Annotated in this window: 52 protein-coding genes, 2 tRNA genes and 4 pseudogenes (2 of these 58 cut by a window edge); 36 read left to right on the forward strand and 22 right to left on the reverse strand. The window is 62.5% G+C overall.

Translation table 11 applies throughout. The annotated features are described in order from the left end of the window. Positions 1-537, reverse strand: the 5' portion of a protein-coding gene (locus ABIB00_RS19095; RefSeq protein WP_354105418.1) for an ATP-dependent DNA ligase. The gene continues 21 nt to the left of window position 1, outside the view; only the first 537 of its 558 coding nucleotides appear in the window; its start codon is at positions 535-537; its stop codon lies beyond the left edge, outside the window. Positions 538-854: 317 nt separating this feature from the next. On the opposite strand from ABIB00_RS19095, the gene ABIB00_RS19100 reads away from it, so the two are divergent. The 4 genes from ABIB00_RS19100 to ligD are packed head-to-tail and all read left to right on the forward strand — an operon-like array spanning position 855 to position 4,273. Then, on the forward strand, positions 855-1,070 hold the full coding sequence (locus tag ABIB00_RS19100) for a hypothetical protein (RefSeq protein ID WP_354105419.1): 216 nt from the start codon (positions 855-857) through the stop codon (positions 1,068-1,070). Next, entirely contained in the window at positions 1,071-2,750 is a 1,680-nt protein-coding gene (locus ABIB00_RS19105; protein WP_354105420.1) for a DNA polymerase/3'-5' exonuclease PolX, read from the forward strand. Further along, entirely contained in the window at positions 2,750-3,313 is a 564-nt protein-coding gene (locus ABIB00_RS19110) for an MOSC domain-containing protein (RefSeq protein WP_354105421.1), read from the forward strand. The genes ABIB00_RS19105 and ABIB00_RS19110 overlap by 1 nt, the downstream gene beginning before the upstream one ends. 12 nt (positions 3,314-3,325) lie before the next feature. After that, complete coding sequence (ligD, locus tag ABIB00_RS19115; RefSeq protein WP_354105422.1) at positions 3,326-4,273, forward strand: non-homologous end-joining DNA ligase; 948 nt, start codon at positions 3,326-3,328, stop codon at positions 4,271-4,273. Between the two features lie 29 nt (positions 4,274-4,302). On the opposite strand, the pseudogene ABIB00_RS19120 reads toward ligD, so the two are convergent. After that, a pseudogene (locus tag ABIB00_RS19120) lies at positions 4,303-4,731 on the reverse strand (ribonuclease HII); the annotation flags it as partial. A gap of 148 nt (positions 4,732-4,879) precedes the next feature. Between ABIB00_RS19120 and ABIB00_RS19125 the strand changes: the two are divergent. Continuing rightward, positions 4,880-5,080, forward strand: coding sequence for a hypothetical protein (locus tag ABIB00_RS19125; protein WP_354105423.1), 201 nt, complete (start codon positions 4,880-4,882; stop codon positions 5,078-5,080). Positions 5,081-5,099: 19 nt separating this feature from the next. Beyond that, positions 5,100-5,516: a hypothetical protein gene (locus ABIB00_RS19130; protein WP_354105424.1), complete on the forward strand. Its 417-nt coding sequence runs from the start codon at positions 5,100-5,102 to the stop codon at positions 5,514-5,516. A gap of 379 nt (positions 5,517-5,895) precedes the next feature. Here ABIB00_RS19130 and ABIB00_RS19135 read toward each other — a convergent pair whose 3' ends face one another. Next, a complete protein-coding gene (locus ABIB00_RS19135; protein WP_354105425.1) occupies positions 5,896-6,999 on the reverse strand; it encodes a DNA topoisomerase IB in 1,104 nt (367 codons plus the stop codon). 256 nt (positions 7,000-7,255) lie between these two features. Here ABIB00_RS19135 and ABIB00_RS19140 point away from each other — a divergent pair, with 256 nt between their 5' ends. From ABIB00_RS19140 to ABIB00_RS19150, 3 genes are read left to right on the forward strand one after another with little or no spacing between them, the layout of a single operon-like run. Continuing rightward, the gene (locus tag ABIB00_RS19140) at positions 7,256-8,023 is read left to right on the forward strand and encodes a ribonuclease H family protein (RefSeq protein ID WP_354105426.1); all 768 of its coding nucleotides are present in this window, start codon (positions 7,256-7,258) and stop codon (positions 8,021-8,023) included. After that, a complete protein-coding gene (locus ABIB00_RS19145) occupies positions 7,906-9,024 on the forward strand; it encodes a carbohydrate porin (RefSeq protein WP_354105427.1) in 1,119 nt (372 codons plus the stop codon). The genes ABIB00_RS19140 and ABIB00_RS19145 overlap by 118 nt, the downstream gene beginning before the upstream one ends. 52 nt (positions 9,025-9,076) lie before the next feature. Continuing rightward, positions 9,077-9,295 (forward strand): hypothetical protein, encoded by a 219-nt coding sequence (locus tag ABIB00_RS19150; RefSeq protein ID WP_354105428.1) that lies wholly within the window; start codon positions 9,077-9,079, stop codon positions 9,293-9,295. A 92-nt stretch (positions 9,296-9,387) separates the two neighbouring features. On the opposite strand, the pseudogene ABIB00_RS19155 reads toward ABIB00_RS19150, so the two are convergent. Further along, a pseudogene (locus ABIB00_RS19155) lies at positions 9,388-11,596 on the reverse strand (ATP-binding protein). 274 nt (positions 11,597-11,870) lie between these two features. On the opposite strand from ABIB00_RS19155, the gene ABIB00_RS19160 reads away from it, so the two are divergent. The 6 genes from ABIB00_RS19160 (at position 11,871) to ABIB00_RS19185 (ending at position 16,027) form a co-directional block, all read left to right on the forward strand. Next, positions 11,871-12,110, forward strand: a complete 240-nt coding sequence (locus tag ABIB00_RS19160; RefSeq protein WP_354105429.1) for a hypothetical protein — start codon at positions 11,871-11,873, stop codon at positions 12,108-12,110. Then, positions 12,107-12,316, forward strand: coding sequence for a hypothetical protein (locus tag ABIB00_RS19165; protein WP_354105430.1), 210 nt, complete (start codon positions 12,107-12,109; stop codon positions 12,314-12,316). The genes ABIB00_RS19160 and ABIB00_RS19165 overlap by 4 nt, the downstream gene beginning before the upstream one ends. Before the next feature lie 519 nt (positions 12,317-12,835). Continuing rightward, positions 12,836-13,627 (forward strand): alpha/beta fold hydrolase, encoded by a 792-nt coding sequence (locus tag ABIB00_RS19170; RefSeq protein ID WP_354105477.1) that lies wholly within the window; start codon positions 12,836-12,838, stop codon positions 13,625-13,627. A gap of 34 nt (positions 13,628-13,661) precedes the next feature. Continuing rightward, on the forward strand, positions 13,662-14,765 hold the full coding sequence (locus tag ABIB00_RS19175) for a PAS domain-containing sensor histidine kinase (protein WP_354105478.1): 1,104 nt from the start codon (positions 13,662-13,664) through the stop codon (positions 14,763-14,765). An 81-nt stretch (positions 14,766-14,846) separates the two neighbouring features. Beyond that, a complete protein-coding gene (locus tag ABIB00_RS19180; protein WP_354105431.1) occupies positions 14,847-15,560 on the forward strand; it encodes a Crp/Fnr family transcriptional regulator in 714 nt (237 codons plus the stop codon). Between the two features lie 35 nt (positions 15,561-15,595). Beyond that, positions 15,596-16,027, forward strand: a complete 432-nt coding sequence (locus ABIB00_RS19185; RefSeq protein WP_354105432.1) for a DUF6894 family protein — start codon at positions 15,596-15,598, stop codon at positions 16,025-16,027. Positions 16,028-16,108: 81 nt separating this feature from the next. On the opposite strand, the gene ABIB00_RS19190 is transcribed toward ABIB00_RS19185, so the two are convergent. Further along, a complete protein-coding gene (locus tag ABIB00_RS19190) occupies positions 16,109-16,396 on the reverse strand; it encodes a hypothetical protein (RefSeq protein ID WP_354105433.1) in 288 nt (95 codons plus the stop codon). Positions 16,397-17,080: 684 nt separating this feature from the next. Here ABIB00_RS19190 and ABIB00_RS39105 point away from each other — a divergent pair. Continuing rightward, positions 17,081-17,244: pseudogene (locus ABIB00_RS39105) on the forward strand (DNA polymerase/3'-5' exonuclease PolX); the annotation flags it as partial. Here the strand turns inward: ABIB00_RS39105 and ABIB00_RS19195 are convergent. From ABIB00_RS19195 to ABIB00_RS19220, 6 genes are all read right to left on the reverse strand, one after another. Further along, positions 17,202-17,654 carry a hypothetical protein gene (locus ABIB00_RS19195; RefSeq protein WP_354105434.1) on the reverse strand — a complete coding sequence of 151 codons (453 nt, stop codon included), beginning with the start codon at positions 17,652-17,654 and terminating at the stop codon, positions 17,202-17,204. The pseudogene ABIB00_RS39105 and the gene ABIB00_RS19195 overlap by 43 nt on opposite strands. A 350-nt stretch (positions 17,655-18,004) precedes the next feature. Next, a complete protein-coding gene (locus ABIB00_RS19200; RefSeq protein ID WP_354105435.1) occupies positions 18,005-18,496 on the reverse strand; it encodes a VOC family protein in 492 nt (163 codons plus the stop codon). Beyond that, entirely contained in the window at positions 18,477-20,240 is a 1,764-nt protein-coding gene (locus tag ABIB00_RS19205; RefSeq protein WP_354105436.1) for an MOSC domain-containing protein, read from the reverse strand. Before ABIB00_RS19205 ends, ABIB00_RS19200 begins: the two co-directional genes overlap by 20 nt. 41 nt (positions 20,241-20,281) lie before the next feature. After that, entirely contained in the window at positions 20,282-21,088 is an 807-nt protein-coding gene (locus ABIB00_RS19210; protein WP_354105437.1) for a DUF427 domain-containing protein, read from the reverse strand. A 66-nt stretch (positions 21,089-21,154) separates the two neighbouring features. Further along, a complete protein-coding gene (locus tag ABIB00_RS19215; RefSeq protein WP_354105438.1) occupies positions 21,155-22,048 on the reverse strand; it encodes an alpha/beta fold hydrolase in 894 nt (297 codons plus the stop codon). Beyond that, entirely contained in the window at positions 22,035-22,745 is a 711-nt protein-coding gene (locus ABIB00_RS19220; protein ID WP_354105439.1) for a TMEM175 family protein, read from the reverse strand. Before ABIB00_RS19220 ends, ABIB00_RS19215 begins: the two co-directional genes overlap by 14 nt. A gap of 89 nt (positions 22,746-22,834) precedes the next feature. On the opposite strand from ABIB00_RS19220, the gene ABIB00_RS19225 reads away from it, so the two are divergent. The 3 genes from ABIB00_RS19225 to ABIB00_RS19235 all read left to right on the forward strand — a co-directional run bounded on the left by ABIB00_RS19225 (position 22,835) and on the right by ABIB00_RS19235 (position 25,867). Continuing rightward, positions 22,835-24,826: a BTAD domain-containing putative transcriptional regulator gene (locus ABIB00_RS19225; protein WP_354105440.1), complete on the forward strand. Its 1,992-nt coding sequence runs from the start codon at positions 22,835-22,837 to the stop codon at positions 24,824-24,826. Between the two features lie 141 nt (positions 24,827-24,967). Next, positions 24,968-25,468, forward strand: a complete 501-nt coding sequence (locus ABIB00_RS19230; protein ID WP_354105441.1) for a DUF417 family protein — start codon at positions 24,968-24,970, stop codon at positions 25,466-25,468. A gap of 189 nt (positions 25,469-25,657) precedes the next feature. Beyond that, on the forward strand, positions 25,658-25,867 hold the full coding sequence (locus ABIB00_RS19235; protein WP_354105442.1) for a hypothetical protein: 210 nt from the start codon (positions 25,658-25,660) through the stop codon (positions 25,865-25,867). Between the two features lie 37 nt (positions 25,868-25,904). On the opposite strand, the pseudogene ABIB00_RS19240 reads toward ABIB00_RS19235, so the two are convergent. Further along, positions 25,905-26,577 (reverse strand): annotated as a pseudogene (locus ABIB00_RS19240) (class I SAM-dependent methyltransferase). A gap of 365 nt (positions 26,578-26,942) precedes the next feature. Between ABIB00_RS19240 and ABIB00_RS19245 the strand changes: the two are divergent. The 5 genes from ABIB00_RS19245 (at position 26,943) to ABIB00_RS19265 (ending at position 33,543) form a co-directional block, all read left to right on the forward strand. Beyond that, a complete protein-coding gene (locus ABIB00_RS19245) occupies positions 26,943-27,284 on the forward strand; it encodes a hypothetical protein (protein ID WP_354105443.1) in 342 nt (113 codons plus the stop codon). Between the two features lie 97 nt (positions 27,285-27,381). Beyond that, positions 27,382-28,479, forward strand: coding sequence for a hypothetical protein (locus tag ABIB00_RS19250; RefSeq protein ID WP_354105444.1), 1,098 nt, complete (start codon positions 27,382-27,384; stop codon positions 28,477-28,479). A gap of 488 nt (positions 28,480-28,967) precedes the next feature. After that, positions 28,968-29,123 (forward strand): hypothetical protein, encoded by a 156-nt coding sequence (locus ABIB00_RS19255; protein WP_354105445.1) that lies wholly within the window; start codon positions 28,968-28,970, stop codon positions 29,121-29,123. Between the two features lie 150 nt (positions 29,124-29,273). After that, positions 29,274-30,053 (forward strand): Hachiman antiphage defense system protein HamA, encoded by a 780-nt coding sequence (locus tag ABIB00_RS19260; RefSeq protein WP_354105446.1) that lies wholly within the window; start codon positions 29,274-29,276, stop codon positions 30,051-30,053. Beyond that, positions 30,037-33,543, forward strand: coding sequence for a DEAD/DEAH box helicase (locus tag ABIB00_RS19265; protein ID WP_354105447.1), 3,507 nt, complete (start codon positions 30,037-30,039; stop codon positions 33,541-33,543). Before ABIB00_RS19260 ends, ABIB00_RS19265 begins: the two co-directional genes overlap by 17 nt. A gap of 120 nt (positions 33,544-33,663) precedes the next feature. Here ABIB00_RS19265 and ABIB00_RS19270 read toward each other — a convergent pair whose 3' ends face one another. Next, a complete protein-coding gene (locus tag ABIB00_RS19270) occupies positions 33,664-33,861 on the reverse strand; it encodes a hypothetical protein (protein ID WP_354105448.1) in 198 nt (65 codons plus the stop codon). 215 nt (positions 33,862-34,076) lie between these two features. Here ABIB00_RS19270 and ABIB00_RS19275 point away from each other — a divergent pair, with 215 nt between their 5' ends. The 11 genes from ABIB00_RS19275 (at position 34,077) to ABIB00_RS19325 (ending at position 44,814) form a co-directional block, all read left to right on the forward strand. Further along, positions 34,077-34,613, forward strand: coding sequence for a hypothetical protein (locus ABIB00_RS19275; RefSeq protein ID WP_354105449.1), 537 nt, complete (start codon positions 34,077-34,079; stop codon positions 34,611-34,613). A gap of 4 nt (positions 34,614-34,617) precedes the next feature. Further along, complete coding sequence (locus ABIB00_RS19280; RefSeq protein WP_354105450.1) at positions 34,618-35,151, forward strand: hypothetical protein; 534 nt, start codon at positions 34,618-34,620, stop codon at positions 35,149-35,151. A gap of 91 nt (positions 35,152-35,242) precedes the next feature. Next, on the forward strand, positions 35,243-35,974 hold the full coding sequence (locus ABIB00_RS19285; RefSeq protein ID WP_502917843.1) for a metallophosphoesterase: 732 nt from the start codon (positions 35,243-35,245) through the stop codon (positions 35,972-35,974). 80 nt (positions 35,975-36,054) lie between these two features. Further along, a complete protein-coding gene (locus tag ABIB00_RS19290) occupies positions 36,055-36,648 on the forward strand; it encodes a hypothetical protein (RefSeq protein WP_354105451.1) in 594 nt (197 codons plus the stop codon). After that, on the forward strand, positions 36,645-37,046 hold the full coding sequence (locus ABIB00_RS19295; protein ID WP_354105452.1) for a hypothetical protein: 402 nt from the start codon (positions 36,645-36,647) through the stop codon (positions 37,044-37,046). The genes ABIB00_RS19290 and ABIB00_RS19295 overlap by 4 nt, the downstream gene beginning before the upstream one ends. 2 nt (positions 37,047-37,048) lie before the next feature. Further along, positions 37,049-37,315: a hypothetical protein gene (locus ABIB00_RS19300; protein ID WP_354105453.1), complete on the forward strand. Its 267-nt coding sequence runs from the start codon at positions 37,049-37,051 to the stop codon at positions 37,313-37,315. Positions 37,316-37,738: 423 nt separating this feature from the next. Further along, entirely contained in the window at positions 37,739-38,488 is a 750-nt protein-coding gene (locus ABIB00_RS19305) for a hypothetical protein (protein WP_354105454.1), read from the forward strand. 9 nt (positions 38,489-38,497) lie between these two features. Then, positions 38,498-40,816 (forward strand): TnsB C-terminal domain-containing protein, encoded by a 2,319-nt coding sequence (locus tag ABIB00_RS19310; protein WP_354105455.1) that lies wholly within the window; start codon positions 38,498-38,500, stop codon positions 40,814-40,816. Positions 40,817-40,826: 10 nt separating this feature from the next. Then, positions 40,827-41,804, forward strand: coding sequence for a TniB family NTP-binding protein (locus ABIB00_RS19315; protein WP_354105456.1), 978 nt, complete (start codon positions 40,827-40,829; stop codon positions 41,802-41,804). 15 nt (positions 41,805-41,819) lie between these two features. Continuing rightward, the gene (locus tag ABIB00_RS19320) at positions 41,820-43,865 is read left to right on the forward strand and encodes a TniQ family protein (RefSeq protein ID WP_354105457.1); all 2,046 of its coding nucleotides are present in this window, start codon (positions 41,820-41,822) and stop codon (positions 43,863-43,865) included. Next, entirely contained in the window at positions 43,858-44,814 is a 957-nt protein-coding gene (locus ABIB00_RS19325) for a hypothetical protein (RefSeq protein WP_354105458.1), read from the forward strand. Before ABIB00_RS19320 ends, ABIB00_RS19325 begins: the two co-directional genes overlap by 8 nt. A 30-nt stretch (positions 44,815-44,844) precedes the next feature. Here ABIB00_RS19325 and ABIB00_RS19330 read toward each other — a convergent pair. The 3 genes from ABIB00_RS19330 to ABIB00_RS19340 form a co-directional block, all read right to left on the reverse strand. Beyond that, positions 44,845-44,921: transfer RNA gene (locus ABIB00_RS19330), tRNA-His, on the reverse strand. A gap of 154 nt (positions 44,922-45,075) precedes the next feature. Beyond that, positions 45,076-45,152, reverse strand: a tRNA-His gene (locus ABIB00_RS19335). Between the two features lie 247 nt (positions 45,153-45,399). Continuing rightward, the gene (locus ABIB00_RS19340; RefSeq protein WP_247353087.1) at positions 45,400-45,834 is read right to left on the reverse strand and encodes a phasin; all 435 of its coding nucleotides are present in this window, start codon (positions 45,832-45,834) and stop codon (positions 45,400-45,402) included. 554 nt (positions 45,835-46,388) lie between these two features. Here ABIB00_RS19340 and ABIB00_RS19345 point away from each other — a divergent pair. After that, complete coding sequence (locus ABIB00_RS19345) at positions 46,389-49,838, forward strand: PAS domain-containing sensor histidine kinase (protein ID WP_354105459.1); 3,450 nt, start codon at positions 46,389-46,391, stop codon at positions 49,836-49,838. A gap of 67 nt (positions 49,839-49,905) precedes the next feature. On the opposite strand, the gene ABIB00_RS19350 is transcribed toward ABIB00_RS19345, so the two are convergent. From ABIB00_RS19350 to ABIB00_RS19375, 6 genes are all read right to left on the reverse strand, one after another. Beyond that, on the reverse strand, positions 49,906-51,471 hold the full coding sequence (locus ABIB00_RS19350; RefSeq protein WP_354105460.1) for an FAD-dependent monooxygenase: 1,566 nt from the start codon (positions 51,469-51,471) through the stop codon (positions 49,906-49,908). Positions 51,472-51,747: 276 nt separating this feature from the next. Next, a complete protein-coding gene (locus ABIB00_RS19355; RefSeq protein ID WP_247353081.1) occupies positions 51,748-52,920 on the reverse strand; it encodes a thiolase family protein in 1,173 nt (390 codons plus the stop codon). 155 nt (positions 52,921-53,075) lie between these two features. Continuing rightward, positions 53,076-54,665, reverse strand: a complete 1,590-nt coding sequence (gene serA / locus ABIB00_RS19360; RefSeq protein WP_247353079.1) for a phosphoglycerate dehydrogenase — start codon at positions 54,663-54,665, stop codon at positions 53,076-53,078. A gap of 119 nt (positions 54,666-54,784) precedes the next feature. After that, positions 54,785-55,957, reverse strand: a complete 1,173-nt coding sequence (locus ABIB00_RS19365) for a phosphoserine transaminase (protein WP_354105461.1) — start codon at positions 55,955-55,957, stop codon at positions 54,785-54,787. Between the two features lie 79 nt (positions 55,958-56,036). Beyond that, positions 56,037-56,243 (reverse strand): hypothetical protein, encoded by a 207-nt coding sequence (locus ABIB00_RS19370; protein WP_354052574.1) that lies wholly within the window; start codon positions 56,241-56,243, stop codon positions 56,037-56,039. A 158-nt stretch (positions 56,244-56,401) separates the two neighbouring features. Further along, positions 56,402-56,816, reverse strand: the 3' portion of a protein-coding gene (locus ABIB00_RS19375) for a GNAT family N-acetyltransferase (protein ID WP_354105462.1). 50 nt of this gene lie beyond the right edge of the window; the window shows 415 of its 465 coding nt (coding positions 51-465); its start codon lies off the right edge, out of view; the stop codon is at positions 56,402-56,404.

A 56,816-nucleotide genomic window follows, 5' to 3' on the forward strand; every position in this document is an offset into this window, starting at 1 on the left:
TGCTTGAACGCAGATTCCGTTCGAGCCAGCCAGTCCTGATCGGTGATATCCGAACCTGAGAGCAGCACGAATCCACCATCCCTGACCAGATCGCCCAACGAAGCAATCACCCGCGGGTGGCTGCTCCTTGAGCGCGCGCTCCTCCATCAGCTCGTTGAGCAGCCTCTTCCGCTCGATCTGCGGCTCCTTGCGCAGATCTCTGCCGTCGAGCCACAGCAGATCGAATGCGAAGTAGAGCAAGCGATCCTGATCGCCTCTGCCAAGGTCCGCCTGCAGCTCGGAGAAGTTCGTGCGCCCCTCATGGATGACGACCACCTCGCCGTCGACAATGGCCTGTCCTTCGACATCGAAGGCGCCCGCAATCCTTGAGAACCTGCTGACCCAGTCGTAACCGTTGCGCGTGTAGGCGCGGCGATCGTCCCCGTCGATCCGGAGCTGGACGCGGTAGCCGTCGTATTTGATTTCGTGAATCCAAAGCGCGCCCGAAGGCGCCTTCACCTTCAGGGTCGCAAGCTGGGGTCGGATGAACCCCGGCATCTCGGGGGCTCCCGGCTTCGCCGCGGGCGCCTTTGTACGCCTTGCCACGCTACTCAACTCACAAAAAACCCGCCGCCGGGTTGGGGCCGACGGCGGGCAGTCTACCTACCTCAATCAACGAGTCTCGCAACTTCGAAGGCGGCGAGGAGTTCCAGGGACCGCACTCTTCCCGCATTTGCGCCAGGCCGCGATAGGCGATCCAGTCTTCGCAGAGCCGATCGAACTCCCGGCGAGAGCCGGCGTTTACTGACATCATGTCAGACGCATTCGACTATTTCCGCGCCTACGCCGTCCGAGCTCTCTGCAAAGCGAGATCCATGCCGCGGGGCAAGATGAAGCATCTGCAACTGGTGGCCGGCCGGATCTACAATCTCCTCAAGAAGGAGGCTGCCTACGGCCCCAATGTCCAGCACCTTGAGGACTTTCGCGCAGCCCAGAAGCTCGAGGCCTCTCTCGATCGCCGGCCCAGTGACCGCTCCGGCGGTCGCCTCGATCCAGCGGCGCCGCAAAGCTCGGAGCGGGAGGCTGGCTGAATGCCTTCGCTAGACGCGCGCAGTGTGGCAAGTCTTCTGCGAGAGTACGCGCAGCGCACCGCCTTGCGAGGCGGCAATCCCTACCGGGCGAAAGCCTACTCTCGGGCAGCCGACAGCCTGGCGGCCCTAGCCGTTCCTCTGGACGTGCTTGTCGCCGAAGATCGACTTACTGAGATCCCGGGCGTCGGCGATGCTATTGCCGACATCATCACCAAGGTTCACAAGACGGGCAGTCATCCCAGCCTCGAAAAGCTGCGGAAGGAGATTCCCGCGGGCGTGCTCGAGCTGCTCGCTGTGCCCGGTCTTCGTCCGGAGAAGGTGCTCCGCCTGTACAAGGATCTCGGCATCGGTTCGCTCTCGGAGTTGGAGGCCGCCGCCAAGGATGACCGCATCAAGAAGGCGAAAGGACTTGGCGCCGCGCTGCAGACCAAGATCCTGCAGAACCTCGCGATCGCCAAAAGCGGAGAAGGCCGCCTCCACCTGCACCGCGCCGCCGCGCTGCTCGCGCACGCGAAAGAGTCGATCCGCAAGTCCCGCCCCGAACTCAAACATGTGACGATCGCCGGCGATTTCCGCCGCGGCTGCGAACTCGTCGGCGACCTCGCGATCGTTGCGGAGGCCGCCAAGCCGGACAAGACATCGACGCCATCGGCCGACGGTCTGCAAATCCGAGTGTCCGACCGCAAGCACTTCGGCGCCGCGCTTCTCTTCGCCACCGGCTCCGCCGGCCACATCGAGCAGCTCCAAGCCTTGGCCGCCGAGAAGGGCATGCGGTTAGTCGCCGACGGCTTGCACAAGGGCCGCACGCTGACCGCCGGCGCGGAGGCCGAGATCTACCGCGCCCTCGGTCTGCCCTTCATCGACCCTGAGCTCCGGGAGGGGCGCGGCGAGATCGAGGCGGCTCTGGGAGGCAAGCTCCCGAAGCTCGTCACCGACCAGGACCTGCGCGGCATCCTTCACTGCCACACCGACGCCTCCGACGGCACCGAGACACTGGAGACCATGGCTAAGGCTACGCGCCAGCGGGGCTTCGAGTATTTCGGCGTGGCTGACCATTCCAAGTCTGCCCACTATGCCGGCGGTCTCTCCGTTGAGGAGATCGCGCAGCAGCACCGGGAAGCGGACCGACTGAACAAGCGCTTCGGCAAGGATTTCCGGATTCTCAAGGGCATCGAATCTGACATTCTGGCCGACGGCTCGCTAGACTATGCGGAGGATGTACTGGAACGTTTCGACTTCGTCGTCGCGAGCATCCACGGCCGCTTCAAACTGGATCGCAAGGCCCAAACGCAGCGCTTGCTTCGGGCCATCTCCGATCCTCATACCACCATCATCGGCCACATGACCGGGAGGCAGCTTCAGCGGAGGCCCGGCTATGAGATCGACGTCGAGAAGGTGCTGCGGGCTTGCGCCAAGCACGACGTCGTCGTCGAGATCAATGCCCATCCGTGGCGCCTCGACCTCGATTGGCGATGGCATCAGGCGGCCCTCGATTTCGGCTGTATGCTGAGCATCAATCCGGACGCGCACTCGATCCCCGAACTCGACCACATGCACTGGGGCGTCCTGATGGCCCGAAAGGGCGGCGTCCCTGCCCACCGGGTCCTGAACGCGATGAAGCTTCCCGAGATCACCCGCTACTTCCGCCAGAAGCGGCGCTCGCTCGCCCGCGCCGCCTGATGCCGCAGGCGCACGATCTCTCGCTCGAGGGAAAGGTGGCGGCGGTCGCCGCCGACCCTGGGCACCACTTCAGCAAACCGGTCCAGGATCGCATCGTTCTGGTGGAGGGCCACGGCGTGCAAGGCGACGCCCATGCCGGCCCTTTCGTCCGGCACCGCTATCTCGCCCGCCGCCGGCCACGCCTGCCCAATCTCCGGCAGGTCCTCCTAATCCCGGCCGAGCTCTTTGCATTCCTTGCGGAAGCCGGCTTCGAGGTCGCAGCGGGGGATATGGGTGAGAATATCACAACGACTGGCCTGGACCTGGAGCGGATGCCGCTCGGCACCCTCATCGAGTTGGGTCCTACGGCCATCGTCGAGCTGACAGGCCTCAGGACGCCCTGTGTCCTCATCGACCGCTTCCGGGGCGGCCTAAAGCGACAGGTGCTCTCGTCGGCGGAAACGGGCCCTCCATTCAAATCCGGCGTGCTGGGCGTGGTTCGGGCCGGGGGGACGGTCGCGGCTGGTGATGCCGCGCGAATTCGCCTTCCGTCCTCTTCGTTTCGGCCTCTGCCGGCCGTGTAGAAAGACCCTACCATGGCCCGAAAATCGACCCTGCCGCGTCGTCTGCAACCCATGCTGGCCACGCTGACGGATGCGCCGTTCGACGATCCCGATTGGGTCTTCGAGGACAAATTCGATGGTTTCCGCATGGTCGCGGAAGTTCGGGGTGGTCGGGTCGCGCTCTATAGCCGCAACGGGAAGATCATCAGCCACTCCTATGTGGAGGTCGCGAAAGCACTCGAGGGCGTGAAGACGGATGCCGTGATCGATGGCGAGCTCGTCGCGATCGGCAAGGACGGCGCATCCCATTTCCAGTTGCTCCAGAACGCCCTGCGCCATGAAGCCAAGCTCTTGTACTGCGTGTTCGACGTCATGTTCGCGGACGGCGAGGACCTGCGCACGCTGCCGCTCCTCGAGCGCAAGAAGCGGCTCAAGGCCATCCTGCCGCGCAACAATTTAATCGCGTTCAGCAACCACCGCAAAGGCGATGGAACGAAGTTCTTTGCAGAAGCCGAGCGGAGACATCTGGAAGGCATCATGGCCAAGCGCGCCGACAGCCCGTACGCGTCCGGACGCCGGACCGCCGATTGGCTGAAGGTGAAGACGGCGCAGCGGCAGGAAGTGGTGATCGCCGGGTTCACGGCGCCGAGGCGAACCCGGCCGTTCTTCGGCGCCCTGGTGCTGGCAGTGTGGGAACATGCTGGGTGGCGGTACATCGGCCATGTCGGCACCGGCTTCAGCCACCAGGTCCTGGAAGAGCTTCACGGCAAGCTCCTGAAGCTCAAGACGGCCAAGTCGCCCTTTCCCGCCAAGGTGAAGGATGAGCAGGTCACGACCTGGGTCCGGCCTTCGTTGGTCGCAGAGGTGAAGTTCGCCGAGTGGACCGGCAAGGGAGAGCTGCGCCAGCCGGTCTATCTCGGCCTGCGGTCCGACAAAAAGGCCAAGGACGTCGTTCGCGAAAAGAGTTGGTCGCGCAAATAGCGCCGCCGAGAAGAGACGTCCGACGGGGTTCAGCCTGCTTCGCGCTCGGCTGCTGAAGGCCACGGCGGCAGGGGCGGCAACCCGAGAGCCTTGCGTACGGGTCCGAACGACCGACGGTGAGCTGCGCATGCACCAAGCCTGGCAAGAGCTTCGTAGTGAGCCGGCACGGGGTAGCCCTTGTGATCCGCGAAACCGTAGCCGGGGTGACGCACGTCGAGCGTCCGCATGATGTTGTCGCGCTCGACTTTCGCGAGGATGGAGGCGGCCGCGATGCTGGCGGACTTGGCGTCGCCCTTGATGATGGCCTGCTGAGGGATGTCGACTTCCTTCAAGCGTTTCGCGTCGATCAGCAAGTGCTGCGGCGTCAATCCTAGCCCCCGAACCGCACGCTGCATGGCCCGGATGCCCGCCCAATAGATGTTGATCGCGTCGATCTCCTCGACCTCCACGAAGGCAAGAGCTGCCTGCCGATATGCTCGCGCTGGTCTCGACACGGGAGTTTCGAATCCTGAAGGCTCACTGGTCTTTCGCATTCTAAACATCTTTGAATCGCGTAGCGCGGAAAAAATCGCTATAGTGAGGCTTTCCGTTCGTGGGGCGTATTTCATGTTCGACATGGCAACCACCGCGCTTTTGCGCGCGGTCTTCGAAGAAGTGTGCGAGGGCGTTCCGCAGCGCGAGATCGGGGCGCGCACGCATGTGGCATCGAAGATCCTTGAGGCCGCCACCAGTGGCGAACTCTCTCCCGAGGACCTCAGGCAGGTCGGCCGCAAGGCCCTCTCACACGCGCCCACCATGTGGCGCTAACTGATGGCCGGGGGCGGACGTGAACTTCCAGGTCACTGTTTTGAAGATCTTGGCGGCATATCCGGAGGGGTTTGCCGTGATGGAGGACCTCAAGCGTGACATGGCTATCCTGGCGACCAGTGGTCGCGACTGGGCCGACCGGACCAGGCGGCTCGCGGCCAGGGCGCCCGGCCTCGACATCTGGTCACAAGGACTGGTCGAACGTCTAAGCGGAGGATGGAAGATCACCGCCAAAGGGCGGGCGGTGCTCGAGGTTATGGAGGCCCGCCCCGCGGCGTTAGAGGCGGCTCATGTGCCCGCGGTTGAGAGTCCCAGTCCGTCCTTCCCGGAGCCCGTTCCTCCCCTGCGGCAGTCCGCCGATCGTGCCAAGTGGCGCCGCGAGCGCCGGGAGCGTCGCCGTGAGGCCCGCGAACGAGCGAGAGTGAATGCCTCATGAGGGAGGTCGAGCCAAAAAAAAGCCGCCAGCGGAGCTGGGCGGCTTGATAGTCCCGGACCGTCGGTTGCCTCCCCAGCCCCAAGCGTACCGCCGTTACCTTGTTTGCGGCCATGCCGCTCCGACCTACCGAACGCGCTTCGATTCGGCTATCGGGCCGCCGATTTATGCACGGGACATTCTACAGAGCCGGCAAGGGGCCAAATGAGCACGGAAGCCGAACCCGAGCGTTATGGCCAGCCGCGACCGTCCCGCGCCCGGACAACACCCAGCACCCCGACTTGAACGGGGGGCCCGTTTCCGCCGACGAGAGCACGTGCGTTTAAGGCCAGCTCGGCACCATCGCGGATGGCGCAGGTCGTCCAAAAAACTGGTCCCGGGACTAGGCGGGGGCCTTCAGAGAATCGAGACGCTTGCGCAGAAATGCCAGCACCATGATCTCGTCGGAAGTGAGCTTGGCGTACTGGCGCTTGAACTTCTGCGCGATCTTGGCTTCGATCATCTTCACAAGGTCACCGGACATGTAGGCGTTCAGGACTTCCGGGTGCACGTAGCACTTGCGGCAGATTGCCGGTGTGTTGCCGAGCTGCTTCGAGACGCTCTCGATCGCGGCGACCACGTTGCGCTTCGCCTCGGCCTGGCTATCGTACTTCTTGAATTCGGCCAGGGCCAACGCCGCAAGAACCGTTCCCGCCCATGTCCGGAAATCCTTGGCGCTGAAGTCCTCGCCCGTGATGTCCTTGATGTAGGCGTTAACATCGCCGGAATCGACGGTGCGCGGCTGTCTGTCGTCGTCGAGGTATTTGAAGAGTTCGTGTCCCGGGATCTCCGCGCAGCGCTTCACGATCGCGGCTATCCGCTTATCCTCGACGCGAAGCTTCCATTGCTTGCCCGACTTGCCAGTGAAGTCGAACCGAAGGAGGCCGCGCCCGACCGCGACGTGTTTGCGGCGCATGGTAGTGAGCCCGTACGACTTGTTTTTCTCGGCATATTCGGCGTTGCCGACCCGGATCAATGTCTTCTCCAAAAGACTGACGATCGTTGCCAGCACCTTCTCGCGAGGTAGTCCCTCCCGCTTCATGTCGGCGGCGACACGGTCGCGCAGCGCGGGCAGCGCGGCCGCGAACTGGATGATGTGCTCATACTTGTTCTGGTCCCGAAGCTCGCGCCACTTCGGATGGTAGCGATACTGCTTGCGGCCCCGCGCATCGAGCCCGGTCGCCTGGATGTGGCCGTTTGCGGAGGGGCAGATCCACACGGATTCGTAGGCCGGCGGGATGCCGATTGATTTTATGCGCCGGATGACGGCGGCATCGGTGATGCGCTTGCCGTCCTTGTCGTAATAGCTGAAGGTGGTTCCGGTCCGCTTGCGGGTGTAGCCCGGCGCGGAGTCGCTGACATACCGAAGCCCTTCTTCCGCGATTGTGGCCGCCACTTCGGCGGTGCGGTCCAGAAACTGTTCTTCGTTGCCGGTCTCGCGGAGCACGGGCCTGTTCCTCGGAAGCACCCTGGGATCGAGGCTCCACTCTTCCTAAAGAGATGAAGACACCGGTTAGTTCCGTTCTGAGATCGGTGGATGCAATCTGTAAATTCTGTGGTCAATGCTGGAAACTCAGGTGAAGGCCGGGCCGGTTCCTTTTCGACAAGGCGCTGCGAGCCGTTGGGCGGCGTAGCTTAGCTTCAGACCATCGCCACAAAGTTCACCGACACGCTCCCCACAGTCAGTCTCCACGAAGGCCTCCATGTCCCAATATTCGCTCGATGCATTGCGTCAGCGCTATGTCGTCGAGAAAAGACCGCTCGAGGCCAGCGTCGAGCAGATCTTGCGGGCCGACACCCGCGCGGGAGCCCGTGCCATCCTGGCTTCGATCGATAAGCGGCGTTTTGAAAACAGGTCCGAAGGGCAGCGCCTGCGCAAGATCCTCGGTTTCGAAACCTCTCTCTGGGAGAGCGGCGTTCAGGCCGTGGCAGGCGTGGACGAGGCCGGAATGAGCCCTCTCGCCGGGCCAGTCTCCGCCGGCGCCGTGATCCTGAAGCCCGGTACGCGGATAGTCGGGATCGACGACTCGAAGAAACTCGACGCTGCGGCTCGCGAGGAACTCGCGAAGGAGATCAAGGAAAAGGCTGAGAGTTGGTGTATTTCCACGTGTGTCATCTTGTTTCTGGCAGCCGGTGCCGGCGCTCAGGAGGATAAGAAGACCGACGACGACAAGCCGGCCGATCCGGATACGGGTGAGAGCACCGTGGAGGAAAAGACGCTCGGCCTCCTCCCCAATCCGCTGCAGAAGTTCGGCGTGAAGTTCGCGGCCACTTACATCGGGGAGACGCTTGGCAACCCTTTCGGCGGTCTGAAGCAGGGTGCCATCTACGAAAAGGCCGCCTCAACCTCGCAGTGGATGTCGATCTGCAGAAGCTCGTCGGCGTCGACAAGCTCACCTTTCACGCCAACATGTTCCAGATCCATGGCGACGGCCTGTCCCGGAGCAATCTTCAGAACTTCTTCGTCGTGAGCGGAATCGAGGCTCTGCCCGCAACACGTCTTTACGAAGCCTATTTCGAAAAGCAGTGGGGTGCGCAGAGGATCTCGCTTAAATTCGGCCAGCTCGCCGCCGATAGCGAATTTTTCAACACCAGATATACCGACGTGTTCACCAACGCCTCGCTGGGTTGGCCCGCGATCACCTCGCTCGATCTTCCCAGCGGCGGACCTTCGCCACCTTTGGCGGCGATGGGCGCAAGGCTACTGGTCAACGTGACCGACCAGCTTTCCATTTTGGGCGGGATCTCCGACGGCGACCAGGCGGGCCCCGGATCGGGCGACCCCCAGGAGCGCAATCGCTACGGTGTGAATTTCCGCGTCAACGATCCGCCGTTGCTCCTAGGTCAGATCCAGTACGCTTGGAACAACAAGAAGGGCGATCCCAACCTTACTGGCCAGATCAAGTTCGGCGGGTGGCGGCACTTCGGCTCTTTCGCCGATCAACGGCTCACTTCGAATGGAGCCTCACTCGCCGCTCCCGGCAGTAGCGGCGAGCCCCTAATGCTGGCAGGAGATATCGGTGGTTGGGCGGTCTTCGAGCAACAGATTTACCGCGTGCCTCACAGCGACGATCGTGGAATCGGTGTGTTCGCAAGGGCCGCCGGCGCGCCCGCTGATCGCAACCTGATTGATCTCTACGCCGATGCCGGCGTGGAATTCATCGGACTTCGCGACGACCGTCCCGACGACAAGTTCGGGATCGCTGGGGGTTATGCCCACGTCTCCAAACGGGCGCGCGCTCTCGACACCGATTATCGCACGTTCGTCAATCCGAAGTGGCCAGTGCGAAGCTTCGAAGGTTTGCTCACAGCGGCCTATCAGTATCAGATCAAGGATGGCTGGACCGTACAGCCAAACTTCCAATACATCGTACATCCCGGAGGTGGGGCTGCCTTAACCGCCGGCCCGCTGGCCGGTAAGGCCCTAAAGAGTGCATCGGTCTTTGGCCTACGCACGACCCTCAAATTCTAAGAGCGGCCGCTCGCAGTTAGAAGTTTAGTGACGGTTTCAGCCGGAACGAGTGATGTTCGATGCGGTTGTACTCATATGCCCCGCTACCACTTCGATCTTGTCCATAGCCAAACCGTCGTCGATCAGCGGCGGGCAGTTGCTGGAAGACAACGCAATGGCCATTCAGGTGCGGACCGGCTGGCGCAAGAGCTTTCTGACGCCCGACCTGAACTCCGGGGCCGCGGCTATAAGGTGTGGGTCACCGACGCTGATGGTGAGCACGTCCACGTAGCACCTCTTAACCCGTTCAAGCTAATCTAGCCGCGCCGATATTCGCAGTGCGCCAGCGGACGCGTCAAACAGACAAGCGCTCCGCTTAGCTGATTAGTCGGCCTTTGCGTCGAGCACATCGCGGATCTTCGCAGCCAGTTCGCTAAAGCTGAATGGTTTGACGATCAACTGCACGCCCTTGTCCAGCCGACCGTGGTGAATGATGGCATTACGCGCGTATCCCGTCGTGAACAGCACCTTCAAGTTGGGACGAACAGTCTTCGCTTGAGCTGCAACCTGCGCGCCGGTGAGGCCGCCTGGTAGGACGACGTCGGTGAAGAGCAGATCGACCCGAGGCTGTCGCTCGAGCAGGCGCAAAGCCGCCGGACCGTCATACGCCTCGATGACGCGATAGCCCAACTCACGCAGGCTATCGACCGAGTACGCCCTCACGTCCTCATCATCCTCCAGCACAAGGATGGTTTCCTCCTGGGCTGCTTCCGGACTGGGAAGCGATCCAGACTCCTCTTCACTCATTCCTTCGGCAACAATCCGCGGCAGATAGAGCTTCACGGTGGTGCCCTGTCCGACTTCGGAGTAGATCTTGACGTGACCCCCGGATTGCTTGACGAAACCATAAACTTGGCTGAGGCCGAGGCCGGTTCCCTTGCCCACCTCCTTCGTCGTATAGAAGGGTTCGAAAGCCTGGGCGATGGTCTTGGCGTCCATGCCGATGCCCGTATCCGTCACTGCGATGGCCACGTACTGGCCGGCCACGACTTCCCTGTGCGCGGCGACGTACGCTTCATCGATGTGCGCATTGCTGGTCTCTATGGTCAGGCGGCCACCGTTCGGCATGGCATCGCGGGCATTGACGGCCAGGTTGACGATCGCCGCTTCGAGTTCGGCAGGGTCGACCTCGACGCGCCAAACTCCCGCGCCCAGCACGGTCTCCACCGAAATCGTCTCGCTCAAGGTCCGATGCACCATCTCCGACAGACCGTTGACCAGCGCATTCACGTCGAGCGGTTTCGGATCGAGCGGCTGCCGACGGGAGAACGCAAGAAGTCGTTGCGTCAAAGCGGCCGCGCGCTGCGCCCCGTTCATCGCATGTTTGGCGGCGCGCAATAGCCGACCCGAGTCGGCGGGAAGATTGCGCTGAAGCGTATCGAGGTTGCCGATAATGACCTGAAGCAGATTGTTGAAATCGTGCGCGACCCCGCCCGTCAATTGACCGACTGCTTCCATCTTCTGGGACTGGCGAAGAGCCTCCTCGTTCTTGCGCAATTGATCGGTCCGCTCGGTGACCTGTTTCTCGAGCGTGGCATTCAGTTCGACGAGGGCTTCCTGCGCGCGCTTGCGCTCCTCGATTTCGCGCTGCATGGCCTGGGACAGGCGGACGTTGTCTATCGCCACGGCGGCCTCCGCAGCGAGGCCCGACAGACCTCGCTCGGATCTTTCGGTGAACACGCCCGTCTTTGCATGACCGAAGAACAAACCGCCAAGAACCTCCCCCGTGCGGGAAATTACCGACACAGCGAGATAGCTCCGGACGGGCAGATGCCCGTCCGGCATGCCCTTGCGCGGCGCATTCTTGCCGTAGCGGGGGTCCTTGGTAACTGTCGTCCGAACGAACGATTCCCTCGCCCCTGAATGTCGGTCCGAACACATCCGTGTTCCGAGGCATCGGGAATTTCGAGAAAGCTTCGAGAGGGGCACCCGAGAGCGTGTAGAGCGTGTAGCTCTCGCCCGCGCTATCGATGAGATTGTAGAAGAACGCGCCGAATTCCGCGCCGGAGAGCTCCACCCCCGCGTCGGTCACAATCTGCACAAGCTTCTGGAGGTCGGTCTGCAAAGCCAGCTCCGAGCCGGCCCGATTGAGGACTTCGAGCGCGTGACGCTCTTCCCTTATGATTTCTTCGGCGTCCCGCTGCGCCGTTCTGTCGCGCAGGATCTTGATGAAACCGACGACCTTCGACCCGTCCCGGATCGGGCTCAGCTCTCCCACAGCCCAGAAACGGCTGCCATCCTTGCGAATACGCCACCCTTCCTCGCCGCCACCCTTGCCGACCGAAATCGCGTCGTCGATCTCGCGGGAGAGCTGGGCGTGTTGGTCCTCGTCGGAGAAGATGCGGCTCAAGGATTTCCCGAGCATCTCAGCCTCTTCCCAACCGAGAATACTCGAAGCCCCCTTGTTCCAACTCGTCACCGCCCCGCGATGATCCGTCGTGATGATAGCTGTGTCAGTGGCGCCGTCGACGATCTGCCGCCACTGCCAGGCCGCTATTCCGGCGGCAGCATCCCCTTCACTGAGTTGCGCCATAATAACCCTTGGTTTTTCAAGCGAGCCGGATGCCGTCAATTGACCCGGCGCTCGCCGCTTTGTCTGAATTGTTTGGGTGATTGAGGCCGACCTCGGCTCGATGAAACACTTGAGATTGGCGCGAGTTCCAATACCGGCAGCGCTTTCGAATCCTTGCGCGGAGGTCTGAGCGCTACTCTTAAAAAGAGTTCCCGGAATGGAACAATTGCCTCGCGTTGCGCTTCTTCGTTGAAATCGCGCCACAGCGATATTGCGTTTAAGGAGGAGCAATTACATGCAGAACCGGCGCCGTTTCAAGCAGACGGTCTCCCTCGCGGAGCGTCTCTTCGCCTTTGCGGAAGAAGCACGCGAACGGGCTTCGTGTCTTCCTCCGGGACCGGCCCGGGAAGAGCTGATGAAGAAGGTTCGACAGGCCGAAATGGCGCTCCGGTTGGAGGGTCGGAGCGGCTCGGAAAACGAGCTGCCCTTCAAAACCGGCGACAATGATCCGCCCGCGGCAAGGAGGTATCCATGACCCATCTGGACGACCGCACCATGGCCAACCTGGACGTCGTGCTCGAGGACGTGTGTCGATCCATGCCGCATGGGGGCGATCACCAGTTAAGAAAGCTCATCGCGGAAAGACTACTCGACAGCGCGCTCGCCGGAAACAGAACCCTTGCCGGACTCACCGAAGTGGCGAAGGCCGCGCTGGCGGAGGCGACCCAGCAGTCCGCCTGACCTCCGGATTACGGGCTAGGGCGCAGATCGGTCGGACACCATCTGAAGCCGATCCGGGCAACGGTTGCTCGGGTTGGGAAGCGGCTGCGTTCGACGGCGATCCGCCGGAAATCCCAAGCATTGGTCCAACAGAGTGTAGGTCGTGGTCATGCAGAAGCCGCCGTTCAGACAAGACTATTTCCCTCGATGATCGCCTCGCGGACGAGCCGCTCCGCTTGCTCGGGAAGCCATGGCATGCCGGCTTGGCATGCCTAGACAGATCGCCATCGCCCTCTGGTCGCTGGCCACCGCGTGCGTGTGCGCCTTCGGTCTGGCGGCGATCGTAGCCCATCACTGAGCCACTCCCCTGCGATTAAAGCCCGGCCTTGCGGAACGGGCTGTATGGGCAATGGCCGCCAAGGGACGGACGGCGGTCGAACATACGATGGCGCCCGGATGAGCAATTCCTGCTGGGGCACTCGCAATGGCAAGGCGACGTCAGCTACAGTGCAGCCGCGGGCTGAAGGAAAAGGACTGTCGATGCCAGGAGCGATCGAGCGGAATAACGTCCACGTGCGCGGCGCCGGTGAGAGGGCGATGATGTTCGCCCACGGCTTCGGCTGCGATCAGAATATGTGGCGGTTCGTGGCTCCCGCTTTCGAGCACGACTTCCGGACCATCCTCTTCGATCACGTCGGTGCCGGCGGCTCCGACCTTCGCGCGTACGACCAAGCCAAGTATTCGAGCCTTGCCGGCTACGCTGACGATGTCGTGGAGATCGGCCGCGAACTGAACCTGCAGGACGCCGTATTCGTCGGCCATTCGGTCAGCAGCATGATCGGCGTGCTCGCCGCCGAGAAGGCGCCCGGCATGTTCGGTAAGCTGGTGCTGATCGGTCCCTCCGCCCGGTACACCGACGAGAAAGGCTACAAAGGGGGCTTCAGTGCGGAGCAGATCGAAGAGCTCTTGCAATTTCTGGAAGCCAACCACATGGGCTGGTCGGCCCAGATGGCCCCCATGATCATGGGCAATCCTGACCGGCCAGAGCTTGGCCAAGAGCTGACCAACAGCTTCTGCCGGACGGATCCTGAGATCGCCAAGGCTTTTGCCCGTGTCACCTTCACCTCGGACAATCGGGAGGACCTTGCCCGCGTCGCCGTGCCGACGCTCGTCCTCCAGTGCAGCGAGGACATCATCGCCGGCCAGGAGGTCGGCGACTTCGTCAACCGCACCATCCCGAAAAGCCGGATGATCGTGCTGCAGGCTACCGGGCATTGCCCCAATCTGAGCGCTCCGGACGAAGTCGTGTCCGCGATGCGAACCTTCGTGTGATCGCGTGAGCAACGTTCTGCTCGATTTCCGGGACATGGTCGATGACGCCCCGTGCGGGTACGTCTCGCTGTCGCCCGGCGGTCGGATCGAATATGTGAACCGGACTTTCCTCCGGTGGAGCGGCCATGCCCCCGACCAGATGATTGGAAAGCGCTTCAGCGAGTTTCTGACCATGGCGGGGCGCATCTACTACGAAACGCACATCGCGCCTCTCCTGCGGATGCAGGGCTCGTTCGAGGAATTTGCCATCGACGTGATCAAGGCCGATGGGCAGCCGCTGCAGATAATCGCCAACGCAAGCGAGCGGCGAGATGACGTTGGCAAGCCGCTGTCCATCCATCTCGCGCTGATCAGGGCCACCGACCGCCGCCGCTACGAACAAGAGCTTCTCCGTGCCCGTGAGCTGGCTCAAACGGGCGAGAGGTCGGCCGAAGTCAACCTGCAGCGCGAGCATGAGTCGTCCGAGCTGCGCGAACAGTTCATCGCGGTGCTCGGTCACGACCTGCGCAACCCTCTAGCTTCGCTGAGCGCGGGTGCACGGATCCTCGACCGAACGGTGCAGAGCGAGAAGGAGCACCAGATCATCGCCATGATGCAGACCACGGTCATGCGGATGGCAGGGCTGATCGATAACGTACTCGATCTGGCGCGCGGCCGGCTGGGCGGGGGGATCGGACTAAACCGGGACTTCGGAAAGCCATTGGAGCCTGTTCTCATGGGCGTAGTCGACGAACTCAGACTGGCCTCACCGGGCCGTGTCATCGAGGCCAAGTTCAAGATCGACCGTCCCGTGAATTGCGATAGCCAGCGGCTTGGCCAGATGCTCTCCAATCTCCTGGGAAACGCCTTGACTCATGGGTCTCCGACCAAGCCCGTGATCGTCCGGGGAGAGACGCTAGATGAATCCTTCGAACTCCAGGTCTCCAACGCCGGCCAGCCGATCCCAGCAGCCGCAATGGACAAGCTGTTCGAGCCTTTTTTCCGGGGAAACGCCCACGCCAGCCGCCAAGGGCTTGGACTGGGTCTCTATATTGCGTCCCAGATCGCCAAGGCCCACGACGGCGAACTAACTGTCTATTCGACGGCAGACGAGACTCGGTTTACATTCACCATGCCTCTCCCGCCCGCGGAGATTTGAACGGAGCCATGGCAAAGGCGCCTGGCTGCCAGAGACGATATCGCTATTTTTCCGCTATTCCTTTGGTGCACGGAGGCGGTCATGCCTGCCGGACTATTCAGCACGCGCGTCAACGACGCCGTCGGTCTGTCGCGTAGCGACCGCGACCGCCTGAGATCGCTTCGCGTCACGGAGCGCACGCTCGATCACCGTGAACCGCTATCCCGCGAAGGCGAGATCGCCACGCAGTGCGCGATCGTCCACGACGGCTTTCTCGCCAGCTACAAGATCGCTTCGGATCGGGAGCAGATAATCGCGTTTCACGTCCCCGGCGATTTTCCTGATCTGCAGGCCGTCTACGCTCCCGTTCTCGACCGCGGCATCATCAGCATCGGGCCTGCGAGGGTCGGCTTGATCTCCCATTCGGAGCTGAAGCGCGTGATCTCCGCCTCCCCGAACCTGGCCGGCATCTTCTGGCGCGAGACGATTATCGAAACGACGATCCTGCGTGAATGGATCTGCAATATCGCGGCGCGGGATGCACTCGCCTCCATCTCCCACCTCATCTGCGAGCTCGCCTCTCGTCTGGACGCCGTCGGTCTGGTCAAAGACGATAGTTTCCACCTTCCGCTCACCCAACAGGACCTCGCGAACGCATCCGGCTTTTCAGTGGTGCACGTCAACAGGACTCTGCAGGAACTCCGAAGACGCCGCCTGCTCTCCTGGGAAAGCCGGACAGTGACGCTTATGGATTTCGCGGAGCTGAAGCGCATCGCCGAGTTTGAACCCGCCTACCTCCAGAGCAGACCGCTTTAGGAACGGTTCCGGTCTCCCTGCGTTCGCATCCTTCGATGCCACGCTATTTCTTTCATGTCCGGGGCACGCGACCGTACCAGGATGACGGCGGCGTCGATTTGACCGACGATGCGGTGGCGTGGAACGAGGCCAAGAGGTTCGCTCGGGATATCGAAAGCAACCTACAGCCCGCTGATAGTTGGCAGCTCGAGGTGCACCGCGACGGTGGTCCAATCTACTTCCTGACGATCAACGCCAGTGAAGGCGCGCTGCGATCCGGGATGGGATACAACGAAGCCTGTTCAGCAATCGCATCCATCTGCCGGGAGCAGGCCGGCGCAGACCCGGCTCACCGCGATTTCTGGCGTTCTGAATCGGAAGACTGGTCTGCTCGATCGCAAGACGGAAAGCCGAACGCCGCCGTCACGCATGAGGTGAGTGAGGGCCGATTGATTCCGAAACAAGCCAAGGACGAGAAAAAGCCCTGATTGGTTACGCTTGCCCCTTATTGCCGTGCCCCGGTGGGGGAGACAGCCAACACCGAAGGCTGTCTCCACGTTGCTAAAGCCTCATTTGCGGTCCGGCTGCTTGACGGCAGGGCCGCTTTTGTTGCCGGGTAGCCCTTTTACGTTCGACGTATCCTGCTGCTGGACGGTGGGATTGGTCCCGGTCGCTGACCCGACCGTATCGCCGGGTTTGGCGGCGGGTCCGTTCTTGTTGCCCGGCTGGCCGGCGATCCCCGTGCCCGAATTTTGCGCGCTCGGCGCTGCGGAAACGTCCGGCTTGGTCGTTTGAGCGAAGGCGGTGGAAGTCGCGATGACGAGGGTAGTCGCAATGATAGGTACGGTTCGTTTCATGGCGTTTATCCTCCGGGACGTATGTTTGGTAAGGCGGGAAGCGCCTTCCGTTCCCGGGCAACGTGGAGACCTGCCGCACGTTCCCGTGACGCGCCATTCGCGGCCCCGCCCCCGTGCAATTTTGCGGAAAGAAATCTTATATGGCGAGACCGATCGAAAGCGCGCCTCGCCAATTGCTGAACGGTTCCAGGAGCCAATTTTTTGGCTGAGAGCGAATCCTTCATCGGAGCAGCAAGGACCTCGATATGCGCTCCTGCTCGATCTCAGAACCGCAGCATTCCGAACATGAAAAGCAAGACGATGGTGAAGGGCTGAACCAGCGGAGAACCGAGACAACCCAAACGATTTGAAAAGAAAAAGAACATGCCCGACTCGCGGCGACCCGTCCTTTGCTGGCCAACTGATCCTTCCTTGAGGGCGTCGAACAGTCCCTGCTAATCGTTCAACAGGGACCCGATCAGGCGAAGCAGAGCCTGGTGTTCTGGACCGTGCGCTCCAGTGCGGAGGAATTGTCCGATATCCACCATCGAAGTTCGACCACCGGAGTCGGCGTTCGGCTTATGCTCCACCATCGGGACGCCCGAGTCGGGATCCATGACCATCCGCCAGACATCGCCGTTGGCACTTTCGTAGAGGATCTTCGAAGCCATAACTGTCAATCGCACTGAGGTCCGTGACGTTCCTAATGCGGACGCGTACTCCGTCTGCGAGCTCGACCACATGCACTGGGGCGTCGAGATGGCCGGAAGGGCGGCGTCGCCGCCGACCGGGTCCTGAACGCGATGAAGCTTCCCGAGATCACGCGCTACTTCCGCCAGAAGCGGCGCTCAATCGCCCGCACCGCCTGATGCTGCAGGCTCACGATCTCTCGCTCGAGGAAAGGTGGCGGCAGTCGCCGCCGATCGGTTCGGATCTGCAAGGCGCCGGTCACGATGCCTTCGACGATGGCGGCCCAGGGCGCCACTCCGCCCAGCTTGCCGACCGCGGTGATGAGCTTGACGCGGCCCTCGCCGGCGGCGGGCGCTGCGCGCTCGCGGATGGCGATCAGAACGGCCTTGGCCGAGGATTCACGGTAGTAAGGCTTGCGCGGCAGCATTGCGGCGGCCGGCCCCTGGGCGCGCTGGTCAGCTCGCGATCGGCGAGATCTTCGATTGCCGAAGCAAACACCCGCAGCAGCGCCGTCACCATCCTGCCGGTTACGGCATCCTTGTAGACCGCCGTGCTTCCGGCGGCCCAGCTCGGCCGACAGCGCGTCCATGGTCAGCCAAGCTCCGCCTTGGGCGTCCGCCAGCCGCGGAACGCTGCGGCGGACGAATCCGTCGTCGCGGATACGGGGCGCAGTACGCACGCGTTCTGGACGGATTTCAACGAGACTAACGGCCTCGATGTGGCATACACCAGTTTTTCTCACTTCATCGCAGTAATCGGGTTTGCGCGTGATCCTGGCACAGGTCTGTTCCGGCGAATACGACCAGCTTGATTCCAACCGGCATAGTGAACCTGAAGTCATAATGGATCTGAGACCCAGAACCCAGCGATGTCCGGGCAAGCCATCCTTGCATAAGCTTCGCGGCGGGACGCGGGAAAGGCCAGTGCTTCAAGGGTCAATTATGGGCTGCGGTAACCGCGTTCCTGGAGAAGCCAATGATTGCCGTCCGGGTCGAAGAATTCGCAGAAGCTCGCGTAATCCTTCCGAGCCGCATCGAGTCCGGGCGCGAAACTGCCGTCCCATGCATCGATTGGGGACTTGTGTCTGATGTCGCCGACGGCCACGCCCCGCTCGCTCAGTAGGTTGCGTGCGACCTCGACGTCGTTCACGACGAGATAGATGTTCTGCACGGATCCCGGAGGAGCGGCGGTGATTCCTTTGCCGATCTGAATCGAACAGCCGGAGCCCGGAGGTGTGAGCTGCACCACGCGGAACGCGTCGGTCGGCGCATAATCCACGTCAAGAGCGAAGCCTACCTGGTTAACGTAGAACCGAAGCGCACGATCTACATCGCTCACCGGAAGTACGACTACCTCGACCGAAAATTTGATCGCTGTGTTTGTTGCCTTCATTGCGCGTGCATCCATGGTTTCAAAGATCGATGACGACATCGTTCGTCGGCTGCGAGCAACAGATCAGCACGTTGCCTTCCGGCGGCATGTCGAGGGGCTGCGGTTCATAGTCGGCCGCGCCCGATATCAGGCCACTCTCGCAGTTGTGGCAAATGCCGGTCCGGCACGACCAGCGCACCGGCACGTCGCATGCCTCGGCGAGCTCCAGGATGTTTCGATAGGTCGAAGCGTTCCAGTGCGCGGCAACGCCGCTGCGTGCGAACGAGACCAGCGGACCGGTTGCGGCATCGTCGGTCGGCGGATGTGGTGCGCGCGGGTTGGCGCCGACGATGCCGGGATTGAGCGCCTCGCCACCGTTGAAAATCTCGAGATGCTGCCGCTCCGGCGCCACGCCATAGGCGGCGAGCGCCGCCTTCATGTCGGTCATGAAGCGATTGGGCCCGCAGAGATAGACGTCCGCGTCGCGCGGCATCTCGATCGCATCGAATATTGATCGCGACAGATGCCCGGCGGCATCAAAGTCATAGCCCAGTCTGTCTTGCGCGCCGGGGCGGCTGTAGCAGACATAGAGGCGGCCTTGGGGAAGCGCGCGTATCAGGCGCTGAACTTCGGCGGCGAAGGGATGATGCTGTCGGTCGCGCGCGGCATGCAGCCACAGGATCGGCCGCGGCGACCGCGCCTCCGCCAGCGCCGACAGCATCGCCAGCACCGGCGTCGCGCCGATTCCGGCGCTGAGCAGCACCACGGGTCGTTCGCCGGATTGCAGGATGAAGCTGCCGCGTGGCGAGCTGACGTCGATGACTGCGCCGGTTCGGACATGGTCGCGGATATAGGCGCCGGCGGCCCCGTCCGGCTCGATCTTGACGCTGATGCGACATTGTTCCGTCGACGGAGGGCCAGACAGCGAGTAGCTGCGCAGCAGCGGAGGACGGTCTCCGGACATCCGGAGCCGCAGCACGACATACTGGCCAGGCAGGGCCGGGAGCAGCTTCCTGCCGTCCGGATCGCGCATCGTCAACGAGAGCACATCGGCGGATTCCCGTTCGATCGCGGTGATCGCGAGCGGGCGAAATCCCGGCGCAACCAGATGCGCGGCGGATGCAGGCGCGAGCCCCGCATTGCCGCTTGCGTGGCCGGCTGCCTGGCTTTTGAGTACGGCTTCGAACGACCAGCGCCATCCTGGCGAAAGCGCTCCGATCCGCAAGGCGCGCTCAAGGCGCTCGCGCGGATGCTCAGACGAATAGAGCAGGGCGTTGATCTCGGCGACGGTCATGCGCTCGTCCGCCTCGCCGACCTTGACGATCGCGTCGCCGGCGCCGACCTCGCCCTCCGCGAGGACGCGGAAGTAGAAGCCCGGCCGCCCGCTCGACGTCAGCAGGGCCGGCATGCGCGGCTCGCCGAGCCGGATGCCCACGCGGTAACAGGTCACGCGCGGCTGCGTCACCTCGAACAAGGCGTTGCCGATGCGGTAGCGGTCGCCGATGCACACGGCATCGTCAGGCAGGCCCTCGATGGTGAAATTCTCGCCGAACTGGCCGTGGACGAAGTCGGCGCGCTGCAGCTTGTCCTGCCAATGGCGGTAGGACTCTATCTGGTAGACGAGCACGGCGCGCATCTCCCCGCCATGACCGGCGAGGTCGCCCTGGCCGTCGCCGGCGAGGTTGAGACGGCCGACCTTGCAGCGGCCAGGCACCGGCTCCTTCCAGATGCCGGTATGCACCGTGCGGCTCTTCCACGCGATGTCGCGCGGCAGTCCGACATTCACCGAAAGCAGTCGCGCCATGCCCAGCTCCGCTTCAGATGGTTTGGCCTGGCCAGCCGAGGTCATGCGCGGGCGAACTCTTCGACATCGAGGTTTCGGTCGGGACCGTGCGGCACCACCGACTGCCCCGGCTCAAGTCGAAGCTGAACGCCGTCCAACCGGACCGTGACGATGTCAGCCTCGAACGAGACCATGTTGGAGATGCGGCGCACCTCGGGATAGGGGTCCGGATACGACCACGCCGCCTGACGCGCCTCGCCGATGGAAAAGTAGCTGCACAGCCCCTTGTAGGGGCAGAAGGTCTGCAGCTTCACCGGCGCAAGCGCCTCTTCGGCGACGTCTTCGCGCGGAACGTACCAGCGCGGCGCGAAACCCGACTCATAGAGCACAAGCGGCCGCCTGGTCTCGGCGACCAGTCGGTCGCCGTCGTGAACCACAAGATTGCGGGAAGCCTGGCGAATGTCGATACGGTGGTAGGGATCGGCGGCGTGTCCGACGATCCGCTCGTCCTCCTCATAGAACGCATCCATCGCGCGCCAGGCGAAGGCAATGCGCCCCTGCAGATCGCTGGCGTGGGCCGGAAGATCGGTGTGCTGCCACGCCCCGCGCGCCGCTACGTGTTCGTCGTCGGCGCGGACGCTGTACCAAGAGGTAGCTCCGAGATCGGCATGCTGGGTGACCTGCTCGGCGCGCTCCAAGACGCCCGGCGCGATATCGGCCTCAGGGAAGTAAGCGACCGGATAACGGGCCGGCTCGAACAGGAGCAGAACGTTTTCGCTGTCGGCGACCCAGGCGCCCCCGAAACGCACCCGCATCCGCCGCCGCAGCCGTTCGACGTAAAGCAATCGCTTCGGCAAGCGCTCGGGCACGATGAAGCGCCCGACAGCGCCGGTTGATAGCGGACCTTGTTGCCAGGATAATCCCATGGGGCTCTCCTAATGCTCGAGGGGCTGAGAGATCTTTTGCTGTCCCCCAGGATCACCCAAGGATTCGTTGATGGCCTGGGCGATTTCGGCGCAGTTCGTCTCCAGCGCGAAGTGGCCGGTGTCGAAGAACCGAACCGTTGCCGCCGGAATGTCTCGCTTGAATGCTTCGGCACCGGCCGCAAGGAAAAACGGATCGTTCTTCCCCCACACCGCCAGGAATGGCGGCTTATGGGTCCGGAAATATCGTTGGAACGAGGGGTACAGCGCAATATTGGTCTTGTAGTCGCCGAGAAGGTCGAGCTGAATTTCGTCCGCTCCGGCACGTGCCAAGTAAAAATTGTCGAGATTCTGGCCGTCCGGCGACACGATCGAGGGATCGGGAACGCCTTTGGTATATTGCCAGGCGGTCGTTTCGGGCGTGAGAAAGGCGCGCAGCGCTTCCCGGTTCGCTTGCGACGCGTTCTCCCAGTACGCCCTGATCGGAGCCCACCCGTCACTGAGGCCCTCTTCGTAGGCATTGCCGTTTTGCGAGACGATCGCGGTGATGCGTTCCGGGCGCCGGACTGCCATCCGGAAGCCGGTCGGCGCACCGTAATCGAAGACGTAGAGAGCGAAGCGGTCGTACTCGACGATCTCCGTAAAACGCTCGATCACCCGAGCGATGTTCTCGAACGTGTAGAGAAACTTCTCCCGCACCGGCATTTCGGATTGACCGAAGCCGGGAAGATCTGGCGCGATCACGTCAAATCTTTCGGCGAGCAGCGGAATCAGATCGCGGAACATATGGCTGGCTGTCGGAAAGCCGTGCAAGAGGAGCAGCTTCGGGGCGCCGGGATTTCGCGCTTCGCGATAGAAGATGGTGATGCCGCTAACTTCGACCGTCTTGTATCTAACCGGATTCATCAGACGCTCCTATCATCCGGGCTGGACTGAGATAAACGAACAGGCAAAGACAGATCAGCGCCAAGCCGACGATCGGATAGCGAAGCGCTACGATTCCTGCGGCGGCGAACACCGCCAGCGTCGCAAGCGAGCGCATGCGCATCATCGATCGGACTTTCCGCTCTACTTTGTGGGGTGCGGATCGGTCGACGGCCTCAAGGCACAGCAGCAGATACGTCGCGTTGACCAAGAAGAAATCACCGGCATAGAAAGCTACGGCGGCGGCGCTCAGTCGAGTGGTCGCGACCCATGCAGTGGCGAATGGGATCAACGAGACGGCGAACAGATGCGCAAAGTTTCCCCATATCAAACGTTGCGTCGCAGCATCGGGAAATCTCAAAAGGTGATGGTGATTCACCCAAACGATCGCGATGAACAGGTAGCTGATGACGTAGCTGATCGCGGTCGGCCAAAGTTCCAGGAACGCTGCTAAGCTGGCCTCCCTCGGAGGATGGAGTTCCAGCACCAGAACCGTGATGATCACGGCGAATACGCCGTCGGAAAAGGCGTTCATTCTCTCAGGAGTGGCTATCTCCCTATTCACCATCCCACCACGTCCTGGGCGTATTGGTCTTGGCAGGCCAGCGCCCGACTTGTCCGAGCACCGGCCAGCGGCGGGCGAGACATGTGATTGATCACGTTCAACTTCCTTCTTCATGGCACGGCTTCGATGTGTTAAGCGCACGGTAGCCAGAAGGTGTCCTACTCCCCGCTGTGTAAGCGGTCCTCGTTGGAGCGAGCGTTGGAGTGACCGTGGAAATGGCTCATCAGTCGACGGATCGCGTGCAGTTGCTGGGACCGCTCCAGGTCATCCGCGACGATGTCCCCTTGAATCAGCCGCCCTCGCGTAAAGTCCGGGCTCTTCTTGCGTATCTGGCAATGTCGCCGCGCCCGATCACCCGCGAGAAGCTATGCGAGTTGTTTTGGGATGTCGCGGACGATCCACGGGGCGAACTGCGCTGGTGTCTTTCCAAGCTGCGCTCCCTCATGGACAGGCCGACCGAGAGGCGGATCGTCGCCGACCGCAAGCAGGTATGGATCGACGCAGGTTCGCTCGAGGTCGATGCCCAGTCCGTCGCCCAAAGGATGCAGAAGGCCTTGGCGAACGGGTCGCCCGGAGAGCTTCGGTCGCTGTTGACGTTGTTCAAGGGCGAGTTTCTCGAAGGTCTCGCGGTCGATGGCGCTCCTTCGATCGAGAACTGGCTTGGCGGCCAGCGGCACCGTTTCCGGCAAATGCGCCAGCAGCTTCTCGAACGCCTCACTTCGGTGCTGCCGCCGGAGAGCGAGGAACGTATCGAATTCTTGCGAGAATGCATCGATTTGGCGCCGTTCGACGAAGCGGTCCACCTCGAACTTGTTCGCGCGCTGCTCCGTCGCGGCCTTGATACGGAGGCTCAGCACCACATCGAGTTGTCCTTGGCGCGTTTTCGCGCTGAAGCCATCGATCCGGGGCCGCTCGAGACCGCGTTCGCGGCAGCGCGGCGGGGCCGCTCGAGGCCTGCCGTCGCGAGCTTGATCGAAAACGCGCGTTTCGACGCTCCCCCGAGGCCACCAACGAGGCACATGGGAAAATCCACTCTGCTTTTGCTGCCTTTCACGGCGGCGCCGGAAGGCATGGCGGACGCCCACAGCATCACCTGCGACATCATCTTCGGTTTAGCGAAACTGCGAAGCTTCAGCGTTATTGCCCGGGGGACGGCCTTTTCGTTGCGCAGCTTGCCTCCAGGAACGGCAGCCGCCCTGGTGAATGCGCAATACGTGGCGACCGGCCATTTGCGACGAGACGGGAAATGCTACATTGTTTCGGTGGAGTTGATCGACCCCACAAGCGATCGCATTTTCTGGGTCGACGAGTTCAGGTGCGATGCCGGCGATTCCTACGCTGTGCCTCCCGTGCTCGCGGCGCGCATTATAACGGGCCTCGATGCAGAGATCCATATTATCGAACGAAACCGTGCGCTGCTCACACCGCCAGCTTCGCTCGATGCGTGGCAGGCGTACCATAGAGGGCTAACTAGCATGTCTCGTTTCACAAGCGATGGTAACCTCGAGGCCCAGCACTTCTTCAGCATGGCGATCGCGCGCGATCCGACGTTTTCGCGGAGCTATGCGGGACTGTCGTTCACGCATTTTCACAACGCCTTTCATCTGAACGTGCGGGAATCGAGACGCGAGATCGCTTTGGCGTTGGAGACCGCCGAGCAGGCCCTCTTGGCGGATCCCAGCGACCCGGCGGCGCATTGCGCGGTGGGGCGTGCGAAGTGGCTGGCGTATGCCCACGTGGGAGCCGTCGACGGTCTCAATCGATCGGTCGATTTGAGTCCCAACTACGCGTTCGCTCACTACTCTCTCGCATTCGTGCAATGCCAGACCGGTCCCCCCGAGACCGCGATAGCTGCCGCCGATATCGCTGCCCGCCTCAGCCCGTTCGATCCCATGATGTTCGGAACCTATAGGGTGCGGACGTTCGCGTTGCTCCGTCTCGGCAAAGTGCAAGAGGCCGGAGAATGCGCCAAGCTCGTCGGGCTGAATGCCGGCGATCATGTGCATGCGCACGCGGTATCGGCGCTGACGCTCGCGGCGGCCGGACGGCTGGACGAAGCCCGCGCAGAGCGTCGACGCATCAGCGATCTAAGGCCGGACTACTCCTTTGCCCAATTCAGGGGGGTCCTCCACATGCTCGACGATCTCACCCAAATATACAAAAAGGCCGCGAGGCTACTGGAGATACCCGATTAGGATCGAGCGAATCCGGACAGCAAACGTTCACTTGGTGCGATTGAACGGTGCACGGGATCGTGAACCGAAAGGCTCGCAGCGTCCGTAACGATCGAACGCACGCCCCCGTACAGCCAGCATCGACCACAATGGAGCGACAGGATGCGAGAGCTGACGAAAACCTTCAATATTGCAGAAACCGGAGCAGGCTCCTATCGACTTTTGGCGATTCTGCGGTGGGTCATGGTCGTGATTTTTGTATCCTTCGGCATGCAGAAGTTCACCTTGCAGTCGGCTCAGGGCATAGAGCAGTTCATAAGCCATAGTCCGTTCGTTTCCTGGCTATCGCTGTTCGGTTTCAGGGGGGAAGCTTATTTCCTTGGCGTGACGGAATTCATCATCGCAATCTTGCTGGCTGTCGGCGCATTCAGTCCTTTGATGTCGGCATTGGGGTCCCTCATGGGGGTCATTACTTTCATGGTGACCTGGTCGTTCTTCTTCACGACTCCCGGCGTCGTCAAATGGAGCATTTCGACGGACCCGATGGCCTGGAATCTGGCAGGCGAGTTCTTATTCAAGGATATCGTGCTGCTGTGCGTCTGCGTAGTGCTGCTCATGGCATCGCTGCCTGAGACGATCACCCGGCTACGCACCTATCCCTGATCGTGCGCTTCGACCCGAGGGGGCTGATCCCGACACGGCGGAGAGCGGCAAGCTCGATCAGTGCGCCGACGCGATCGTCTCCATGATCGAGGCGGACCCGGCGCGCAGCACGCTCGCACTCGAGCTGGAGCATGAACCGCGGGGGGCATAAAGGTCGCCTACAGGCGGTTCTCGCAATCCATCACGGAAATGGGATTCGTGCGCCATGCGCCGATCGACGAGCAGATTCTGGCTTCGGCGTCCCGCTTCGATGCTGCGGCGCTGCATGTCGTCGGACGCTTTCTGCTGTGGGATCTGGACGACCCGTCCGGCGCCCGGCCTTACCTCCAAGCCGCCTTCGAGCGGGGAAACTCCGAGGCGGCCATCGACCTAGCTGTGATTGCGCTATTGCGCGCCTGACTTCGTCGAGACCACGACTGACGGCGCGCAACGCAATTTACAGAGAACCCGGCGAGATTGTCCAAACCGCCGTATGCTTGATTTCGGCGTCTTCTAGGTCGCGGGTCACCGGTACGCGGTAGTCGGCGAGTCGAACAAGTTTTGCCTTCGGCAGGAAAGAGCGCCCGGGGTCGCCGATCAAGATGGTCGCGCCAGCGCGCGCATGGTCTGCCAGAAATGCAAAGGCACGCGTCGCGGTGTCCCGCTCATAAAAAATGTCGCCCGCGAGGATGGTCTGCCATCGGTCGTTTGGCTGAGTGTCGAACACGTCCTTGCCGCACGAAGTGAGGTGGACCTGGTTGACCTCCGCATTGAGTTCGGCCGCCACGATCGCGAAGGTGTCGATATCAGACACTCACCCCGACCGCGCCTGCCTTCATCGCCGCGATGCCGACGAGTCCGGAGCCAGAAGCGATGTCGAGCACATGCCGGTCCCGCACGGTATCGGGATGATCGAGCACGTAGCGAGCCAGCGCTTGGCCGCCCGCCCAGGCAAAGGCCCAGAAGGGCGGGGGAAGGCCGGCCTCGTTCATCTCGTTCTCGGTCTGCTGCCAGATCGGCAATGATTCATCGGCGAGGAAGACCGCGATTTCTGGCACCAGCGGCACCGACCGCAGCCGGGTATTGGCGCTGATGAAGGCTTGTGGGTCGGCAATGGTTCTGGCTATCAAGGCGGGCTGTCATTGTGTAGGTCCCGCGATGACTAGCACAAGTCGTCTCGCGCTGAAGGGACTTAATCGCGTGATGTCTGCGGCCGGGATCGGATCGACGCGGTTGCCTGTTTCCCGAGCTCAACGATTGAACGCGGTCCATCGTCGCTCTGCAGGCACGTTCCCGCGCGGACTGGCCCGGGTTCGGAACGGCCTTGAAGTGCGGCTCCGCGAGGTTATATTCAAGGTGCTGAGCCAATCTTTCCGAATTGGCGGCCGATCACGATCGTGACGGCTCCCGACCTGACCCTAGTAGTCAGGCTAACCGCAGCCCCTATGGGGGGCCGCGTGTCTCCAAGGGTTTATCAAACCTCAGGAGACTTAGATTGAGCAAGATTCTCAAATTCCCGGCGACAAAACGACTGAAGTCAGTTCTGGTCCGCAGTTCGCGCGAGCATCGGATTAGTATAGAAATTCGGGACGAAGTCCGTCCGCGGCGCGTCCGGTGGGTCGCGCAGTTCGAGATCCAGGAAGTCGCCGGCTTTCGCGGATCGAAAGGGCTGACGGACCGGGCCGTGGCGAACGGTTACCGCCATCGCTTCACGGTCGGAAGCACGTACGCGGCGCGTCGACTTGCAATCATGATGGCGCCGCTAATCGCGTCCGGAAAGGTCGTATTATGGATCGACGGGACGATGGTGCGCTCGCAGCCAGCTTTGGCCGCGTAGCGCCGGTCGACGTCCGTAGCCGGAAGGGAGCCCCGCCGTTGGCGGGGCTCCTGCGCGATGTGTTGATCCGAGTCGCCGACCATCCCACATCTCGACCATGATCGACCTTGACCAATATATCGAGCGCATCGCCCGGATCGCCGGCGAATACGTGGATCTGACGGATTGCGCGGCGAAACTTCTCGGCGATCGCTACGGGAACGGAGACCAGACCGTCATCGAATGCGTCGATTTCCGCCGCACGATGTTGACGGTCGGCGACCGGGACACGCTGAACTGGCAACTGCAGCTCGGATTCTTTCCCGTCGCCCTGCCGGCTGATGTCCAACTCGGCGGTTACGCGTTCGCGGCCGAAGTAGCCAGCGCCGTCCTGAAGCTGAGAATGCGTACGGCGTGCGCGCCATACAGGCGCACCGATCCCCTGTTTAGCGGATCGCCGGCGCTCTGGAGCAGCGTACGTGACGGCGAATTGATCGACTTCGCCGCCCTCGCTCAGGAGCTTGGAAGCGAGGTCGTGGCGGTCCCGAATGGCTTCAGGAAAATCGCCACCGAACTCGATCCGGCGCTCGTCGAGTGGCTGAGGCGCAACAATCCGACGTCACCGTTCTTCGTGCGGCTCGCTCCCGATCGCTTCTACGGGCAGAAGCCGCCGATGATGCTGACGGAAGCGGTGATTGCGCCCGGTCGCTTCGACGCTCTGATGAAGTTTGACATGTATCCCGGTCAGCGAGAATACGGCGAATACGTGCTGCAAAAGGATGCTTTGGACCCGAAGAATCCAGCGCCGTTTATCGACTATGAGGTCGAGAGACTACGCAGGCTGGAAGTCCGAGCCCAGAGACGCGGGGACATCGTGAGCATGATGATCGAGGAGTTACCGGCTCCCGAGGCCCCCGACGGTTTGATGGTCGGCCGGTGCATCCATCTGGACACGCACGCGCCTAACAAGACCGCGATACGCGACGTGAAGCTTTCGCATCTTGATCTGGCCCTCAACGTCTACGAAGGGGATGTCCGAAACGAGCGCTTCGGCACCAACCTGAAAGACGGGAAAGTTACCGATGCCAGCTTCAGGACGCATCTGATGCGGATCGAAGGCATTCCCTTGCTGACGCTCCTGCCGATCTGCGCCGGATTTCTCAGGTCGACGAGCCTCCTGGGCGAGTGGTTAAAGGACCTGCAGCAGCCGAGGTAAACGCTATCGCATGTCGGAGCGCCGGTCCCTGACGCCTTTGCCCGGTCGCTCCTTGCCTCGATCGCCCGAACTTCGAAACGCCTCGAAATCGTCTGACGTTGACGGCTGAATCGGCGCGCCCGATCGTACACGGTGGTGGTCACAAATTGAAGCCGGGCTTTTCAAGATTCCTTGTTTTCATGCGGATTTCGCGCATTTGAGGTAAAGGGGATGAGAGTCCCACTCTCTCCGCCAGACCGTCACATGCTCAGACGCTCGGGCTGAGGTCTGAGTGACCTGCGCCTCCCGCACCATCACGTTGTCTAACCAGAGGTCCCTCAACTGTCGATTAGAGTCTATCGACGAATCCGGCGCGCTGGCTCCGCGATGCGGGTCCCGCTAGGCAGGCGCGTCAAGGACTTCACGGGTGCGCAGAAGCTGGTTCAGTCCGAACTTACGGGACTAGCTAAAGTCCGTCGGTAAGGCGGGTCTCGATCGTGACATCTTCGTTGAGCGAGAAAGCCGTCGAGGACGACGCGTTCGCCGAGGTTAAGAATAACAAGCGACCGACCGCACACTTCGTCCAGCTCTACTGGCTACTTGCCTCGTTCATCTCCGCCTGCGCCGAGGTCGGAGCGGCCGGCTATGTAATCTGTCAGCCGTGACTGGCCCATATATTGCGACACTACTCATACGTGTTGAGCGAGGCCGGATCAATCGATAGAATTGACCCGAATCGCTGGGGGGCGTTCAACAGCTCAATACGGCCAAGAGATTGCGTCGCAATCGTCCTCCTCATGGATACGGAGGAAATTGTGGCGCAATTCAACAACTGGTGTCTCTCGCTCGACGAACATGTCGGACAGCACGTCCGTCGGGTGATAACGGGTCAGGCCGCTTCGCTCGACGTCGGTATCCAGGCTACCGCGGCGATCATTCCTGGTCACTACGCGTCGGAAGAACAGGTGGCGCGCGCGCTCGCCCGCCTCGGTAAACCCGCCGCTGCTGCGCTGATCCAGAGCAAATTACCTACCACAAAGCAGATCCGCTCCGGCGATCTTGGAGAGATCTACGCGACCGAGTGGATCGATGCACATAGTGGTGGCTATCGAGCCCCTATCAAGCGCCTGCGCTGGAAAGACCACCGCAACATGGCCATGCGCGGCGACGATGTCATCGGGATCCTGCAAGACCCCCAGACCCAACGGTTGCATTTCCTCAAAACGGAAGCCAAGAGCCGCGCAACGCTCACGGCCCAGGTTCTTACCGAGGCTCGCGCTGGGCTGGACAAGGACGGCGGGAAGCCATCCGCCCACGCGCTTTCTTTTATCTCGGCACGCCTTCTAGAAATGGGAAGTTTGCCGCTGGCCGACGCGATCGATGATGCAATACTCAAACACGGCATTCCGGTGCAGAGTGTTAGACATCTGCTGTTCACCTTTTCCGGTAACGCACCGGATGCCCTGCTGACCAACGCTCTTCAAGCTTACCCCGGACCGATCAATCAGTGGGGCGTAGGCCTGCGCGTGGAGGGACACGCTACGTTTATTGGTGCGATCTATGATAGAGTGATCACCAATGGCAATAACACCTGAAGCAATTGCTGCTGACATCGCAGAAGCGGCGACTGCGGGATTTCGCGGGCGCCTGATCGCGCAGGGCCAGGCTCGCGCGATTATCTGGCGCGACGGCGCCCTCCCCGCGGACGCCCCGGCGTTTGGCCCGCAGCTCAGCTACGATCTACATTCCTACGGATACGCCCTGCTCGGGCTCGGTCTCCGCCTCCGCGAACTCGGCGGCGATGCAGCGCGTGCGCGGATCGCCTTCGAGCAAGCTGCGACGGCACTCGAAGCGGTAATGGCCAAAGGCAACCGCAACGAAGTTGATCGCGACTTCCACTTCATCATCGCGGCCGCAAGCTATCATCTCGCGCACCTTTCGGCACGCGCCTACTCGCTCCTTGCGATCGTCGAAGCCGATGAAAACTTCGCGCCGATAGAAAAGGTTATTGCCCTTCTTTTGCGGCGAAACTTCCGTGTCTTCCGTGCGACCGTGCTCGACTATCGGGCGTCAGGCGAAGGCAGCGACGCCCGCATTACCGAAACCATCGGGGTTAACCTGGAGCAGGCCGACGCGGCTGACGGCAACGAGTTTCTCTTCGACGGGCTCGACACCGCATTGGTCGATGCCTTCATGGCGGCAATGTCTCTGTTCCTTTTGGCAATCGAACGTGGCGAGCACTTCTTCCTCGAGTTGGCCTTGGAACGGTTGCGGACCGGGCTGGGCATCTGCAGCGAGCTGAACATGCTACCGCAATGGTGGATGTATCGCATCGCGGTCCACCTCATTTCGGATCTCTGGTCGAACACCTTTCACGAACGGTTGCCGCGACAGCCCGAGGGCGGCGAAGCGGCTGATTGGCAGCGGCTTCGCGAACTGTTCATTGCACTTTTACAACGGCGACCGAGAGCGGAGGTGGATCTTTGGCCATCGCAAATCGAAGCTGCTACGCGCGCCGTCGATCAATCGGATGACTTGGTCGTATCGCTTCCTACCAGCGCGGGCAAAACACGCATTGCAGAGCTGTGCATTCTGCGCTGCCTGGCCGGCGGAAGACGGGTGGTATTCGTTACGCCGTTGCGGGCCTTGTCGGCCCAGACGGAGACCACACTCCAGCGGACCTTCGGTCCACTCGCCAAGACGATCTCGGCACTCTACGGGAGCATCGGTGTAAGCGGCTTCGATGAAGACGCGATCCGGGAGCGAGACATCGTTGTGGCGACGCCGGAGAAGCTCGATTTCGCGCTCCGGAACGATCCCTCTCTTCTCGACGACGTCGGCCTACTTGTATTCGACGAAGGTCACATGATTGGTCCGAACGAGCGCGAGGTTCGTTACGAAGTCCAAATCCAGCGTCTGCTGCGTCGCGACGACGCATCGACGCGAAGGATTGTCTGTCTTTCCGCGATTCTTCCGGATGGCGACCAGCTCGACGACTTTGCTGGATGGCTCCGACGAGATCACCCGGGCGGCCTAATTAAGCACGATTGGCGGCCGACCCGGTTGCGGTTCGGGGAGGTCGTTTGGACCAGACCAACTGCGCGTCTGAACCTCCGCGTTGGCGACGAGCGCCCTTGGGTGCAGCGATTTCTAACAGGTGCAGCGCCTCCCCATTGGATCCCACCGAAGCGTCGACGGACCCGTCTCTTCCCTGACGATCAGCGCGAGCTCTGCCTCGCGACGGCGTGGCGTCTCGTCGAGGATAGGCAAACGGTCCTGATTTTCTGTCCTGAGCGTCGTAGCGTCGAGCCCTTCGCTGACGTGATCGTCGATCTGCATGAGCGGGGCTCGCTCCGTTCATTGCTTGATGCCGAGCCAACACTTCTCAACACTGCCATAGCACTGGGAGAGGAGTGGCTCGGGCCGAACAGTTCCATCCTTAAGTGCCTGCGCCTCGGGGTAGCATTGCACCACGGAGCTTTGCCGACCGGCTATCGCAAAGAGGTTGAGCGCCTGCTGCGGGAGAATGTCCTGAAGGTCACCATCTCGTCACCGACGCTGGCGCAAGGTTTGAATCTCTCCGCTACAGCTGTGGTCATGCATTCACTCCATCGCTTCGGCGGGCGAATCGATATCTCGGAGTTCAAGAACGTCATCGGCCGCGCGGGACGCGCCTATGTCGATGTCGAAGGCATCGTGCTTTTTCCCATGTTCGACGACGTCGCGAAGAAGCGACGCAATTGGGAGGCGCTGATCAACGATCTTGGCGCGCGCAATATGGAAAGCGGGTTGGTCCAGTTGGTTGCGGCATTGCTGTCCCGTATGAATGCCCGCGTCGGCGGCGATCTCAATCAACTGATGGAATATGTCGTCAACAATGCGGCGGCGTGGACTTTTCCCGAAATCGCGAATGAGGAGATCGAGGATCGCGAACGTGCGCTTGCAGATTGGGAACGACACATCGCGACACTAGATACGGCAATCCTGAGCCTCATCGGAGAAAATGACGTCCCGGACGATGGGATCGAAGCCGCGCTGGACGACATCTTGCAGTCCTCTCTCTGGCATCGCCGCTTAAAACGCTACAACGAATCGACGCGGCAGGCGCTCAAGGCTGGGGTTGTCTCACGCACCCGGCTGATTTGGAGTCAGTCGAATTCAGTGCGCCGTCGAGGTTATTTTCTAGCCGGAGTCGGATTGACAACTGGCCAGGCGCTCGATGCCGTTGCACCTGAGGCTAATGTCCTCTTGGTCCAAGCCAATGGGGCAATTGTTCAGGGCGACGCCGAAGCGGCTATCAGGGCAATCACGCGCATTGCCGAACTTGTCTTCGCTTTCTACCCCTTCACGCCCGATCCCATGCCCGACAATTGGCGAGACGTTTTGCGCGCCTGGATGCTAGGCCATTCACTCGCCACAATCGCTATCGGCCAGGAGTCGGAAACGCTCCAATTCATCGAGGGCGGCCTCGTCTATCGGCTTCCGTGGGCGCTCGAGGCTATCCGCGTTCGCGCTCATGCTAACGGCGATACAATCGATGGATTCCAGCTCAGCGACTTCGGGCTTGGCTACGCAGTGGCCTCGGTCGAGACCGGAACACTAAACCGCTCCGCCTCGATCCTGATTCAGGCTGGCTTCAATTCTAGGCTTGCGGCCATCAAGGCGGTGACCGACACCGGAGGGTCCTTCGAGAACGGCCAGGAACTTCGTCAATGGCTCAGTTCACAAGCGGTTGCCGCGCGGAGTGCTTTGCCCAATTGGCCTACCATCGAGACCAAGGACATGTGGACAGAATTCGTGCTGACATTCAGACCGCGCGAAAACCGTGCTTGGGCAGATCGCCGCTATTGGGGGAACGTTGCTTGGCTCGGCGCGCCGCCTCCACCAGGCACGTCTGTGCAACTCCACGACTTCGCTGGGCAGCCACGCGTCCTAGCAGCAGATGGCACGCCGCTAGGTACGTTACAGGCTTCGCTCAATCCCACACGCTTGGGGTTGGTGCGCGCTCAGGTGTCGCAGGACACCGGCAGAATCGACGTCTCATATTTGGGACCTGACGACCTCTCCGGCGTCGCGGCTACCTAGCGATTTGAGTGTGGCGCGAGACGGCCTCACCAAACGAAGAAGGAAGGCCGGCAATCTTCAAGAACGGCCGGCGCGTAGGAAAAGGCCCAAAGTCCAAAGGCGTTCGTGGCGGGTCGGTATTTAACTTCCGCGTTTGGCCTTTCGTCGCTTTAGCCATTCGGTCGCGGCCTCTTCCATAACGTCCCAAGCAGCACGCTCCTCTTCGACGGCGGCGTGTTTGATCTGCTTTACAATCTCCGGCGACATCATCGTTAGAAATTGTATGCGATCGCCGACCGGCGTCCGCTTCTTCCGCTTTGTCGTAAATTCCTTAGCCATTCTGGCTTCCGTACCCAACCGAGACCCCACGAAAAGAGTCCCATGGGTCGCAACGTACCGCAAGTCCATTTGCCCGCGCTCCAACGCAAAATATTCGGTTTTTACTCATTTGACGCCTGCCCGCTACAGATAAGCGCGTCAAGGGATCATAAGATATATTTATAAATTTATATACTTATATAAGAGTGCCGTCACTCTATTGGCGGTGACATTCTATGGCACACACTCTCAGTTGGAAAACCGAGCTCGTCCAAGCTTACCGCGATCTGTTCGCCCCGCCATGCGACACGGCATTGGCTGTTCGGGGCGCGCCCGAGTGTGGCCTTGGTTGGCATGACCTGCTCGACCGGATGTGCGTCCGGATCCAGACCGCGATCAGGGCCGGCGGCACCTTCAAGTTCAGCCAGATCAAGGAGAAGTACGGCACCCTGCGCGTCTATTGGGACGGCAGGCTTTCAGCGGAAGCGACCATCCAGGTCGAAGAGGCCATCGCGCTGGCGGAAGCCCGCAGCGCGACCTGCTGCGAGGTGTGCGGCGAGTCTGGCCGCCTTCACAGCGACGGCTGGCTGACCACCCGCTGCGCCACTCACGCCGAGGGCCGGGCGCCCGTAGAGGTCAAGCCGGGGCTCGAGAACATCTACATCGTCAGCTATGTCGCCGGCGACCGGAACCAAGTCACGTGCCGCCGGTACGACCGCGGCACCGACACCTTCACGGAGGTCGATCCGGCCTCCCTTCCGGTGGAGGAGTAGCGAGATGGCAATGGATTGGGGGCACGCCTTGATGCTGCGTCACCGGCGCCTTTTCGTGGTGAACGTCGACGAGCCCATCCGCTCGTTCGGCTACCCCTATTGCGGACGCGGTTGGCAGGACATCCTGGTGCGGCTCTGCGGCCGGATCGAAATCGCGCTCGGCGAGGGCGAGACCTTCGAATTCGTCAGCATCAGGCAGAAGCTCGGCATCCTCCGCATCGACTGGGACGCCGAGGCTACCGAAGTTACCGAGGACAAGATCGGCCATGCCGTGAACCTCGCCGTTGCGCGGTCCGCCAGCACCTGCGAGATCTGCGGCGCCGCTGGCCGCCTGTTCAACAACAAGGGCTGGCTCGAAACCCGCTGCAGCGAAGACGCCGTCGGCGAACCCGTCCCGCCACGCTTCGGATTGGGATTCGAGAACGTGCGCCGCCTTAGGCGGTGGCGCGGTCATGCCGACATCCATTTCGCAAGTTATGACCGCGAAACCGACACGCTGACCGAGGTGCCCCGGCCCTCGCGAAAGCAGGAGGGCTGACATGCGCCTCTGGCCAATGTCCGATCTTCACATCGAACTCACCCGTGGCTGGGATTTGCCGTCCGGAGACGTGCGGCCGGACTTCGACGTCATGATCGTCGCCGGCGACCTGATCCCGCGCGCCGAGCGCGGCGTGAAATGGCTCCTCGATCGCGTGCCCGACCGGCCGGTTATCTACTGCATGGGGAACCATGAAAGTTATGGCACCGACATCGACCGCACGCTCGAGAAGGCCAAACAGGTAGGGTCCGGCACGAACGTTCACGCGCTTGAGAATGAGACCATCCGCATCGGAAACGTGACGTTCGTCGTCTGCACGCTCTGGACTGACTTCGCGCTGTTCGGAGACGAGCGCCGGGAGATGGCGGTCGCGGCGGAGCGCATGAACGACTTCAAGCGGATCCGGACCGGCCACTACGCCCATCGCTTCCGCCCAGCGCACGCGCTGGCCAAGCACCGTCGATCCCGAGCCTTCCTCGAGACCGAGCTCCGCAAGGATCGGCTTGGACCCCTTGTGATCGTCAGCCACCACGGCTGCCGGCGCCCGGAGCTGCGTCTGTCGGACCCACCCAAGCCGGACGAGCTTCTGAGCGCGGTCTATTATAGCGACCTCAGCGCCCTGATGGTGCCGGCGCCCGACGACGGTCGCGGCGCGCTGCGACCCGCCGATCTCTGGATTTTTGGTCACGACCACCGGTCCTTCGACGGCTTGATCGGCGAGACCAGGGTGGTCTCGAACTGCAAAGGATACGGCCCGTGGCTGCCGCGCGAGCGCGCCTGGGACAACCAGAATTTCGACGAACGCCTCATCATCGAGATCTGAAAGGGGCCGACCATGACCGACGCCGACCAGCAACATACCGAGACCCGCCCCGCCCTTTTCATGGTTTCGGATGCCTCCTCATGTTCTCCCCAAAAGCTCGACGCGGCCGCCCCGATCTCTTCTCGTCCGCAAAAACGCCGGGTCCGGTCCCCGCGCGACACCCTGCGCTCAGAGAGGCGCTCGCGATCGCTTCGCTCGATCCGGCGGTTATCGCGATCTCACACGTTGCGGCGGCGAATGCTGGGCCCGCGCAAGTAGTCGACATCGACGTCGTCGTCCTGACGCGGCCGGACGGCCGCTTTCATCTCGACGTGGTGCCGGCCCGCCGGGTCCGTGACCTGGACGAAGAAGGCCTGGTGCAGATCGCGCTTCGCGAACTCGCGCTGCAGCAGCTCGTCGTCACGGCCGAGGACCTGCGGGCCGAGCCGCGTCGATCCAACGTGCGCCTAGTCTGGTCCTACAAGGACCAGCCGGTTCCCCTCCCGCTGCGCCTGCGCATCCTCAAAGCCCTCGCCGACGAGGGGCCGTTGGAGCTCGGCCGGCTGCTCGAAATGGTCAGCAGCGATGTCGACCCGTCGCCGGCGACGATGTCGCTCGCATGCGCGAACCTCCTCGAACTCGACCTGACGTCCGAGCCGCTCGGACCGTCCACCATGGTGAGGTATCGTACATGAAGAAGACAACAAAACGCCGCTCGACTGGTATCGCCGTCCGTTGGGCGAAGAAACGCCTTGTCGACCAGCACTGCCTGCCGCCGGGCGGCGTTCTGATCGACCGGGTCTTCGACCGCAAGCTCGGCCGCTTCAGAGACGCCAGGCCCGCGGACCAGATCGAGGGCAACTTCTACCTGGAGCCCGAGGCAGATGACGTTCCGCCGCCGGACTCGCAGCGGAAGACCGTCGCAGTCGCGGTCGAAGCCGCTCTCGAGGCGCTCTCGTCGGCAGAAACAGGCCTGGGGGCCCGCCGCGACCAAGCGGCTGGCGCGGTGGTCAACGTGATTCTGACCGGCGACGCCGTCCGCGCCATCTTCGACCTCCGGCGGCCAGCGCGCCGCACACGGAAGGAGACCTGATCATGTTGGTCGTGACCGTCGAACTATGGCCGGGAGGCAGCAGCAGGCTGCGGCGGCCGATCGGGACGATGCACATCGGAAATCAAAGCGACCTGGCCGACGTGAGCGACTACTGGGTCATCGCCATGGCGACGGCGAACCCCCTGACCGGCGAGCCGGCTGGCATCGCCCAGTTTCCCGTTCTCGCCCACCCGCGCCGGCAGCGCGTCTGGGCTCTCATCCAACGCGCATGCGAGGAGGCCGGGATGGCGGACTGGACAGACTTGTAGGGGCGCGCCCGGCCTCGGCGGACGCGCGAAGCGGTTTTCCCAAACAAAAATCGCGTGGTTAACGCGGGCATCCCGAATCCGGAAAACCTCGTGGTTCAGCTGACTTAGCTGGATTCGAACTGGCAGACGAATCCTTGAAAAATTGCAGGCTAAACCATTGAGGTCCCTTGCGTTTTCGAGATTCCGTTTGACGCGCTGCGCGGTTCGGGTACAGCTCGGTTTTAGGCCTGATAGCCAGGCGGCGTTTTCCTCCCCAGCGGAGAAATGCCCGCCACTAGGATTCGCAAACAATGGGCGGTGGCAACGTCGCCGCTCGCGAACCCAGCTTCCGGCCATACGACAAGGTTTCCGACAACGCCGCCCTTCGCGGCGAACGCCCGTTCGCGCCCGGACGGCGAGAGGAAAAGTGCGACGGAGAGCTTTTTGACCAAACGCGACGCCAGGCTGAGCCAGATCGCCGCCGGAATGATGCAGAGCGGACCCCGGATCGTCGAATCCGAGGACGGCGGACCGCTGCGCCTCATCATCAACGGCCGGCACATCAAACCCACCGGCCGATATCCCGCCTTCAAGGCGGACGGCGCGTCCCTCCCTTATGAGGCCGAGCATGAGGTGGGGCTGATGGAGATCAGCGATGCCGACAAGGCGGTCATCAGCATCCTCGCCCAACCCCATCGTGTCGAGATCCCGGTGCCGTGGCAGAACCGCCCGCTGATCTATTTCCCCGACCTGCGAAGGGATCTGGCCGACGGCACGGTCGAGATCATCGAAACTAAGCGCGAGGACGACCGCCGGGCGAAGGATCCTCACTACCAGTTCAAACTCGACGTCGTCCGCGAGGTCTACGCCGGCGAAGACTGGACGTTCCGGACGCTCATGGAGAAGCAGATATTGGGCGGCCGCCTGTACAGGAACGCCCACGAAATCAGCACCTGGGCCTACGCCAAGGTCCCGTCAACCCGGCAGTTCGCGCTGGAAGGGGCCATCGACGCCGCCGGAGGCACGCTGCCTTTCGGCAAAGCGGCAGAGATCGTCGGCGGCGCGCCGCTGCTCTATGCGCTGGTGGTCCGCCGCTCGGTCTATTTCGACCTGAAGCTGCCGGTTTCCGACGACCTCCCGGTGATGCGCGTGGATCACGACGCGCTGCGCCGCCACTCGCCGCCGCTGCTCTGAGGTGTCTACGTGACCGTTTCCCTCGCCATCAAGCAAAACGATGTCGTCGAACGAAAGGGCGACCTGTACCGCTATGCGCTGGAATTGCCACTGGCCCGGATGCTGTTCATGCCCGTCGAACCCGGCCAGGGGGCCGAGTTCACTTGCACCGAAGACGAATTCGGGAAGTTCTTGAAGGATCGCGAAATCCGCGCCCACACCGTTATCCGAGATCATAACGGCGACATCGTCTCGGACGGAGACAAAGATCTCGACCCCACCAAGGAAGACAGCAAGAAAGTCAAGGACGCCCGTGCGCTGTTCTTCTTTCTGAAGAAATGGCACCAAAAGCCGACCAGCCTCCATCACGATCGTCTGGACGACTTCGTCGAAGACCTTAAAGCGGAAGCGCACAGGCTCGGCCATACCTGGTTGCCGAGCTCCGGCACCATGCATCGGCACATCAACAAGTATCCGGACATCGAGCAACTGACCGCTCGATTTCTCATTTCGAATTCTGGCAAGGTCAAGCGCCAGCATTGGCATCCGGAAATCGCCAAACTCCTCGAAAAAATCATCGATTGGCATTGGGAGGAAGGAACCAGCGGCCGCCATCTGAGCGACTCCATCGACGAATTCGACGGCTGGTTCATCGAAGCCGCAAAACGCATCGCGACGGATTCGGCGGTCATGGAGCCGCTGTACAAGCCCAGCGACGAAACCGTGCGCGCCTACATCAACTCCGCGGAGTGCTACGAAACGGTCTGCCGGAAGTACGGTAAGCCACGAGCCGATGCGCAGTTCGCCGGCAACTATCATCCCATTCCCGCATCCAAGCTGCTCGAGGTCGTTCTGATCGACAGCACGGTCCTCGACACGTGGTGCGTGCTCGACGACGAAACCATGCTGCCGCTGGGCAGGCCGACGCTGACCGTCGCCATCGATCTTTTCACAAGGATGATCCTGGCCGTCGTCATCACGTACGAACCGCCGAGTCTTTATACCGCCATGGCATGCTTGAAGCGCGTCAACATGTCCAAGGAAGACATCAACGAACGATGGCCGACCATCGTCCGTTCGTCTGACGGCTGGGGCAAGCCGGGCACGGTCGTGGTCGACAACGAGCTCGCCCAATCCGGAAAATCATATCAATCGGCCTGCGAGGACGCCAAGATCAACGTCAAGTGGGCTCCTGTCGCTCGGCCTCAGTACAAGGCCGTGGTCGAACGCTTTTTCCTGACGCTCAAGAAGATTCTGCTCGACAAGCTCCCTGGCGGCATTCCCTACAAACCGGACGTCATGCGGCAACTTGGTATCGATCCCAAAGAGGTCGCGACCATTCCGCTCAGCAAGCTCACCGAGCTTGTCAACATGGCCATCAACGACCTGTACCACTACGAACCCCATTCGACGATCGGAATGCCGCCGGCGCTGGCCTGGGAAAAATCCAAGCGCAAGCACAAGCGCCCGTACATCGGCGACATCGACTTCCTGGATAAGGCCTTCGGGGCGCTGGAAACGGGCGTGCTCACCACGTCCGGCATCAAGTTCGACAACATGGAGTTTCACGACACCGACATCACGGGGGCCTTGATGGATGATCTGGGAGCGATGGCGCCGCGGCGGAAACGCCGCAAGTCGCTTTTGTCCTCCCTGAATCCCAAGGTGATGTTCAAGTACAATCCGGCGAACGTCGAAGCCATCAACGTCTGGAACGAGCGCAAAAAGGAATACATTCGGCTACCCAACATCGCTGGAGAAGCCGCCGCCGGGCTGTCGATTTGGCACTGGCGGATTTTGCGAATCTGGGCCGAACAGGAAAGCGTCGCGTTCTCGACGCCGGCCGAACAATTGGCTGCCCGCCGCCGGCTGCGCGAAGCGGTCGAGGAGCAGATACCGGCGGCGGCGTACAAGGCCATCAAGCAGCAGCGCCGCATCCTCCACGAACCCTCGGAGCTCGTCGAAGGCAAGACCGCCGTGAGGACGAAGGCCCCTCCGACGGTCGGGGGGATGGCGCAGGACGACGTCGAAATCGACGTTGCCGCTTTCGCTCCCGACGGCAACCGCGTCCCGCCGCCGGGGCCCGCACGGGGCCGGAGTAAGCGTAACAAGGTCGACGGCCGGACGAAGCAACGCATGAAGGAGGCCAAGCAGTCGCCTCCGGAGGCACGCTCGGCCAAAACGGCGGACGTCGTGGCGGCCTTCGCCCGGGATGCTGCAACGAACTACCCCGCGCCGCCGGTCCAGGCCGGACCTGCTTCGCCCGCCTCGGGCGTCGACGCCTCCCTCGAGGCTTTCTTCCGCAAGCGTAGCGCCGGCGACACCGACGCCGGCAACAGCAGCGCGTGAGACTCTCACTATGACCCCTGCAATCCACTCGGCAGATGAAATCGCGCGGCGCCTGGCGCTTTTCGAGCGAATTCGCCACCCGCACAAGCAACTGAGCGAGATTCATCGTGCGCTTAACATCGTGCGGGCCGAAGTCAGCCAGTCTCGCGCCGATACGGTCCAATTCGCAAAGCTAAACCCCGGAATGACGATCAAGCCCAGTCCGCTTCCGCTGATCTGCGTCATCGGACCGTCCGGGACGGCGAAGTCGCACGTGATCAAGACCTACTACGAAGATGTCTGCCAAACCGAGAACTGGCCGGTGGGCACACGGGCCGTGTTCGACTTCGAACTGTCGGTCGACGCCAACAAGAGACAATTCCACGTCGACGCCCTGACGGCGTTGAAAGACCCCGATCCGGAGAAGGGCAATGAATCCGTGCTGCGCCGCCGCTTCGGCAAGCTGACCGACAGGCTCGGCACCGAATTGGGCCTGTGCGATGAGGTGCAGCATTTCATCGCCAGCGACACCGGAAAGCGCACCAAAAGCGTCATCGACGCCATGAAGAAGACCCTCAACACCGGCATCTGCGCACTGGGGCTGTTCGGGACCCAAAAGGCCGCGGACATTTTCGATGCGAGCGAGGAGTTCGGCCAGAGAGCGCACATCCGATTCGACCTCAAGGGAGGCAATCCCGACGTCGCCGATGACCGCGCGCTGTTCGTCGCCTTCCTGAAAACGTTCAAAACCGAAATCGAAAAGATGGGCATCCTCACCAGCGCGAAGACGCTCGAAGATGCCGAAACCATCGGCTGCCTGTTCCTCCAGGCCAGCGGCAGACTTGGCCTGTGTCAGAGGATCATGAAAGCCACCCTCCGAGTGGCGCTTGAACGCGGCGCCACGACCCTCCTCCCGGTCCATTTCGCCGTCGCCATAGATCGGGGCAAGCTGCTGTTTGGCATCAAGGATAACCACTTCGCAAGTCATGCCGAAGCGTTCGCGGACTAGTCGAGCATCACGTCGATGAACACCTTCCCCGTCCCGACAACTCCTCTACCCGACGAAAGCCTCATGGGCTTCGTCGCGCGAGCCTGCGACGACAACGGGCATCCTTCGGTCATCCGCGTGCTGGAGCTCGCCGGTTTCGAGACGCTCCGCGCGCGCTTTCTTCCGGTCAGCGAAACCGTTGATCTAGAAAGCATCGCGCAATTCTTCGGCTGCAATGAAGCAGACCTACGCTCGCGAATGCAGTTGCCGATCGCGGTCCAGGGCTCGCCGCCGAACACTTTCATCGCGCATCTCGGTCCACCGGTTCGAAACTTGATGCGGGAACCGACTCTTCGACGCGTGTCTCCTGCGTCCCTTCGTGTTTCGCCTCACCATAGGGCTGCCTGGGCACTGCGACCGCTGTGGTATTGCCCCGAGAGCGGCGAGTTGTTGACGTCAAACTGCCCAAACCCGGGCTGCCGAAAGCCGTTGGGCTGGAATTATGCGCGGGGCGTTCCTTTCTGCGAACACTGCCTGGACGACGACTGTTGTCCCACGACGGATCTGCGAGATTTGGAATTGCCGCGTCTCGTCGGGGACGACCTGGCTCTGTATCGCTCAGTAACGGGTTTGCTGACCGACCGCCCCGAATCGATGAGGGCGCTCCCCCCGCTTTTCGCGACATGGCACGGATGGGAAGTCTTCGACATGATCGTCATGTTGGGCAACAACCTCTGCAGACGCTTCCCCGATCGATTCAAGTTGCGCGGGTTGGCGTGCTTCTCTGCCCCCGATTGGCATCAGAACCTCATCTCCGCCGCTCGCGTCGTCATGAACTGGCCCGAAGCCATCGGTGACTTGGCGAAGCTCATGAAGGATGCGGCTGGCACGCGCAGCGGGTGCTATGGCCGTTATAAGGAGCTCGGCCCCTTGGCCGACTTCGGTCGGGGCTATGGCGCGCTCCCGAAGGTCAAGGCTGCAATCGAGCGTGCGATCGCCGAACACTATGCAGCCATTCGCGGGTCGGCGCCCGAGCGGAGCTATCAGGCGCCGCCCGAGCGTGCGCATGAAATGATCTCCTATCGCGAGGCACTCGCGAAATACGACGTGACCGCGGCCTTTTTGACCTCGGTCGCGAAGAACAAAGACATCGAGGTCATCCACACCGGCGACGAGAAATTTGCCCCGACCTATTACAACGAGCGGCAGCTCGTCGAATTGCTTGAGTCCCGCCGGCAGGTTCTGCTGATCGATCGTCTGGCGGCGATCACCGGCTTGCCCATGTTCGCAATCGAGGGATTGGTGGAGTCGGGTCACATCCGCCTCGCTACAGGCCCACTCGCGAGATTTCGGGATCCGTCCGTGCAGGCGTCCGAAATCGAAAGGTTCCGGAGCAGAATCGAAGACAATGCGAGCGTCGCCAGCCTCCCCGGCGGGGAGACCTTGATGAAGACGGTGTTGCATGCCGGTGGCGCCGGCGGCGGCTTGCTGTTGAGGCTCGTCCAACTTTGTCTCGATGGTCGAATTGAGTATTCGCTGTCGGCAAGCCGCGGCGGCATCATTTCGCGAGTAGTCCTGTCCGCCAACGCCATCAAATCCGTCGAGAGAATGATCGACGAGGTCGCACCCGCGCCTACGCCGGCGAAAATGACGCGCGAAGACGTCCGGCTGTATCTCGACTTGCCGTACGAAGACGTCGTCGCCTTCGTCAAGGCAGGGGTGTTGCAGGCCGGGTACAAGGTGGACGGGGAGAGCGTCCGACGATTCAACGAAAACTATGTCACTTCCCTTACGGTCGCGAGGCGGCTGAACATTCGCGTTACCAGGGTCGGGCGCATCATGGATGGCCACCGTATTAAGCCTGCCCACTCGGTCCTCGCACGTTCGACGGCCTTCGCCTGGCACAGGACAGACGTCATGCCGATCATCGAACGGAGCGTATTTGCCCGGCGACATCGTGAAGGTGTCGGATCCAGCACGCAACAGCCGTTCGACCAACCTACGGCCGGCGACGACAGTATCCCGCCAGACCGCCGATCATTCGAGACATCAGAACCGGAAGGAGCCGCTTCGAATGGGTGATACCAGCATTGCACCGGCGGCGCCGACCGACGCACCTCGCCGGCCGAAAACGCCAGCCGAACGACAACGGGCCTTCCGCCAGCGCCAACGGGAGAAACGCAAGATCGCGCTGGCCTCCGCCGGCACCGGTTCGCCCGGCCCGACCGGCAATCAGATCGCACCTGCCGCCTTCGAACCACCAGTCACGACGTGCGTCACCGTCACGCCGGTGACGGTCGGCGCGTTACCCATAACCCTCGTCGCGGAAGATGTAACGTCACGCGTTACGGACGAAATAACGGTGTCACGCCGTCACGTCGCGGAGCGGCGTTCCATCACTTCGTACTGCCTGACGGCGGCGGCACTGGCGCTCGCCGTTGTGGGCATCGTTATGAACGGATGGTTCGCCCGGACGCTCGGATCGACCGATCTGGCAGGTTGGACGTTCCTCGCGATCGGCACGGCAAATGACATCGTCGCTCTAACGGTGCCTGCTGCAGCCGCAAGGCTTTGGCTTGCTCGGCAACGAGTGACTGCGGCGGTGGCGTGGCTGGTATGGTCCGCGTCCTTCGTTTTCGCTCTGATCTCCGGTCTAGGATTCGCCTCCGTCAACATTGCCGATACGGCCCTGGATCGCGCGTCACGCGTCACGCCCGCCGTGACGATTGCTCAAACCGCGTTACGTGACGCCATGACGTCGCGAGACAGGGAATGCGCAGGCGGCGTCGGCCGCTATTGTCGCGAACGCGAGCAAGCCGTGATCGAGCGTCAACGTGCGCTGGATGCCGCTGTCGGTTCAGTCGAACGGGCCGTCGATCCGCAGACCGAGGCCGCGAGCAAGATCGTCGCTTGGCTCAGTGCAGGAAATGCCAATCCTACGGCGACGGACTTCGCGATGCTGCGATTGTTGCTGCTGTCGTTGCTTCCGCAGGTCGGCGGCCTTCTCTTGATGATTGGCCGCGTACGCTGAAAACGTCGTGAGCGTTGGATTCGTGGAAAATGGCACCTGGTAGACGATTCGAACGTCTATGACCGGTTCCACAGACCGGCGCCTTGAACCAACTCGGCCAACCAAGCTCAACTCATTGTTTTGATGGGTCCGCCAGCAGCGCGGAAAGAGAACGACTCACCGTTATTGCAGAATCCGACTCACTGCCGATTCGTGAACCCCCGGTTTTATTGGGTTCGGACGACTCGCTCTTAACTTGGGGGGATAAGATTTTGATTTCGCTGGTACAGTTGGGTGGGCTCGAACCACCGACCTCCTGTTCCACAGACAGGCGCTCTAACCAACTGAGCTACAACTGCATCCTTGCGAGCCGCGCCTCTGGGCGCCCTGAAAGGGCCGGTACCTAAGGGGGGCTGGACGGGGCGGAAACTAGGTGCAACGGGCGTTTTTGGCAAGGCCGCAAGACCCCCAAATCGTCCGCTCAGCGACGTTATTTCCAAAGCAAAACCCGGGCTCTAGGCCCGGGTTGTTCTTCTTTGGGGCATGATCCTATCGGAAAACCGCTACACACTTTTCCGGATCATGCCCGTTAAAGACCCAACCAGATCAGGCGGCGGGCGTGTAGAGCTTGGCGGCGCTGGCCTTGATCGGCTCGGCGGTCGCGGCGGCGACGCGCTGGGTCAGCTCGACCAGCTCCTTGGCCTGGGACTGGAAGGTCTCGAGCTGGGTGCGGGTGTGGCCGGTCCACAGCTGCAGCGCTTCGGCCGGCGACTTGAGGCTGAACAGCTGCTGGGCGAAGTCGAGCTGGGCGCTGGTGTTGGCCTTCATGAACTCCACCAGCTTGGCGGTGTACTCGCTCGCGCCCTTGTTGGCGGAGGTGAACACGGCCTCGACGGTGCCGTTGTGGGTTTCGGCCGCGTCCTTGAACTTGGCGTAGCTCTCGCGGGCCTGCGACACGCCCTTTTCGGCGAACGCACGCATCTGCTCGGGGACCTCGAACGGAATGATCGAGGCAGAAAACGGATCAGTCGCACCTGTCATGTTTATCCCTCACACTAATGAAAAAAACGGAGTGAGCCTTCTGGCGCGCCCGCCGGCCAACCGGGGCCATGAGTTGGCGGGTACGAAGACTGGAAACGCGAAACGAATGATGGCTCGCCCAGCGCCCGGACCATGCCTGCCTAAGATGTCAACATTGTGCAACGCAACGGGTTGGGAGGGTGCATTGCGAAATTTAATCCCGGTGAGAATGAGGTTTCCGGGCGGGGGAACCCTCGGTTGAGGTATTTGGGTGGCAATTTGAGCGTGCGCCTCGTCCTTCGAGACGACCGCTGCGCGGTCTCCTCAGGATGAGGCTGGGCGGCGTCGGCGCCTGGAGGCGCCCGCCAAAAGCGGGCGTCGCGAAGGATGGGGATGCAAGCGCGCTGCGGCTTGCGGGGTCAGCCACATTAAGGTTATCGCGGCTTTGGGCCGCCGCCAGGGACCGGCGCCGTGGACCTGCCCGCGCCGGCGCGCGATACTAACCCTTTCTTAAGGCTGTCATTCCCGGCAGCCTTGCACCTTGATGCTGACAAGCGAGACGCGAAGCCGGTCGGATGACGAGTTCGGATTTCCAGTTGCGAGGTGTGGGCGATCCCCGGCTGGCCGTGCACGCGACCTCCCCGCTGCCCGCCTGGCTCTGGTCGATCGACGGCACGCGCGTGCTCTGGGCCAATCCGGTCGGCGCAAAGCTGTTTGGCGCGGCCAATGCCACTGCGCTGGCGGACAAGACCTTCGGCCCCGCCGACAGCCACCGTCGCCAGGTCGTCCGGCTTGCCGGCCGGCTGCCTCCGAACGGAGCCATCCGGCTCGAACGGCTGCGCGGCTTCGGCGCGCGGCTCGGCACCCTGATGACCTGTGCCTGCGCGCGGCTCGACTTCGCCGATGGCGGCCGCGCGGTCCTCGTCACCGCGATGGACCCCGGCTTACACACCATGCCGCTGGTCGAGCGCCTGCTTCGTCTCGTCGATAACGCCAAGGTGCCGATGGCGGCGTTCGCGCCCGACGGCCTGTTCGTCGGCGCCAGCGAGACCGCCCGTCCCCTGCTCGGCTTCCGCGATCTCACTGATGCCGGCCTCGACCAGGCGCGCAGCGATGCGCTTCGCCAGGGCCGCGCCGAGACGCCGATCGGCATCGGCCAGATGGTGCTGCAACGGGTCGGCAGCGGGGCCGATGTCGGCCTGGTCGCGCTGATCGAGCCTGCCGTGCAGGTGGCTGCGACGGCGGAGGCGGATGCTGCGCCCGAAGCCAAAGAAGACATCGCGCGCGAGGAGATCGCTCAGCCCGAGGCTGCGCCGCCCGCGCCTCCAGCCGCCGTGCCGGAGCATGTGCAAATTGCGCTGCCGAACGAGGCTCCATCCGAATTCGCGCTGTTCGACGCCTTTGCCGAGCCGGTCGAAGCGCCGGAAGCAACCGGGACCAACGCCCACGAACCGCCTGTGAGCGAGCCGACGACAGAGATCGCCACGATCCAGGAAGCGGTCGAGGAAGCCGTCGCCGAAGCCGCGTGCAAGACTCCGGTTGACAAGACTCCGGTTGAAAAGACTCCGGTTGAAAAGACTCCGGTTGAAAACTCGCCAGAGGCCATCGTGTCGCCGCAGGCCGCGCCGATCACGTCACACATGGTCGAGCCGCCATCGGGCCACGAAGAACCGCCCGCACCGCGTCAGCATCCGCTGCGCTTTCTCTGGCAGATGGATGCAGAGGGCCGCTTTGTGCTCGCAACCAGCGAGTTCATCCGCCTGATCGGCGCGCACACGGCCTCCGGCTTCGGCCGCCCGTGGCGCGAGATCGCCGACGCATTTGCGCTCGATCCTGAAAGCCGCGTGGCGCAGGCGCTTGCAAGCGAGGACACCTGGGCCGGGATCACCGTGAACTGGCCGGCCGATGGCGGCGAGCATCTGCCGGTCGAGCTTGCAGGGCTGCCCGTCTATGATCACGCGCGCAATTTCGCGGGCTTCAAGGGATTTGGCGTCTGTCGCGATGTCGACGGCCTCAACCGGCTTGAGGCGCTCAGGCGTTTCGAACTGTTGGCCGAACCGCCGGCGCCGCAAAGCCTGTCCGCCGATGTGGTCGAGCCCGAGCCCGAAGCGAAGTCTGAACCGGAGGCGCCGCCTCCACCGATCGAGCCGCCCGCACCTGAGCCTGAAGCTGAACTGCCCGAACCCGTCACCGAAGCGAATTCACACCCAACCGATCCGGAAACGCCAGTGGAAACGCCTCCCAATGTCCTGCCGTTCCGAGCGCCCGGCGACACCAGATCGCCGACGCTGACGCCGGTCGAGAACAGCGCGTTCAACGAGCTGGCCCGGCAATTGTCCGAGCGCCTCGAACGCGACAAGGAAACCATCGCGGCTTCATCCGAGCCGCCGGCGGCAGAGATCACGCCCGAACCGCCGACGCCGGAGACGGAAGCCCCGCACGCACCGGCCGAATGGCTGAACGAACCCGCGCCGCCCGCGCAAGGCCACAGCACGCGCGACCGCGCGCTGCTCGACCTGCTGCCGACGGGCATCCTGATCTATCGGCTCGACCGCCTGCTCTACGCCAACCCCGCCTTCCTCGCGCGCATGGGCTATGCCGGCCTGAGCGCACTGGAGAACGCCGGCGGGCTCGACGCGCTTTATGTCGAGCCGGGCGTGTCCGCGGCCAGCAGCACATCGCAAGGCGGCACGCCTGTTACGATCAGCGCGACGCTCGCCAATGGCGAAGCGCCGCTGCCAACCACCGAGGCGCATCTGCACAAGATCGACTGGGACGGCGAGAGCGCGCACGCGCTGATCTGCGCGCTGCCCAATCCTGCCGCTGTCGTGGCTACACCTGTTGCCGCCTCGCCTGTCGTCGTCGAGACCATCGTCCCGGAGTCCTTCCCCTTCGCGCCCGAGCCCGAGGCCGGCGATGCGGCCGCGGAAGATCTCGCCGCGATCCTCGACACCACGGCCGAGGGCATCGTCATGTTCGATGCCGAGGGCAACATCCACGCCTGCAACCGCAGCGCCGAGGCGTTGTTCGGCTATGACGGCGAGACGCTGATGCAGCAGAATCTGGTGACGCTGTTTGCACCGGAGAGCCAGCATGTCGTCGTCGACTATCTCGAAAACCTCAAGAGCCAGGACATCGCGAGCCTGCTCGACCACGGCCGCGAGGTGCTGGGGCGCGAGAAGAAGGGCGGCGTCATTCCGCTCGCGATGATCATGGGCCGCACCAGGCCCGACGGCCCGAACTTCTTCGCCGTGTTCCGCGACCTCTCGCACAGCAAGCAGGGCGAAAGCGAGCTGACGCAGGCCCGCCGCCTCGTCGACGGCGCGGCGAATGCCAAGGCCGACATGCTGGCGCGGATCAGCCACGAGATCCGCACGCCGCTCAACGCCATCATCGGCTTTTCCGAAGTGATGATCTCCGAACGTTTCGGCACGCTCGGCAACGAGCGCTACGGCGAGTACATGAAGGACATCCGCGCCTCCGGCGAGCGCGTCATCGCCATCATCGACGATCTGCTCGAGCTGTCGCGGATCGAGACCGGCAAGCTCGACCTCAACTTCGCCAATCTCAACCTCAATGACCTCGTCGAAGCCTGCGTGGTCGTGATGCAGCCGCAGGCCAACCGCGAGCGCATCATCATCCGCACCTCGCTCGGCCACGCGCTGCCGCAGGTGAGCGTGGATGCGCGCGCGATGCGGCAGATCACCATGAACCTGATTTCGAACTCGATCCGGCTTGCCAGCGCCGGCGGCCAGGTCATCGTCTCGACGGCGCTGTCCGACCGCGGCGAGGTCGCCCTTCGCATCCGCGACACCGGCCATGGCCTCACCGAGCGCGAAGTCGCCGCCGCGATGGAGCCGTTCCGCACCCCGCCACCTGGCGATGCCGAAGACAATTCGGCGCTCAGCCTGTCGCTGACCAAAGCCCTGGTCGAAGCCAACCGCGCCCGGTTCAACATCAAGAGCGCGGCGAACTCCGGCTCGCTGATCGAGGTGGTGTTCGCACCGGCGCTGGCGAAGGCGTGAACGGCGTAGTCAGGTTGAGCGAAGCGACACCCGTGAAAGGTCCCGCATATCGCTCCGCTCATGCGGGCTACGCGGATGCGCGCGCCGCGGATTCGCCGAACCATCGCGATGCGGCCTGAGCAGCTTCCTCCTCGTCGGCCGCATCGTCACTGGCCCACGCGACAAAACCATCGGGGCGCACCAGCACGGCGCTCAGGCCCAGCCGATCCCTGGCGTCATCAGCGACGTAATCGATCCGACCACTCCAGCGGCTCGCAAGCGCTTGAAGCGGTGATCGAGCGTCAAAATCCAGCAATAGACCTTTCGCCGTCCGGAGGCGTTCTCCGACCGTCGTTCCATCGAGCAATTCGAAATCGGGAACACTGCGGCCCACAAGCGGATGGCTGCCGCCGGGATCGTAGCGGAGCGAAACGCCGCGCACGCGTTCGGCGAAATAGCTCGCACCGTCCCGGGTCTCGATCAGATCGCGCAGGATGACCTGGAGCGCGCGCGTGCTCGGCGTCGGCCGCATGATCGCCACTTGTGCACGCGACCAGTCGAGGATTTGCGCGCCGACAGGATGCCGCTCACGCGAATAGGTATCGAGGAGATCGGCGGGTGCATCTCCGCGGATCGCCCCCGTCAGCTTCCAGCCCAGATTCATCGCATCGCCGAGACCGAGATTGAGGCCTTGGCCGCCGAGCGGCGAGTGGATGTGGGCGGCGTCGCCGGCCAGGAGCACGCGCCCCTTGCGATATGTCGTGGCCTGATAGGCCCGATCCGTCCAGGTGGCGGCAAGCCGAAGCGCTGTGATGGTGACGTCCGTGCAGGAGACTCGTCGCAGGACCTTCTGCACATGCTCGGGTGTGATCGGCTCCGTCCGGTGGAAGGCACCACCGTCGAAATCGACCATCGCGATCGTCCCTCGCTGCGCAAAGGTATACATGCCCGTCGGCGTGTAGTTGCGGCCCGGGCTTAGCTTATCCGGATCGGCCAGCTCGACTTCGACGGAATAGCCTGTGAATTCGGGGGCGGTGCCGACGAAGTCGAAGCCTCTCATCTTGCGCACCGTACTGCGGCCGCCGTCGCAACCGACGAGCCAGCGTCCCCAGAAGGTCTCGCCGGCCGCCTGCACCATTACGTCTTCGTCTGAAGCAGCAACGGCATCGACGCCGAGGCCGCGCCGGATCTCGACGCCCAAGTGGCCTGCGCGCGCGGCCAGAACGGATTCGAGAGTTTCCATATCGACCGCGACGCCGGCATCGGCCGGCGTCGGCAGACGCCAGGGCCACTTCGCGACATCGATGTTGTCCTGATAGAACTGGATGCCGGCGAAATGACCAGCGGGCCGTCGGGTCTGCTGCATCCAATGGGCAGCGGACGTGATGGCGCCTGAGGCAACGTGCTGCGCGGCCACGATATCGTCCAGCAAGCCACGCCGGTGGAACGCCTCGAGCGTGGGGATCGAAAGGCCGCGCAGGCCGAACGGGAGTTGCTTCAGCGCCGAATGCGGGTCTTGCGATTGCTCCAGCACCAGGACCTGGAGACCGGCGAGCCGCAACTCGCACGCGAGAAACAGGCCGACTGGGCCGGCACCCGCAACGACGACGTCGTATGGACTAGAGGATTGCAGATTTGAGGATTGAGTTTGCATGAGACGCTCCTGTGGTCGATGTTCGACCGGAGCGTTCCCTGGGCTTCGAGAATCACACGGACGAACGATGGGGCGCCTTGGCGGCGTCCGATGTTCGTCGTGGGGATCTCGTGCACAAGGCCAAAGACCAGAGCTTTCGTTACCGAAAGGACTTGGGCTCACCAGACCAAGTCTGCCTTTTCCGACACAAGCTATATAGTTTCGTGGCGATCGACGCGCAACGAAAAAGGCACGACGCTTGCGGCGCCGTGCCCTTCGCATTCATGTCGCTTGATCTCAGCTATAGATCTCGAACAGGCCGGCGCCACCCTGGCCGCCGCCGATGCACATCGTCACGACGCCCCACTTGGCCTTGCGGCGGGCGCCTTCCTGCAGCAGGTGGCCGGTGAGCCGGGCGCCGGTCATGCCGAAGGGATGGCCGATCGCGATCGAGCCGCCGTTGACGTTGTACTTGGCGGGATCGATGCCGAGCTTGTCGCGCGAGTAGAGGCACTGGCTGGCGAACGCCTCGTTGAGCTCCCACAGATCGATGTCGTCGATCTTCAGGCCGGTGCGCTTGAGCAGCTTCGGGATCGCGAACACCGGACCGATGCCCATCTCGTCGGGCTCGCAGCCGGCGGTCGCCCAGGCGACGAAGCGGCCGAGCGGCTTCAGGCCGCGCTTCTCGGCGTCTTTGGCTTCCATCAGCACCACGGCAGCAGCGCCGTCCGAGAGCTGGCTGGCATTGCCGGCGGTGACGGACTTGCCGGGGCCCTTCACCGGCTCGAGCTTGGCGAGACCTTCCAGCGTGGTCTCGGGGCGATTGCACTCGTCGCGATCGACGACGTAGTCGACGATGCTCTCCGCTTTGGTCTGCTTGTCGACGACCTTCATCCTGGTCTTCATCGGGACGATCTCGTCCTTGTATTTTCCCGCCTGCTGGGACGCCGCCATGCGGCGCTGCGATTCCAGCGAGAACTCGTCCTGGTATTCGCGGCTGAGCTTGTAGCGCTCGGCGACGATGTCGGCGGTGTCGATCATCGCCATGAAGATGTCAGGCGCGACCTTGAGCAATTCCGGATCGATCGTCTCCTTCGGCGTCCCGCCGCCCGGCATCGAGATGCTCTCGACACCGCCGGCGACGATGCAATCGGCGCCGTCGGAGCGGATCGAGTTGGCGGCCATCGCGATGGTCTGCAGCCCCGACGAGCAGAAGCGGTTCACCGAGACGCCGGCGGTGGTCGTCGGCAGGCCGGCGAGCAGCGCGGCCTGACGGCCGATGTTCGGCGCGCCATGGGCGCAATTGCCGAGATAGCAATCCTCGACATAATCCTTCTCGACACCGGCGCGGTTCACCGCGTGCTGGATGGCGTGGGCCGCGAGCGACATCGGCGGCGTGATGTTGAACCCGCCGCGGCCGGATTTTGCGAGGCCCGTACGCGCATAGGAAACGATGACGGCTTCACGCATTGTCTTCTCCCTTTTCGAACGATTTTGAACGGAGCGTCTGTCGAGGTCTTCTCGGCGCTATTGGTACACAATGTCCAGCGGTCGCGGGAGAAATAAAAACGCCGCCTCCGGTGATGGAGGCGGCGTTGTTCCGCTGGTCGGAATATGTCTGCGTATCAGAACGTCAGTGCCTTGACCTGCTTGACCTGCGGCAGAGCCTGCACCTTGGCGAGCAGATCGGCCGGCACCGCGCCGTCGACTTCGACCAGCGCGATGGCATCGCCGCCCTGCTCGACACGGCCGAGATGGAAGGTCGCGATGTTGATCTTGGCGTCGCCGAGAAGCCCTGCGAACTTGCCGATGAAGCCCGGCTTGTCCTCGTTGGTGACGTAGATCATCGACTTGCCGAACTCGGCGTCGACGCGGATGCCCTTGATGTCGACGAGGCGCGGCTTGCCGTCGTGATAGACGGTGCCGGAGACCGAGCGCTCCTGGCGTTCGGTCGCGACCGTCACGGTGATCAGGCTCTCATAGTCGCTCTGCGCGGCGCGCACGATCTCGTCGACCACCATGCCGCGCTCCTTGGCGACGACGGGCGCGGACACGACGTTGACCTCGCCCAGCATCGGCCGCAGCAGGCCCGACAATACCGCAGAGGTGATCGCCTTGATCTTCATCTCGGCGACGTGGCCTTCATAGGTGATCTCGACCTTGAGGATGCCGGTCTCGGTGAGCTGGCCGGCAAACGAGCCGAGCTTCTCGGCGAGCGTGATGAACGGCTTCAGCTTCGGCGCCTCTTCCGCGGTGATCGAGGGGAAGTTGACGGCATTCGAGATCGCGCCGGTCAGCAGGTAATCCGACATCTGCTCGGCGACCTGGAGCGCGACGTTCTCCTGCGCTTCGGTGGTGGACGCGCCGAGATGCGGCGTGCAGATCACGTTGGGGTGACCGAACAGCACGTTCGCAGTGGCGGGCTCCTCGACGAAGACGTCGAAGGCGGCGCCCGCGATATGCTTGGAATTCAAGGCGTCGACCACGGCCTGCTCATCGACGAGGCCGCCGCGGGCGCAGTTGATCAGGCGCACGCCCTTCTTCATCCTGGCGATCGCGGCAGCATCGATGATGTTCTTGGTCTTCTCGGTCAGTGGCGTATGCAGCGTGATGAAGTCGGCGCGCTTCAAGAGATCGTCGAGATCGACCTTCTCGACGCCGATGTCCCTGGCGCGCTCCGGCGACAGGAACGGATCGAACGCGATCACCTTCATGCGCAGGCCGAGCGCGCGGTCGGCGACGATCGAGCCGATGTTGCCGCAGCCGACGACGCCGAGCACCTTGCCGGTGATCTCGACACCCATGAAGCGATTCTTTTCCCACTTGCCGGCCTGGGTCGAAGCGTCCGCCTGCGGAATCTCGCGCGCCAGCGCCAGCATCAGGGTGATGGCGTGCTCGGCGGTCGTGATCGAATTGCCGAACGGCGTGTTCATCACGATGATGCCCTTGGCCGTGGCGGCGGGAATCTCGACGTTGTCGACGCCGATCCCGGCGCGGCCGATCACCTTGAGGTTGGTGGCCTTCTCGAGGATCTTGGCGGTCGCTTTCGTCGCGGAGCGGATCGCAAGGCCGTCGTAATTGCCGATGATCTCGGCGAGCTTATCCTTGTCCTTGCCGAGATTGGGCTGGAAATCGACCTCAACGCCGCGGTCTTTGAAAATCTGCACGGCTGCGGGAGAGAGCGCATCGGAAATGAGAACTTTGGGTTTGGTCATGGGGATAATCCTCTACCTTCCCTGAAACCAGGGCGGCCTTCGACCGGAATAAGTTGATGTCTCGGAGCGGTTTCTTCTCCCTCTCCCCGTTCTTTCGGGGAGAGGCTAAGAAAGAAAGCTCACGCCGCCTTGGCGAGCGCGGCCTTGGTCTCGGCAAAAGCCCAGTCGATCCACTGCGTCAGCAGCGCGACATCACTGGCCTCGACGGTCGCACCACACCAGATGCGCAGGCCGGCGGGCGCATCGCGATAATAGGCGAAGTCGTAGCCCGCGCCTTCCTTCTCGACCAGCGCCACCAGCTTCTTGGAGAAGTCAGCCTGCGCGTCCTCGGAGAGCGAGGTGATCGCGTGATCGGTGAACTTCAGGCACACCGAAGTGTTGGAGCGGATCGCGGCGTCCTTGGCGAGGAAATCGATCCACGGCGTCTTCGCCTTCCAGTCGGCGAGCACCTTGGTGTTGGCGTCGGCGCGTTCGATCAGCGCCTTCAGGCCGCCGATCGACTTGCCCCAGTTCAGCGCGTCGAGATAATCCTCGACGCAGAGCATCGACGGCGTGTTGATCGTCTCGCCGACGAAGATGCCCTCGTTGATCTTGCCGCCCTTGGTCATGCGGAAGATCTTCGGCAACGGCCAGGCCGGCTTGTAGGTTTCGAGCCGTTCCACCGCGCGGGGCGACAGGATCAGCATGCCGTGCGCGGCCTCGCCGCCGAGCGCCTTCTGCCAGGAGAAGGTGACGACGTCGAGCTTGGCCCAGTCGAGGGCTTGCGCGAACGCGGCCGAGGTGGCGTCGCAGATGGTCAGGCCTTCGCGGGTCGCGCTAATCCAGTCGGCGTTGGGCACGCGCACGCCTGAGGTGGTGCCGTTCCAGGTGAAGACGACGTCGGACTTCGGATCGACCTTGGAGAGGTCGGGGAGTTCACCGTATGCAGCGTTGAGCTTGGTGACGTCCTTGAGCTTCAATTCCTTGACGATGTCGCTGACCCAGCCCTCGCCGAAAGATTCCCAGGCGAGCGTGGTGACGGGCCGCGCACCCAGCATCGACCACAGCGCCATCTCGACCGCGCCGGTATCGGAGGCCGGCACGATGCCGATGCGATAATCGGCGGGCACTTCAAGCACTTCGCGCGTCAAATCGATCGCGAGCTTGAGTTTTGTCTTGCCGACCTTCGCGCGATGCGAACGGCCGAGCGCTGCGTCCTTGAGATTTTGGGCATTCCATCCGGGGCGCTTGGCGCAGGGGCCGGAGGAAAAATGCGGCACGTTCGGCCGCGAAGCGGGCTTCGCTACAGTCATAGTCTACCCTTCCAGATAGTAAGCCTCCCGTTGGGGGGAGGTGTCCCGCCGCGGCTGATACGGGAAACGGGAGGAGTCGTCAAGGAAGTTCCGGGACCTCACGCGCGAGTGATGGCGCCTCCGGCGCGATATCCGGAGCTTCGACCACTGCAAGCGCGTTCAGCAAGCCCGTGGCATCGCTGATCAATTGCGCGGCACGGCGGCGGCTGCCAACTTTCAAAATGCATTTGTCATTGGCCTGCACAACGTAATCGTTGCCGACCTTGATTATCGAATAGCTTTTCATCGAAATCCCCGAACCGACCGAGCCCGGTTGCAGACGCTGCCGTAGCACCGTTCGCTCCCGGTTCCACGTGAACCACGAACGGGTAGTTTATCAGCTCTTAACATGACCGAACACGCGATCCGATTTCGCTGATCGTGCAACGCTCGCGGCGCGTTGCATCAAAAGCGAACAGTCATGCCGACGTGGCTCGATGTAAATCCGAGCCGCTTGTAGAAGCGCTGCGCATCTGTTCGCGTCTGATGAGTCAGCAATTCGACCAGATTGCAGCCGCGCGCTTTCGCTTCGGTCACCGCCCATTGCACCAATTGCTCGCCGATGCCGCGGCTGCGGCAATCGGAAGCGACGCGGACATCTTCGAGCAGACCGCGCATACCGCCCTGCGAGCTGATGCCGGGCAGGATCGCGAGTTGCAGGCAGCCGACCACCCTGCCCTCGCTCTCGGCAACCACGAGCTGGAGATTTTCATCGCGCTCGACCCGCGCGAATGCCTCGTAATAGACCGCAGGCAACGGATCTTCCACGCGCTCGCGTGCGCTCCCGAGACGATCGTCGGCGAGCATCGCGACGATCGCA

The sequence above is a fragment of the Bradyrhizobium sp. LB14.3 genome (assembly GCF_040547985.1).
GTDB lineage: Bacteria > Pseudomonadota > Alphaproteobacteria > Rhizobiales > Xanthobacteraceae > Bradyrhizobium.

Bases quoted from the DNA above. Each gene is read 5' to 3' on its own strand.
- ABIB00_RS19235 (WP_354105442.1), top strand. From the start codon at position 25,658: ATGGGATTCGTGCGCCATGCGCCGATCGACGAGCAGATTCTGGCTTCG.
- ligD (WP_354105422.1), top strand. From the start codon at position 3,326: ATGGCCCGAAAATCGACCCTGCCGCGTCGTCTGCAACCCATGCTGGCC.
- ABIB00_RS19180 (WP_354105431.1), top strand. From the start codon at position 14,847: ATGCCTGCCGGACTATTCAGCACGCGCGTCAACGACGCCGTCGGTCTG.
- ABIB00_RS19150 (WP_354105428.1), top strand. From the start codon at position 9,077: ATGTTCGATGCGGTTGTACTCATATGCCCCGCTACCACTTCGATCTTG.
- ABIB00_RS19105 (WP_354105420.1), top strand. From the start codon at position 1,071: ATGCCTTCGCTAGACGCGCGCAGTGTGGCAAGTCTTCTGCGAGAGTAC.
- ABIB00_RS19270 (WP_354105448.1), bottom strand. From the start codon at position 33,861: ATGGCTAAGGAATTTACGACAAAGCGGAAGAAGCGGACGCCGGTCGGC.
- ABIB00_RS19220 (WP_354105439.1), bottom strand. From the start codon at position 22,745: ATGAAGAAGGAAGTTGAACGTGATCAATCACATGTCTCGCCCGCCGCT.
- ABIB00_RS19125 (WP_354105423.1), top strand. From the start codon at position 4,880: ATGTTCGACATGGCAACCACCGCGCTTTTGCGCGCGGTCTTCGAAGAA.
- ABIB00_RS19315 (WP_354105456.1), top strand. From the start codon at position 40,827: ATGACCCCTGCAATCCACTCGGCAGATGAAATCGCGCGGCGCCTGGCG.
- ABIB00_RS19320 (WP_354105457.1), top strand. From the start codon at position 41,820: ATGAACACCTTCCCCGTCCCGACAACTCCTCTACCCGACGAAAGCCTC.
- ABIB00_RS19140 (WP_354105426.1), top strand. From the start codon at position 7,256: ATGTCCCAATATTCGCTCGATGCATTGCGTCAGCGCTATGTCGTCGAG.
- ABIB00_RS19350 (WP_354105460.1), bottom strand. From the start codon at position 51,471: ATGCAAACTCAATCCTCAAATCTGCAATCCTCTAGTCCATACGACGTC.
- ABIB00_RS19370 (WP_354052574.1), bottom strand. From the start codon at position 56,243: ATGAAAAGCTATTCGATAATCAAGGTCGGCAACGATTACGTTGTGCAG.
- ABIB00_RS19110 (WP_354105421.1), top strand. From the start codon at position 2,750: ATGCCGCAGGCGCACGATCTCTCGCTCGAGGGAAAGGTGGCGGCGGTC.
- ABIB00_RS19250 (WP_354105444.1), top strand. From the start codon at position 27,382: ATGATCGACCTTGACCAATATATCGAGCGCATCGCCCGGATCGCCGGC.
- ABIB00_RS19290 (WP_354105451.1), top strand. From the start codon at position 36,055: ATGTTCTCCCCAAAAGCTCGACGCGGCCGCCCCGATCTCTTCTCGTCC.
- ABIB00_RS19160 (WP_354105429.1), top strand. From the start codon at position 11,871: ATGCAGAACCGGCGCCGTTTCAAGCAGACGGTCTCCCTCGCGGAGCGT.
- ABIB00_RS19285 (WP_502917843.1), top strand. From the start codon at position 35,243: ATGATCGTCGCCGGCGACCTGATCCCGCGCGCCGAGCGCGGCGTGAAA.
- ABIB00_RS19205 (WP_354105436.1), bottom strand. From the start codon at position 20,240: ATGGCGCGACTGCTTTCGGTGAATGTCGGACTGCCGCGCGACATCGCG.
- ABIB00_RS19265 (WP_354105447.1), top strand. From the start codon at position 30,037: ATGGCAATAACACCTGAAGCAATTGCTGCTGACATCGCAGAAGCGGCG.
- ABIB00_RS19185 (WP_354105432.1), top strand. From the start codon at position 15,596: ATGCCACGCTATTTCTTTCATGTCCGGGGCACGCGACCGTACCAGGAT.
- ABIB00_RS19100 (WP_354105419.1), top strand. From the start codon at position 855: ATGCCGCGGGGCAAGATGAAGCATCTGCAACTGGTGGCCGGCCGGATC.
- ABIB00_RS19355 (WP_247353081.1), bottom strand. From the start codon at position 52,920: ATGCGTGAAGCCGTCATCGTTTCCTATGCGCGTACGGGCCTCGCAAAA.
- ABIB00_RS19340 (WP_247353087.1), bottom strand. From the start codon at position 45,834: ATGACAGGTGCGACTGATCCGTTTTCTGCCTCGATCATTCCGTTCGAG.
- ABIB00_RS19190 (WP_354105433.1), bottom strand. From the start codon at position 16,396: ATGAAACGAACCGTACCTATCATTGCGACTACCCTCGTCATCGCGACT.
- ABIB00_RS19165 (WP_354105430.1), top strand. From the start codon at position 12,107: ATGACCCATCTGGACGACCGCACCATGGCCAACCTGGACGTCGTGCTC.
- ABIB00_RS19365 (WP_354105461.1), bottom strand. From the start codon at position 55,957: ATGACTGTAGCGAAGCCCGCTTCGCGGCCGAACGTGCCGCATTTTTCC.
- ABIB00_RS19195 (WP_354105434.1), bottom strand. From the start codon at position 17,654: ATGGACGCGCTGTCGGCCGAGCTGGGCCGCCGGAAGCACGGCGGTCTA.
- ABIB00_RS19170 (WP_354105477.1), top strand. From the start codon at position 12,836: ATGCCAGGAGCGATCGAGCGGAATAACGTCCACGTGCGCGGCGCCGGT.
- serA (WP_247353079.1), bottom strand. From the start codon at position 54,665: ATGACCAAACCCAAAGTTCTCATTTCCGATGCGCTCTCTCCCGCAGCC.
- ABIB00_RS19345 (WP_354105459.1), top strand. From the start codon at position 46,389: ATGACGAGTTCGGATTTCCAGTTGCGAGGTGTGGGCGATCCCCGGCTG.
- ABIB00_RS19230 (WP_354105441.1), top strand. From the start codon at position 24,968: ATGCGAGAGCTGACGAAAACCTTCAATATTGCAGAAACCGGAGCAGGC.
- ABIB00_RS19325 (WP_354105458.1), top strand. From the start codon at position 43,858: ATGGGTGATACCAGCATTGCACCGGCGGCGCCGACCGACGCACCTCGC.
- ABIB00_RS19280 (WP_354105450.1), top strand. From the start codon at position 34,618: ATGGCAATGGATTGGGGGCACGCCTTGATGCTGCGTCACCGGCGCCTT.
- ABIB00_RS19200 (WP_354105435.1), bottom strand. From the start codon at position 18,496: ATGTCGTCATCGATCTTTGAAACCATGGATGCACGCGCAATGAAGGCA.
- ABIB00_RS19215 (WP_354105438.1), bottom strand. From the start codon at position 22,048: ATGAATCCGGTTAGATACAAGACGGTCGAAGTTAGCGGCATCACCATC.
- ABIB00_RS19175 (WP_354105478.1), top strand. From the start codon at position 13,662: ATGGTCGATGACGCCCCGTGCGGGTACGTCTCGCTGTCGCCCGGCGGT.
- ABIB00_RS19275 (WP_354105449.1), top strand. From the start codon at position 34,077: ATGGCACACACTCTCAGTTGGAAAACCGAGCTCGTCCAAGCTTACCGC.
- ABIB00_RS19300 (WP_354105453.1), top strand. From the start codon at position 37,049: ATGTTGGTCGTGACCGTCGAACTATGGCCGGGAGGCAGCAGCAGGCTG.
- ABIB00_RS19295 (WP_354105452.1), top strand. From the start codon at position 36,645: ATGAAGAAGACAACAAAACGCCGCTCGACTGGTATCGCCGTCCGTTGG.